The sequence below is a fragment of the Flavicella marina genome (assembly GCF_009193215.1).
Lineage (GTDB): Bacteria > Bacteroidota > Bacteroidia > Flavobacteriales > Flavobacteriaceae > Flavicella > Flavicella marina.
In genome coordinates this window covers 1-57671 of sequence record NZ_VYVA01000001.1, presented here as the reverse complement: position 1 = coordinate 57671, position 57671 = coordinate 1, and the positions used below count along the sequence as shown (strand labels likewise).

Below are 57671 nucleotides of genomic sequence, written 5' to 3'. Positions count from 1 at the left end.
CCACTCGTTGGCAAAAGCCATCGTCATTTGACCAATAGCTCCTTTTGAAGCAGCGTACCCGGGTACTGTAATTCCTCCTTGGAATGTCAATAATGAGGCCGTGAAAATAATTTTACCTTCACCACGAGCTACCATTTCTTTTCCAATTTCTCTAGTCAAAATAAATTGAGCATTTTGGTTTACCTCAATTACTTTGTCCCACATTTCATCTGGATGTTCTGCTGCAGGCGCTCTTAAAATTGTACCTGCATTGTTTACCAAAATGTCAATTTGTGGATGATCAGCCTTCACTTCAGCGATAAATTTGTACAAAGATTTTCTATCAGAAAAGTCACATTGGTATGCTTGGAAGTTTTTTCCTAAAGTTTTTACATCTTTTTCTACTTGACTTCCTTCTAGTTCCAATGAAGCAGATACTCCAATGATATTTGCTCCAGCTTCAGCCAAACCAATAGCCATAGCTTTTCCGATTCCACGTTTACAACCTGTTACTAAAGCTGTTTTTCCTTCTAAATTGAATTTATTTAATATACTCATTGTTTATTTTTATAAAGTTTTACTTCTTTGTTATAGTTGACAATCCATTAGTACCTTTAAACCATCAGGGTTTTTATCTATATTTTCAAAAACTTGTTGGATGTTTGATAAAGGCTGAACATCAGTAATCATTTCTTCAAATGGCAACTCATTTGCTGTGATTAATGCGATCGATTTTTCGTAATCTTCTCTTTCATACACACGAGCTCCAATTAACTTTAATTCTTTCCAGAAAAATTTAAACAAATCGATTTCTTTTTTCACCCCGTGAATGGCAACCATTACGATGCGTCCTCTAATTCCTGCTACTTCAGTCATAACATCCAAAGCGGGTTGAACACCTGCAACTTCAAAAACCACATCGGCTTTACGACCATCGGTTTTTCCGTGAACATATTCAACTAAATCAACTTCTAAAGGACTCACTGCGTCAAAACCTAATTCTTTAGCTTTTGCGATACGAGTTGGGTTTACTTCTGAGATAATTACCTGAGCACCTACTTCTTTAGCAACCATGGCTACTAGAAGTCCAATAGGTCCACCACCTAATACAAAAGCAGTTTCTCCAGCCACCAAACCACTCAAACGAACGTCATGAGTTGCAACTGATAATGGTTCAATCAGAGCTGCTAATTTTAGATCTGTATTTTCTTTTAATTTGTGTAGTGTGAAAGCTGGTACATTCCAATACTGTTGCATTGACCCTGGACTGTCGATTCCAATAAAGTTTAACTCTTCACATATATGATTGAATCCTTTGTCTGAGGGTTTTGCTTTGGTATCATCTAACGGACGAACTACCACTTTGTCTCCAATAGTATAATCAGATACACCTTCTCCAACAGCATCAATAGTTCCTGACATTTCGTGTCCAATTGTCTGAGGCATATCAACACGACCATCCATCATTCCATGGTAAATGTGTACATCTGTACCACAAACTCCTGAATATGCTACCTTGATTCTAACTTCTCCTTGTTTTGGAGTTTCAACCTTTTTTTCTACTACTGAAAAGGTTTTGTTTCCTTTGTATTCTGTTGCAATCATTTCTGTATAATTTGTTTCAAATAAAAAACTAGTTTCTAATATGAAACAAATATATAAAATGTAACTGGCTTATTCGAATAAGAAACTGAATTTATATATGAAACATTGGTATGTTTAATTTTTGTCTAGTTTTTAGACGTGTTTCGTGGTGTCTAGATATAGACTTTTTTATCACTTGTTGATGAGGAGCAATGAAAGGGAGTGAAAAATTATTTTCCTAAATACCCTAACTTTGTGGAGATTTGCATAGCGTAGTTTGCTATAGTTTTCCCTTTAATGTCAAATTCACTGTGTGGTAATCTACCATGCGGAGCTGTAATCCAGATAGCAGCAACAGGGGTTCCTTGTTCGTTGAAAATCGGTGCACCAATACAATGGATACCTTGAATGTCTTCACCGTTATCTATTGCGTAGCCAATTTGTTTTACTTTTTTTAAATGCTCTTTGAATTCTTTAATAGAAGTAATTGTATTGTCGGTGTATTTTGCTAAAGTTTTTCCTTTTAGAATGTTGTTGGTTTCATCTTCGGGAAGATTTGCTAAAATGCTTTTACCACCAACTGAGCTGTGTAAGTTAAATTGTGTTCCTTGTTCTACAAATAATTTTACGGGATATGAAGAGGATACTTGTTCTAGAATGGTTCCCTTGGTACCCAATAACACGCCTAACATCACTGATTCCTTTAGATCGTCACGCAATGCACGCATCACATCGATAGACATTTCAACAATACTTTGTTCGTTTATTGAAGAAATACCTAGCGTCAGTATTTTTCTGGAAAGTGTAATTTTCTTTGTGGATTCGTTTTTCTGAAGGTAATTCTTAAAAATAAGTGTACTTGTAATTCTAAAAGCACTCGTTTTTGAGATGTTTAACTTTTCAATGATTTCTGAAAGAGTCAACCCTTGTGTGTGTTCTGCTAATAACTCGATAATTAGCAAACCTCTTTCGAGGTTTGGAACATTATAGGTTGATTTTGATTCAGATTTTTCCATGCGTATATTTTCGTCGAATATTTATTACAAAGGTAAAAATACTATTATTATCTAGGTATGAAAGAATGGAATTACCTATTTCGTTTTTAAATGAATTTTTTCAGAGTTCAATCCTTCTCCTGAAGCCGTAATTGTGATCTCATCAGGAATATCTTTAGCTTGAACGATAAGCAGTGTTCTACCTTGGTGTGTCGTATTCGTATTCGATTGAAATTTTTGGATGCTTTTTTTCCATCCATTATCAACACCGAGTAATTTTACTGCTCCGTCAATTTCAAAATGAATTTCACGATCATCTGTCTTTACAGGATTTCCAGAAGTGTCTGTCAACAGCAAAACTATATGAGCAACATCATAATTGTTTGCATTGATAGTGCTCTTATCAATATTCAATTCAATATGAGTTGATTTTCTTGCAGTAATCAACTGTGTACTTGTTTGTTTGCCGTTTTTGTATCCAATTGCTTTCAAGGTACCGTTTTGAAAAGGAACGCCCCATTTATATATATGGTCTTCAAAGTCAATGAGTTCTTTTTTACCTAATGACTTTTCGTTTAAAAAAAGTTCGATGGCATCACAGTTGCTATAGATTTCTACTGCAATTAATTCATTTGTTTTGTAATTCCAGTGTTCGTTAATATCATGCCATTGCCATAAAGCTTTTTTCCATTTGTTTGGGTTTTTGGCAACAATAGCTCCCTCTGCATCAATTTTATTTAATGATTTTTCTATGTTTTGAGTAGCAATAAATATATGTGGTTCTTCTGTCCATAAAGATTTCATCATGTGGTAAGAGCCTTTTTTGAAACCTGCTGTATTCAAAAGACCAGATGGTTGTACTCTAACTGGCCAAGGTTCGCGTATTTCTCCCATGTAATCAAACCCGGTCCATAAGAAGATACCTGCGATGTGAGGTCTTTCTAATACCGCTTTCCACTCATGGTATTGAGCTAGGTTTTCTGTACCCATGATTGGCTTTTCTGGATAGTTTTTATGGCCATAATCATAAAGAACTCTTCTGTAACTATAACCTACAATATCTAAAGCGTCTGCAAAACCAGACAAATGACTTGCAGAAGGTAAAATACAATTTGCTGTTACAGGCCTTGTTGTATCTAGTTCTTTGGTCCATTTAGATAGTTTTTGAGCTGTTTTACCGATGTCGTATTTACCTTTAGGAAGTGTTTCTAATTTGCTTTTGATTTGTGCTGTTGTATGAGGTGGTTCTGACCAAAAATAATTTCCATTCCAGTTCATATTATTGAAAAACCCAGTTGCTTCTTCATTTCTCGGGTAGGTCCATTCAATTTCATTACCAATACTCCATTGAAAAATAGAAGGGTGGTTTCTGTGGCTTAAGACAACTGATTGAAGATCTTTTTTTGCCCACTCTTGAAAATGTTCTGCATTACCTCTAGTTATGTAATCTGTGCTTTTTGATTCGTTTTGATTGTAACGTTTGTCTTTGGGATTATCCCATTCATCGAAGAACTCATCTTGAACTAAAAATCCCATTTCATCCGCAAGGTCGAGTAACTCATTTGATGCGGGGTTGTGAGATATCCTTAAAGCGTTTACACCACCATCTTTCAAAATTTTCAATCTTCTTTTCAAAACTCCTTTAGGAACTGCAGCACCTACCATTCCTCCATCATGATGAATGCAAACCCCCTTAATCTTCATGTTTTTATCGTTCAAATAAAAACCTGTGTTCGTATCAAATTTTATCGATCGTATTCCAAATGTAGAAGTACTTTTGTCAATTACCTTCTCGTTACTTTTAATAACAGTCACTGCAGTATACAAGTGAGGAGTGTCTGTTGACCATAGAGCAGGATTGTTTATATTGATTTCCGATTTTGAGGTTCTAGATTCTCCATTGTTTACAACGATATCCTTTTTTGATGAGCCAATTTGTTCGTCGTTTGCATCATAGATAATGGTTGCTAATTGAATTGATTTAGAAGTATCGTAATCATTATGAATTTTCGTTTCAACAGAGATCGTTGCCAACTCTTTAGATACTTTTGGTGTTGTAATGAATGTTCCCCAAATAGGTATGTGAAGTTTGTCGGTTGTAATTAGTGATACATTTCTGTATATACCAGCACCAGTGTACCATCTACTATCTGCAAATCTACTATGGTCAATTGAAACAATCAGATGATTGTTTTTACCGTTTTCGTTTAGATAATCTGAAATATCATAGAAGAAAGGAGAGTATCCATATGGGTGAAAACCTAGTCTATGTCCGTTGATATATACTTCAGCATTGTTATATACTCCATCGAAAAGAACAAAGGTCTTTTTGTTTTGATCATACTCTAGGTTGAACTTTTTTTGATAGTACCCATATCCTTTTGAAGGTAGATATCCGGTACCCATTGCATCGTCACCGAGGGATTTATCAAATTCAGCCTCAACCACCCAATCATGTGGCAACTGCACATTTTTGAATGTTTTGTTGTTTAAATCATTTAAATTCAACTTAGTTTGCGAAAGATGGAAACTCCAATCAAAATTGAAATCTTGTTCTCTATGGTTTGATGCTTCTTTTTTAGTCGAACAGCCAAACATCATAATTGCAGACGCTATGATGCATAATAATTTTTTCATGAGTTTAAAGTTTAGTTCTTAGGCAATTTTTGCAAGCAAATATGGTTTGATTTGGTAATAGCTAAATTCTACATTATTGATGATATCTGTAGGATTATATACTAGACAAAATCTGAACAAAGACTGTCAGATTACTAGAAACTATTTGATTTTCGCGTTACTTAGGTTATATCACGATAAATTTGCTGTACCCTAATTCTTGATTTGATTTGTATATTTTTATAAAATATACCCCTGGTGACAATGTATGAATGTCAATTTGTTCTTCAGTTTTCTGAACTTTGTGAGTGATGTTTAATTTTCCGTTGCTATTGTAAATATATGCAGTTGCTCCAGAAAACGATGTTGGAGATGCTAGAGAAATGCTTTCTTTTGCAGGAATAGGGTAGATGCGAAATAGATTTTGAATCGTGACTAGTTCACTAAAGTTTCCTTGGCATTCTTTATCTGTTTTCACCTCAATCTGGTTGATATTTTCAGTAAGTTCAAAAGATATTTTTGATTCTGAAGTTGTTGTTATTTGATTGTTGATTGATATTTGATATTCTTCAGAACCTGATAGGTCTAAGGTAATCTGATTTTTTTTGTTATTCAGTTTTGTTGCCACTTTTAACAGTTGTGGCTCGTCAATAGTTACTTTAAAATTCGCTTCATAGTCTGGATGTTCAGGTATTGTAATTTTAATACTATAAGTGTCAGCAGCAAGGTCTTCAAAAAGTATGCTTTGAGAAAAGCTTTTTGTGCTTTCATAGGTAGTACCCTTAATTTCTGCAGAATAATTATTAGGACTTTGGGTGTTTATTTCGATTACTCCATTGTTTTCTTCTACACAGCTAATACCCAATGTTTTTATTTGGTAATTATCCGCATTGAAGTCATTTGGATTTCGTTCTCTAATATTTGCAGAAAAATTAAATACTTGCATTGTAACTGAACTTACATGACCTCCTGTATCTGGAAACGAAATTTGCACGGTGTTGTTTTCTTCCAATAAAGCATAGGGTACAGGTATTTCTAATACACCGAAAAATCTTGCTTTGTCTGCTTGGTTGTATCCTCGGTAATCTGTAGGTACTTCGATTTCTGTATTGTTAACAAAAATTGTTGGATGCAGATTTTGACCATGATCTCTACCAACACCAACTCTTAAAACAGCTTCTCCATATGTATTTTTTGTAATTCCGTTTATTTCAAAATCAATCGCTGTATTTGCTGAAATTGGTTTTAAATAACTGGTTGCAAAATATTTTTTTTCACTGTTGCTTTCGTCAATTACAATATTGTTGTTAAAAGTATATTCAATAATCATGGTTGACTCGGCACCTAAAACTACATTGGCGGGAGCTGACGTTTGTGTTGATTCTTGAATCACAGGTGTTTGATTGTCTAGTGTTAAATGCTGTATTTTAACAGATGTAATTGAAGTATTGTTTTCGTCGAACAAGTGTAATGCTATATCTTTTGCTTCAAACTCCAAATTATTTAGAATTAAGTAGGCTTTATTGTCGTCAACATAGGCATCTACTTGAATATCTAAATCAGTAGCTTTTGTATCAATTCTAGTACCTTTAACGTCTTTCCAAAGTTGGTAGAACTTTACACGGTCAGTGTAAATCCATTGTCCCGTATAGCTTGAAGGTTCGTTGGTTTTTCGCATCAATCTAGCTCCATATGGAATATTTTTATCATGATTGAATCCCCATTCAGCCTTCACGATTGTAAAAGGTATAGCGATAGCGATGTCATCGGGTCTTTCCATAAATGATAACATCATAGAATTTTGAGCTTTTAAGAATAACCAATCACGATAAGCACTCCATCCTTCATTATTGTAATCATGTGTTTGCGCTCCGTATTCTGAAATTACATAAGGTTTTTTTGTGCCTAATGTCATCATGCTGTATTGATCATTCATGTCAAAAGTCGCTTCTAGATTGCTACCTGAACGAAGATCAACTTTACCTCCAAATGCTGGGAAATCATATAAATGCCAGGCCCAGAAATCCATTTTCTCACCTGCAACATCAATAAATAACTTATCTCTGTTTGTCCATCTTTGGAAATTTCCTGTTTCAAAATCAGGAAAAGCAACGGTGTAACCACCAATTTTTAAATTTGAATTTTGTTCACGAATGGCATCTGCTACTTCAACATGAAATTCTGCAATTTCTTGTAAAGAATTTGTATAATCTGTTTTACCACCTAAAGCTTCGTATGCAGGTTCATTTATTACTTCAACCCATTCTGGTTGCTTTTGACCATTTCCACCATGGAAAGCATTGAAATACCTACCCATGTATTCTCCAACAGCAGTTGGGTTAGCTAGTTTCCATCCTAATTTAGTTTCACGTTGACTCTCTCCTGTCCAAAAAGGATGAAGTTGTGCACCTACTACGTGGTTTTTTCTATTTTCATAGGGGTGAAGATTTGTTTTTGAAGCGAAACTGTTTCTGCTGTTCGTACCTTTAGTCGTTATCTTAGCTGGGTCAGCATATCCCGCTCTTGTTGGATCTTCTTCCATATTGTTTAAGTTCCATGTAATTCCTCCGGTATCTCTTCCAAGGTACACATCTAGCCCATTTAGGAAATCGTTTCTTAGGTCATTTGTGAAATTATCGCCATCCCATTCTGTTTCAGTTTGATTAGCATGGATGGTAATAAATTTGCTTCGATCAAAAGTATCAATATTACCAACGGTATGCTTTACGTTAAAGTTAATATCAACGTCTACCTGTGCAGATAGGGCAGTGGTACAAAGTACTATATATAAATAGAATAATTTTTTCATTTCTTAAAGTTTAACTTATTGAACCTGTATCTCCCAAACAACACCTTCTGTAATACCTCCAGAGTTATCTTTGGCATCTACTCTCCAATAATAAGTTTTACCACTGGAAAGGGTTGTATTGTAAAAAAAGTTCTCGTTATTTTCACTAATAAGGGTTAAGTTGTTGTTTGTTTCTCCTAGATATATATCAAAGAGTAAGGGGTCGTTATCAATATCTGTACAAGTCCATTCCATTTTTACTGCACCAGTGTTGATAGAGCTATTGTTAGCGGGAACCGGATTTGATGGTTGGTATGGTAAATGGTTGCTAATTTGAGTGTTTTCAGTATTAAAAGACCAGATGTCTTCGTCTGTACTTGTTGCACCGTGAATATCTTTTGCTAACACTCTCCAGTAATATGTATTGTCTTTTTCTAGATTTATCCTGTAGTTTGTGTTATTTGTAGTTTCACTCAATAATTTTTCTGTAAAACCAGCATCATTACTTAGTTCAACAATATAGGAGAGCGCGTTACCATCAGGGTCTGATGTTGTGTTCCATGTTAAATCCAATGTCAATTCTGTACAAGACAAATTGTTTACAGGACTTACCTTTGTCGGTGACACAGGAGGACTGTTTAAATTTGATTCTTCCTTTGCACAAGAAAAACCGATTATTAGTAATATGATTAGAGCTAGTTTTTTCATTTTTGAAAGAAACACCAACAAATATTATTTGTTGGTGTAAGTATTAAATAGTTATTGTTTGATGAATTTTGTTGATCTGTTTCCAGTGTTTAAAATATATAAACCATTTTGTAAATCTGAAACATCGATACTTCCTGTAGCTTTTTGAGATTTTACTGATTGACCAGAAACAGAGTACACGTTATAAGTGTCAATAGTTACATCAGAATCAATGTATAAAATGTCGCTTACTGGGTTTGGGTAGATACTAATAGGTGATGAACCATCAATGTTATTAATCGATGCTGTTGCGTTTTCAAGAGTTACTACTGTATTACCATTTGCATATCCTTTCGATGTGTCAGGTTTAGTAACTTCGATATAGATTCTTAATAAATAGAAGTTTCCTGCTGTCAGTGCAGTTGTTTCTGGCGCAGTTGGGTCAACTGTGAAATTTACATCAATTGTACCAGAATCATTTTTAGGGTCACCTAAATTTGCAAAAACTTGAGTTGCATTGTAGTTTTGAACATTCCCCCATCCAGCAGTCATTTCAGTTAGAACTATGTGCATATAGTTGATCGTGTTTCCAGAACCAGCATCATAGGTGATGTTCAATCCGATTACTTCACCTGGGCTAACGTTGGTGTCTTTATTGTTCCAAGTAACGGTTTGCGCAAAAGAAAATGTGCTTACTAGTAATAAACTGAATAATGTAATTTTTTTCATGATAATATATTTAAAAGTTTAGTTCTTCAAATGTATTTAGAGTGTTTTTTGTTTTTGAGATTCTTCACTTGATTAAAACTTTACATCAATTAAAGATTTGTTGCAAATCGCTGTTTTTTATATCGAATTAAACTAGACATTGGATTGTGTATTACTAGTAATTACAAGGGGTTTTTAATAATATTTTCTAAAAACATGCTGTTTTGTGTCGAGGTGAAATCAAAAATAGCTTTCAATTTTATATGAAAATTTGAATAAACCATATAAATTAGAGGAGGCTATTTCTTAGGTGATTTTATAAGTTGATAGCCATTTTGAGTAATTTTTTATTTAACATCTATATTTTTTTTAAATAAAAAAAACTCAACTAGTTGTTTTTCAGTGTTTTATTTTGTGTTCTTGACTTTTGAGTATAGTTTTTGTCTATGAACAACATATTGATTTTGACCTATTAAAACCATATCGTAGGGTTTAAGTCTAGTAAAGTTCTGAAAATCGACTTTCGATAATAATCATATTTGTGGAACTAAACTTTAATCGAAAAAATATGAAATTCAATTTACGTGCAAATTGGAAGCAAAAACATTTTCTCATAGCCTTGTTGCTATTGAATGTTGGGTTTATCCAAGCACAAAAAAGCGCAATTAAAGGAAAGGTCTCAGATGCTGATGGTCCTCTTCCTGGTGTAAGTGTACTTATTAAAGGTACGAGTAATGGTACTGTAACCGACTTTGATGGGGTGTACGAAATAAGTGCTAGTCCAGATGATATTATTGTATATACCTATGTTGGTTATAAAACAAGTGAACTTGTCGTATCGAACTCAGCTAGCTACGAGGTAATTTTAACGCCAGAAGTTTCTGCTTTGGAAGAAGTTGTTGTTATTGGGTATGGTACTCAGAAGAAAAAAGAAGTAACAGGTGCTGTGGTGAAAATTTCTTCTGATGTAATTGATGTTGCCCCTGTAGCAGATATAGGTGTTGCATTGCAAGGACAGGTTGCTGGTGTGAATGTACAACAAACAAGTGGACGTCCGGGTGATGCTGCAAATGTTCAGATCCGTGGATTAGGATCGTTGAATGCAGATGGATTAGGCCCATTATATGTAGTAGATGGAGTTCCTTATGAAGGGAATCCAAATATTTCTCCTGATCAGATTCAATCAATTGATATTTTAAAGGATGGTGCTTCTTCTGCAATTTATGGGACAAGAGGTTCTAATGGGGTTATCTTGATTACTACCAAACGAGGTGAAGAAGGAAAAATGAAAATTAACTTCAATACTTATACGGGTATACAAAATATTACTTCAGGTACTCCTTTGATGAATACAGATCAACAGATGTATATTGAAGATGTTACTTTGGCAGCATTGGGTAGAACTCCGACAACATTCATAATTACTCCAAATGCTTTGGATTATGATACAGATTTTGTTGGAGATGTACAAAATAATAATGCTGAGATTAGTAATTATAATTTACAGATTTCAGGGGGTACAAAAAACCTAACTTTAAATTTAAACACAAACTATTTCAAACAAGAAGGAGTGCTTATAAATTCAGGATTTGATAGGTTGGCAAATAGGTTGACAGGAGAATTTAAAAAAGGAAAATTAAAGGTGTTTACTACTGTTGGGTTTACGACAGAAAATAGAACACAAGAACCATGGGCCTTATACGAACAGGCAATTGTTCAAAGACCCTGGAGAGCTCCTTTGAATTCATTAGAGTCCAATGGAGATAATGGAGTTGTTTTGCCGCCAGATAATGAAATTCAATACAGTTATTTGTCTAGTCAACTAGGTAATTCTGATAAACGAGTTTCTAAATCTTTGAATTTTGCATTTAATGCTGAATACGAATTGTTTAAAGGATTTACCTATAAAATCAATTTAGGATCGAACTCTTGGGAGAATAGAAGAACCTTCTATCAGCCTCAATATTTAGCATATAGCAATGATGGAGAGTTAAATGCAGGTGCATCAAGGTTGAACGCAAAATTAGAAGAAGATTATATTTGGTCGAATAGACAGACTATTGAGAATATTTTCAATTATAAGACAAGTTTTGGTAAAAACAATTTGCAATTCTTAGGTGTGATATCTTATGAAGAATATAAATATAGAGAACTTGGAGTTGGTGCAATTTTTAGTGAAACAACGAGTAATGATTTGAGAACATTTACTTCATCTAGTGAAGGTATCAAACCGAACAGTCTGGATAGAACCACAACTTTATCGGGGAAACTTTTTAGAGTATTGTATAACTACGATGGTAAATATTTATTCTCTGCAAGTATTAGAAGAGATGGTTCTTCAAATTTCTCAGAAGAAAACCGCTATGGGACATTTCCTGGAGTTTCTGCAGGATGGAATATTCATAACGAAGAATTTTTCAAATCTAATGTAGTCAACAGTTTGAAGTTAAGAGCAAGTTATGCAGGTGTTGGTAACCAAACGGTCAAACCGTATTCAACAACACCTATTATTGAAGCAGGAATAAATTATCCGTTTGGTGCTTCTGAAGAAATTGAATATGGTACTGTTCAACGTAGATATGTTGATAGTAACTTGAAATGGGAAACCACAATCTCTAGGAATATTGGAGTTGATTTAGGATTGTTTAATAACAAATTAAATATTACTGCTGATTACTACTATAATGACAAAGAAGATATGTTGTTGGAAAAACGTATTTCACCATCTACAGGGACTTACCATCCGAGAGCAAGTGGGGTATATGATGTAGTTACAGTGAATGCTGGTAATATGTATAATAAAGGAATCGAATTGGCTGTTAACTACAACGACGAAACGAGTTATGGTTTGAAATATGGAATCATCGGAACTTTTACTCAAAACAAAAATGAGGTTACAAACCTTGATGGAGTTTCTAGAGGGTATGGTAATGGTAGACCGGTTACATCCATGGGGACTAATGTAGATTATACAACTTTCTTGGCAGAAGGGTATGAAGCTGGAGCTTTTTTCTTGGTGCAACATGATGGTATTATCAAAACTCAAGAACAGCTTGATGCATATAAAGCAATTGACGGAAGTGCTCAGTTAGGAGATATGATGTACAAAGATATAGATGGAAACAATCAAATTGATGATAATGATCGCGTGTATTCTGGATCAGGACAAGCAAAATTTGAAGCAGGTTTGACTTTTAATTTGGCATACAAAGGATTTGACTTAACCGTACAATCTTATTACTCACATGGTGCGAAAATCTATAATGGAGCGAAAATGTTTGCATATGCAAATGCACGTCACACAGACATTTATCATATGTGGTCTCCTCAGAATGCTGATTCAGATATTGCTACAGCGAGACAAAATGCGTACCATAATAACGTAAGAGCTCGATCAGATTTGTTCTTAGAAGATGGTACATATTTCAGATTAAGAAATGCGACAATTGGGTACACTGTACCTAAAATGAAAGAAAGAGCAGGGATCGATAAATTAAGAGTTTATGTGACCTCTTTAAATCCATTGACAGTTACAAATTACAAAGGATATGATCCTGAAGTTGGAGGAGATGGAATCTTTACTAGAGGAGTTGATAGAGGAAATTATCCTGTATCAAGAAGATTCATGCTTGGTGTTCAATTAGGATTTTAATTCTTGAAAAATTTAAAGATGATGAAAATTATAAAAAAATATATAGTACTTTCTTTAAGTGTCTTAGCATTAAGTGGTTGTGATGAAGGTGATTTTTTAACACAAGTGAACCCGAATGCAATTACAACAGATACTTTTTGGGAAACAGAAGGACAATTCAATAGCGCGTTAACAACGGTTTATGGAGCGCTACAATTTGAAAGTGTAAGTGGAGCGTTGGTACAGCATGAAATGGTATTAGGTGATTTGGGAGGTACCGAATCTTGGTATAGACCGGCTGCATTTAGAAACTTAACATATAATGACAATACTTATTATGTAGTTGACAGATGGAATGAATTGTATATTGGGATTTTTAGAGCGAATCAGGTTATTGAAAATATCCAATCTGCAGATATCAATGTTGTAACAAAAGCTCAAATAGAAGCCCAAGCTAAGTGTTTGAGAGCATTTTATTATTTTCAATTAGTACATTCATATGGACAAGCTGTAATACATACAGAAGTTGCTAAATCTGCTGAAGATTTTAGTAAACCATTATCTAGTTTGGAAGAAGTTACAAATCAGGTAATCAAACCAGATTTAGAGTTTGCAGCGCAAAACTTGCCATTGTCTTGGTCAGAAGGAAAAGGGCGCGTAACAAAAGGAACTGCTCAGAGTTTGTTGGGGAAAGTTTATTTGTATAATGAAGAATGGAGCAATGCCGCAGCACAATTCAAAGCTGTTATAGATTCTAATATATATAGTCTTGTCGCAGATGTTTCAGATAATTTTACACATACAAATGAGTACAATTCAGAATCAATTTTAGAAGTTACTTTTAATAGTGAGTTGAACCCTGGAGTTAATGGGTCTATTGTTGATGACAACCCGAATGAAACAGGTGCAGAAGCTTCTGCTTTAGCACGTGGGCTTGGACAGTTGAACTATGGAGGGTATAATACGGTCTTAACCTCTTACTATTTACATGAAATGTTTGTGTATGATGAAGTTGATCCTACAAACCCAATTAATGATGGTAATATTCATTCTCGAAGAATGACTGCTTCGATTGCTCCTTCAAATTTTGAAGATGAGTATTATGGTCGTGATTCTGATGAAGCAAAAGGATGGGGATTCGGACAGAGTGCTTACTTGAAAAAGCATACGAATTGGTATCATTTAGAGGCAGAAGATGGAAATAGTCGTTCTGGAATCAACTTTAGACATATTCGTTATGCAGATGTTCTATTGATGTATGCAGAGGCGGTTCTTAATGATTCTGGAGATTTTGCAACTGCAATTACATACATAGATATGATAAGAGCTCGTGCAGGGGTCAAAACATTACAACAATATATGGATGAAAATTCAGGTCAATTCCCTCAATTACACGTAAGTATTCAAGTACATGGCTCACAACCTTTGGTTTCTGCAAGTGCAGCAACGGTATTAAAACATATTCAAAGGGTTGAAAGACCACTGGAGTTGTGTTTCGAAGGACATAGATGGAAAGATTTAGTACGTTGGGGAATTGTGGCTGAAGTGTATTCAGAACTTAGAGCTGATGAAGTATGGAGAGAAGCAAATAAGGCTACAATTTTTGATACACCTCCGTTGTATATTGCAGAAAGAATCAGACCAGATTTCTTTTTAAGTGAGCAGAATTATGATCCAGCTCAACATAATTACTTCCCAATTCCTACTGGTGAAGTTCAAACTAACGAAGAACTATAAAACTTAAATTATGAATTATAAATATATATATAGTTTATTTCTTGCTTTTGCAGTAGTTTTTACTGCGTGTAAAGATGAAGAAGATGTAAATTTAACAGTGCCAAGTCATAGAGTGATTGTGACTTCGCAAATGGATTTTGAAAATACGGTAAATGTAAACGGAATATTATCTTTCGGTGACGTGTCAGCGGGTGTTGTAAGTAGAAAATGGACTTTTCCAAATGGAGTTGCAGATATTTTAGACACTCCAAATGATACAGTTTCTACTTTGTCAAAAGTTAAAACTCAGTTTAAAGTAGTTGGTGAGCATAACGTTAAGTTACACCAAGAGTTTTATAAAGATGCATATGATGGAACGGTGTTGAAAGGGAGTGTGTTAGATACTACAATTGTAGTAAAAGTTTTACCTTTTGTTTCAGGAAACATTGTTGCAAATGTATTAGACGCTGATGGTAATATAGTAAGAGAGTTGACAGTTGCAGATGACATCAAAAATGAAGTATCTGCTGGTAGTACCATTCGCTATTCATACCAAATGGAAGGTGAGCCTCAAATTTTTAATTGGCAATTTGAAGGAGGAGATCCAGCTGTTTTTGAAGAGAATACAGAGGTGGATGTGAAATACAAAAAATTAGGAGTGTATGATGTGCAATTTATCGCAAGAAGAGAACGTCCGTTCGGTGGAGATACGATTTATGTAAAAGACTTCTTGTCGATTATTCCTTCTACGGAACCTGTGTTGTTGGATAAAGTATACCAACAAGAAAATGGAGTTGCTTTAGAGTTTAGTCGTGAGATTGATGTGAATACTTTAAACAAAGATGATTTTAATGTGGTTATTCAAAACGGTGGTAATACTATCAATCCGACAATAGAATCTGCTGTTATAAACCCGGATGAGGCAAATATCATTTTGTTAAATCTTGCATCTGAAAGTGTGTATAGCAATGACAATGTAACCATTTCATATATACAAGGAGAGTTACAATCTACAGATTTTGTAAAAGTTGAAAGTATTGTGGATAGAGCTTTGGTATATGAGAAAGAAAATATTTTAATTGATTCTGATTTCGATTATAGTTTTGAAAATGGAACGAATGATAATTGGTTATATCTATGGTGGGGTGCACCATGGGATAAATATACTTTTAATTTATCTAATGCTCAAGCTCAAGATGGCTCAACAAGTGGCCATATCACTATAGATGCTGATGGAGGTATGATTATGGGAAATAAAAATGATGATAATTCAGATTTCTTACGTTTTGATGTAGAAGCAAATGTAAATTACGAGATAGGAGTGTGGATTTATGTGGATGAAGCATCTATACCTGCATTGGCGACTCAACCAGATGTGCGTTTCTATTGGAATCCTGGTACTGATTGGGGAGTTGTGTCTAATCCTTTATTCACTCCTGAGTTCCAAACAGGTGAATGGGTGTATAGCGCTACAAATGCAACCTTTGATAACGCTGCATCAATATCATTTATGATAAGAGGGGCTAATGCTGGAAATCCGAATGAATTCAAATTTTATATGGATAATATAAGTGTGTCCAAAGCACCTTTAAGACCATAGAAAAGTTGGTTTTTGGTTAGGCTGTCTGGTTTTGTAGTAATACAAAATCAGGCAGTTTTTTATTGTGGTCTGAGCGGTTTTTATTGCTCAGACTTTTTATGTTAATGAGATATTGTAGTTTAGAGATAGTTTAATCAGACCTTATGCATATGCTTCTATTATTATAGGTAGAATACCTATGAAAAATGAGATAGAATGTGTCTAGTATATAGAAATAAATAGATTACGTACGTGTAAAAAAGGTACTATCATTTATAGCGGCTAACCAATAATTATAGTAGTATTGATTTATAACATAGTACAATTATTAAATGTCGTTAATCAGAAAGAGAAGATATAAAGCTGTATATCTATCGTGATGAAGATCAGAGGGAGTCAGAATAATGTAGAAATACTATACGGGAATAGCAGTTTTTTATAATTACATTTGCTCAAATAGTATTGATTCGTGAGTAGTTAGGTTTTATGTGATATCAGATTAATATAGAATTTTCACAACAGCATCATCACTTTTGTATTCAAACTCACTGTCATTGTTCAAAATCATAAAAGTAGTTAACTTATAAAAATGCCCTTCAGGTAGTTTTTGTTTTATAGGTGTATTTGCTTTTATTTGGTACTGAAAATTAATGCTACCAGAATATAAGTCTTTATTTAGTTTTAAAATAGGTTTAGAGTTGTCATAGGTATTGATCACATTTCCCTCTTTGTCTATTTCTAGTAATTTCGCATCAATATAAAAGAAGCTTAAAGGCCGCGTGTCATACTGCAGATCTAACTCAACAGTCTCATCTATGTGGAACTCTTCAATCTTGTTTTTCCAAGAAATTTTTTGAGAATAGGCATGTAATGATAATCCTATTGCGATAAGCGGTATTGTGATATTTTTCTTATTCATTTTTTTTAGTGTAGTGTTCTGAAATTTGACTTTTTACCAGTCAATTTTGTTTTAATTTAAAGATACTAGTTATGCTGTTTTTTACGAAAAATTACGAGTAGACAAATCCTTGACACGAATTTTTGAATTCTGTTTTTTGAGCTATTTATATAGACAAAATATCAACATGAATTCTCTAGACGCTTTGTTTATAAGAGGGTAAATAATTTTATGATGTTTTGTTTTTTTTACATTTTTTTTATTGATGAAATATTTATATTTTTTTACTTTGAAAATAGACATCGTTTCTATAGTAAAACTCAAACCATGTTTTATTAGAATTACAATTTGGTCTATATTACCTCTGAACCAACCATCATATGAAATTTTATACTAGATTATTTATCGTTTTTTTATTTAGTTCGACGCTAGGACAATCACAAAATATTAGCAAGCAAGACTCTTTGTTTTTGAAAGCGCGTAAACTAACTTTTATAGATTCAAAGAAGTCTATTGATTTGTATAATCAGTCGATAGAGCTCAGTTTGAAAGTCAAAGATACCGCCCGTGCAGTAGAGGGATTAATTGAGGTTGCTGATATTCATTCCCATCATGTAGATTACAGTCAGGCCTATGATAACTTCTGGAGAGGACTTTTGTTAGAAGATGGAAAAGAAACTACGCGAGTAGGAAGAATCTATAAAGGACTTGGTTGGTTGTATAGTTTTTATGAAAGAGATGATGAGGCTATTAAGTACTTGAATAAATCCTTGTCATTAAATAAAAGCATGTTTAGAAAGAGAGTTATTCTGACTGAAGTATATATGTTGAGTGACTATTTTGCATTGACTAGTTTTTACAGAGTGAGAGGAGAATATGAAATGGCTCAAAAATACCTAGACAGTAGTATGGCGGCTAAGAATAATATCATGTTGAAATCTAAGAATTATTATTTAGAAGCTGAAGCAGGTTATTTGTTAGCTATGAGAGGTGATATTTCTGAAGGATTAGATCGATTGAAGGATGCTGAAGAATATTTTTATGAAAATGATGGTTCTTATTTGGTGTTGATTTATTACATGATGGGAGATATTCATAAAATTGTTAAAAACTCAAAAAAAGCAGAAGCTTTCTATTTGAAATCACTTGAAACATCAGAAAAATATTCTAGCCATTCGAATTATAGAATAAAGGCATACAAAGCGCTTCAGGAACTATATGCCTCTACGAATTCTTATGAGAAAGCTTATGAGTATCTGTTAAAGGAAAAATCTTTGAATGATCAGGTATTCGGAATTAAAAGCGAAAAGAATTTACCATTATTTGACATCAAGGATAATTATAGGCTTACAAAAGAAAAATTAGAAGATCAAGAAAACGAACAGCGTTTGAAATTTTTAGAGCAGGAAGAATACATTTGGTATTTGAAATATATGTTTTTGATTGCGATTATTGTATTGTTGGCAATATTTAGTTTTTTCTTTATTCGAAACCTTCGTCAAAAACACCGTGCAGAAAAACAAATGATCAAAGAGCGTCAAGATGCTGAGATCAAACGTCAAGAAGAAATTTTAGAAATGAAAAACAAAGAACTCACCAGTTCGGCTTTACGTTTGATAGAAAAAGAAGAATTTTTGACGAACTTAAATAATAAATTGTCACAGCAGAAAGATTCGGTTGATGTGAAAACGATAAGCAGAATGGTAAAAACCATTCAAGGAAATTCAACAAGTAACTGGAAGGAATTTGAGGCTAGGTTTACTTCAATAAATCAAAGTTTTTATGAAAACTTAAAGGCAAAGCACCCAAATCTAAAATCGGCAGATTTAAAAATATGTGCATTGATTCGTTTGAATTTCTCAAGTAAAGAAATGGCACCGTTGTTAGGAATTTCAGTCGAAAGTATTCATACTTCTCGTTATAGATTACGAAAGAAAATCGGATTAGAAAGAACCGACAATCTTACTGAATATATCAATTCTTTTTAGTTTACTGGTTTTTATATTTAGATGGAAATTTTTGAATAGGAGTGATGCGCATGTTTTTATAGAATATTTCTGCAGCTTCCGATTGGATTTGAATTTTTCCTTTTGAAATAGGTATGGTTTTGTTTGCAATATCATAACGAGCATTTTTTACTCTGTTTACAACATGACCATTTACCAAATGTATACTTTCATTGTTGATTGTGTAAATCTCCAATGTATTCCATTCACCATGTGCTTTTTCATACAGGGTAGATTTGCTAGCTTGACCTGACTCAAAACCTTTTCCCCACTTTAAAGGGATGTTTTCTCCTAAAGGGTCGTATGTAAAATAGACACTTCCATTGTCTCTAGTTTTTCTCGTAGCAGGTACATCGCCATATACATCGCCTAAAGCAATAAAATCTCCACAGTCTCCTTCCTGAACTTGAAACTCTAAACTAGACATCCAAACATTCCAAAAGGTACCATGTTTGCCTTTAGCATGGTATAGTATGCCGCTATCTCGTTTGCTTTTTAGTCGAGGTTCCCATTTTTTATCTCCCCATTTAAACTCAGTTTCGAAATGATAATTTTGGTATTCATTTTTACTTGTCAAACCTCCGAAAATCTCTCCTGTAATATGTAGTACCGGACTACCATCTTGTTCAATTATTTCAAAAACATTTTTCGGATCGTTATTGAGGCCTAAAGGTTTGCCCGTTTTTACATTGTCTGATGTTTCGAAATCTATGTCAACGGAACTATGGACTCCACCCATCCAAACATCCCAAAGAGATAATTCCTTGTCTAATAAACTTTGTCCTTGTTCTGGAATAGTTACTTCTTTATTTCCTAAGCACCAATGTATCCCTTCTTTTAAAAAAGTAAGAAAATCTAGATCAGAATATGCAGCAGACGTGTGCCCCATTCCGGTGTATAAAATTCTCCCACCTTCGTAGTGCTGATACCAGGCAATTGGATGCTGTGTGTGCATTCTTTTTCCCGAGTAGCTTTGTTCATCAAGTTCTAAAAGCACAACTGCTTGTTTTGCTACAGGTTCTTTAAAGTTATACCATTCGTCATACTTCTGAAAAGATGTATTTAAATGAGCAGTAGCAGGATGCTTACAAGAAGATTGTTTTTCTAGGGTTGCTGTTTGTTGTTTTGGGTGCGATTTAAATTGTGCACAGATCATATGTTTGTAAAAATCCCAATCGTGTTCAGTGTCAGTTGCAGCATGAATTCCTAAAAAAGCACCACCATTGTTGATGTAAGTTTCGAAAGCTGTTTCTTGTATATTTCCTAATATGTCACCTGTGGTATTTAGAAATACAACTAGTTGTGTTTTTGAAAGTTCTTTTTGGTTGAATATCAAAGAATCTTCAGAGAATTTAATATCCCAATTATTCTCGAGACCCAATTGTTTGAAAGCTGCGATTCCATCTGGTATAGAAGTATGTCTAAAACTATTTGTTTTAGAAAAAACTAATAACTGTGGTTTTTTATTATGTGTTACATTTGTTGATGGTTGCTTTGTTTTGCAACTTAATAAAATCAATAAGAGTAAACAAGATAGTATTGGTCGTAAAAACATAGGCTTGCTAAAATTGTAGTTTTGTAGTAGCAGGCGTACTAGCACCTAAGTCTAGGCTCCTTTTTGAAGGTAGTGCACCTCCTGCATAAATCGTGTATTCTCCTTTTCTTAATGTAGGAACTCCCTCTTTATTGATTTGTTTGAAAGTGTTTTTGTTTAATTGGAAAGTAACTTTTTTTGTTTCTTTAGGAGAAAGCGTTATTCTGTCAAATGCTTTCAGGTCGAATAGAGCATCTGAGGTGCCAGCTAAAGGAGAACTAATGTATAATTGACATACTTCTTCTGTTGCTATATCTCCATTGTTGCTAATCTCTACTGTAACCAATAAGTTAGAATCTATTTCAATGTTATTGTATGTGATTTTAGAATAAGACAACCCAAAACCAAAAGGATATAAAGGCTCTTTTTCCATGTATTTATAGGTTCTACCTTTCATGTTATAATCAACGTAAGGAGGCAATTGATCAACTGATTTAGGGAAAGTAATAGGAAGTTTTCCAGAAGGGGCAACATCTCCGAATAAAACATCGGCCACAGCATTTCCTCCTTCTTCTCCAGGGTACCATACAAAGAGCACCGCGTCAACCAAATCGTGTAATTCAGGAATAGCAATAGGACTTCCGCCTGTTAAAACCAAAACAACTGGGTTTTTTGAGTTTTTCTTTAGTTTTTTTACAAAATCGATTTGATTTTGAGGTAGCTTGATACTTGTACGATCTCCCTTGTCGCTTGAAGCTATTGCTTCTCCTTCTTCACCTTCTAACAATGCTGAAATTCCCATAACAGCGATACAGACATCTGATTGTCCTGCTTCACCTGTTGTCCAGTCAATAGGGTTTACATTTTTTCTAAAGGGCAATACACCAGATTTGTAATTGATACTTGTACCAGGACTCACTTTGCTTACGATTCCATCTAAAATAGTTTGCGTACTGCTTGTCAATCCATAGTAGTTTCCTAATAGAACTTCTTCATTAGAGGCATTCGGGCCAACCACATAAGCTGTTCGAATGTCTTTTTTAAGAGGTAAAACATTATTGTCGTTTTTTAATAGGACAATCGATTTTTGAGCGACTTCTCTCGCAAGTTTTCTGTGTTTTTCAGAATCTATCACATCTGGATTAATGGCATCGTATGGATTGGTTCCAATAGGGTCAAACAAACCTAATTTGAAACGCGTTAACAGGCTTTCTTTAAGTCTTTCGTCAATGAGTTCTTGCGTGATTAATTTTTGATTTAATGCTCTTTTTAATACAGAATAAACATTTCCGCAATTGATCGTGGTTCCACTTTTTAAAGCGAGTGCTGCAGATTCTTCGGGTGTTTTTGTGACTTTATGAAATCTATGAAAATCGCTTACGGCACCACAATCAGATACAATGTATCCGTCAAATCCCCACTTGTCACGAAGGATTTCTTGTAATAGATAAGGACTACCACAACAAGGTTCACCAAGAGTTCTGTTATATGCTCCCATAACCCCCTCTACATTCGCTTCTTGTACCAGCGCTTTAAATGCCGGTAAATAAGTTTCGAACAAATCTTTTTTGTTTACAATCGCGTCAAATTCATGTCTAAATTCTTCCGGACCACTATGTACAGCATAATGTTTGGCACAAGCCGCCGCCTTGATGTATTTAGGGTTGTTGCCTTGTAAGCCTTTTACGAATGAAACACCGATTCTACTTGTTAAATATGGATCTTCTCCATAGGTTTCTTGTCCACGACCCCATCTAGGGTCTCTAAAAATATTTACGTTTGGTGACCAAAACGTTAGTCCAGCGTATCTACTTCTGTTATTTATTTTTATTGCTTCGTTGTATTTTGCTCTCGCTTCATCAGAAATAGCATTACCAACTTTTAAAACCAAATCTTCATCGAAGGTAGCTCCAAAACCGATGGCTTGTGGGAATACGGTAGCTCGACCATTTCTAGCAACTCCGTGCAAAGCTTCGTTCCACCAATTGTATTCTGGGATCCCTAACCTTTCGATTGGAGGACAGATATCTAACAGTTGCGAACACTTTTCTTCCAGAGTCATTTCATCTATCAATAAAGAAACTCTTTGTTTGATTTCAAGCGTTGGGTTTTCCCAAGCGAATTCAAATTCTGATTTTATTTTATCTGAGTCTGTGTCATTTTTACAGCTGAAAAAACTCAGCGTAATTAAAAATAAAAATAGGTTGGTAGGATTTGTTTTTATAAATTTCATAGGTTGGTGTTCGAAGGGTTGACAGAAAAAGTTATTCTAAAACGATTTTTACAGTTTGAGCAAAGTCACAAGGTTTGTCTTTAGGGGCAATTATTTCTAAAGCATTTTCAGTTTGCTTCCAGTTGGTTTTATTTTTACTTCCCAAAATACAAACTTTTTTAATAGCCATGTCTTTCGCATATTCTGAGTTCGTTGCTAACGATTGAATGTTTATTTTACTATCAGTTGGCCATGCTAAAATTATGGCATAGAGTGTGTTTCCTTTTTTGGTAAACCTTATGTCTTTTGAAGAGAAATTTTCGTTCTTTCCTTCAGAATGATGTCCTTTTTTGACTTCTGTAGGTCCTTCTCCAAATGTTTTCCAATATTGTGTATCGTAAATAGCCTCTCCATTTATAGCAAGCCAATCTCCAATTTCTAAAAGTATCTTTCGTTGGTCGGCAGGTATTGTACCATCTGATTTTGGACCTACATTCAATAACAAACAACCATTCTTACTTACGATGTCTACAAGATCATCAACGAGTTGGTTTGTCGTTTTTGACTTCCAATTAGTTACATAACTCCAAGAGTTCTTTCCAATAGAAGTGTCAGTTTGCCAAGGTAGTTTTCTAATTCCAGGAAGTTTTCCTCGTTCTAAATCATAAACAACGGTACCCTCTGGGAAAGCTTCATGTGAAAAGTTTTTGTCTTGCAATACAACTTCTTTGTCCCATTCAATTCCTTTGTTGTAATAATAAGCTGCCAATTTAGGGCGTACATCAGAAAAGTCAGGAATGTCGACATAAAAGTCTAGCCAAAAGATGTCTGGTTTGTAGTTGTCAATTACATCTTTAGTTCTTGCCCACCATCTGTCTTTAAATTTTTGAGAAACAGGTTCTCTAAGGTTTTTTCCTTTTGACGAATATAAATCAGCGAATTCAGGATCTGTTGTATCAAAATGGTCCTTCTTATTGTAAAATGACCAGTTAAATGCAAAGTGAGATGACGCACCCATGATCATTCCTTTTTTTCTTCCTGCTTCAAAAAGTTCACCAAGCACATCTCTCTTCGGTCCCATATCATAAGCATTCCATCTTGTAGTGTTTGATTTATACATGGCAAATCCATCATGGTGATCTGCAACAGGAATTACATATTTAGCACCTGATTTTTTGAATAAATCAATCCATTCTTCTGCGTTAAAATTTTCTCCTTTAAATAAAGGTATCAAATCTTTATATCCAAAGTTTTTTTGGTCACCCCAATGTTTTTTGTGATGTAGGTATTCATTTGAAGGACCTTCTTTCTTTAAGTCAAGTTGTGCAGTAAAAACTGCAGTGTCCATGTACATCTGTCTAGGGTACCATTCAGACCCATATGCAGGAACCGTATATGCTCCCCAATGAATAAAAATCCCAAATTTGGTTTTGTTAAACCACTCTGGGTCTTTGTAGTTTGTTTTTATTGATTCCCAGTTTGCCTCATATAAAGACGAATCTTTTGATGTTGATTTTTCATGTGGTTTGTCACATGCTAGTAAGAGCAAGCAGCTACTTAGGAATGTTAAAATACGGTTTTTGACAACTTTCATTATTGTAGGTGTTAATTTTTATACCGCTAAAATAATTCAGAGCATTTTTTATCATCACTACATATGGTTTTTATTATAGAGGAAATGATTTCGTTGGTTTTTTTTTGATTCAGTCGCGATACATAGTCGGTGTATAGCTCCTTTGTATACTGGTGTTTTATAATTAAATATTGTTTAAAAAAAACAAGGTGTTTTATTTTTAAATGTATAATTTACACTTTATTAAAGTTTAAACATATGTATTAGCTAACTAGACATATCTGTTAACCGAACAGATATGAGTTTTAGATATTTGTTAGACTAATTTAAACCTAATTTATACTTATGAAATTCAAATTATTTGCTATTGTTAAATCCAAGACATTTATCGTCACATTACTTATGTGTTTGGGTGTTGGATTTGCACAGGCACAGAAAATTACCGTAAAGGGAAATGTTTCGGGTGATGGAGATGTATTGCCCGGTGCGAGTGTCCTTGTAAAAGGACAAAACAAAGGGTCAATAACAGATTTTGACGGAAACTTTGAAATAGAAGCAGATAACAATTCAGTTTTGATTTTTAGTTTCATGGGCTATTCAACAATACAGGTTCCTGTTAATGGTCGAAAAAACATAAAAGTTGTTTTAGAGGCAGAGAGCAATACTTTAGAAGAGGTTGTGGTTGTTGGGTATGGTCAACAAAAGAAGAAAGAAGTTACTGGAGCTGTTGTGAAAGTCAAGGCAGCTGAACTTGAAAAGACAACAACTTCTGATATAGGAGCTGCATTGCAAGGGCAAATAGCAGGGGTAAGTGTTACCGCTAGTTCTGGAGAGCCAGGTTCTGAATCTAATATTTTGATTCGAGGTTTTAGTTCTGTGTTAGATGGTCAAAATCAACCTTTATATGTTGTTGATGGTATTCCTTTTGATAGTGATCCTCAATTAAGTATTAGTGAGATTGAGTCGATTGATGTGTTGAAAGATGCAGCATCGGCTTCTATTTATGGTACACGTGGAGCGAATGGAGTAATTTTAATCACTACAAAACAAGGTAAAGTAGGAATGATGAATATCCGTGTGAATAGCGAATACGGTATTCAAAAAATTAATTCTTCTGTGCCATTGATGTCAAAAGAAGAAATTGTGTATCACGAACAATTGTTCAAGTCACTTTCTACGAACAAGGTTCAAGGGAATGTCGATTCTAGAATTCATACAAATGCATCATGGCTAACGAACAATACGGATATTAGTCAAGTAATTTTAAATGATTTGGCGCCTATTCAAAATCACTCTGTTAATGTTTCAGGTGGGAAAGAAGGGTTGACTTATAGCTTTAATGCGAATTACTTTCAACAAGAAGGGGTGTTAATTAATTCAGATTACAAACGATTCAATGTTAGATCAAATACTGTTTTCACTAAAGATAAGTGGAAAGTTATAACAGGGTTGACTTTTAAAAGAGATGAAAGAGTAAGTCCTAATAACAACTTAATGACGAAAATTTTCGAATACAGACCATACCAACAACCTATTGATTTAGATGCAACTGAGGCTCAAGGTGTAATTGATCCAGATGAAGATCAAAATTTGGCAAGAAACATCAATGGTATTACGAGAAATTTAAAGACCAAAGAAAATAGAGATGGTAATAGTCATGCTGGTAACATGCAGATTGAATACAAAGCTTCAAAAGCTTTGAAGTTTACGGTTAGAAGTGGTGCTACATTCTCAGATACCAAGCAGGTAAGAATCATTCCTAAATTTGATATTTATGATACGAATGGTGATTTAATACCACCGAATCCTTGGGATATTTCTTCAAATAGAACAATTAGTACAACCTATTCAAAATTAACTTTTGAAGGAATGGTTAATTATAATAAGAAGTTCGGAAACCATAAAATTAACGCATTGTTTGTATATGCAGCTGAAAAATCAACTAATGAAAGATATTCAGTTGAAAAAAGAGAAAACATCTTTACAGATATTACTGTACTTGATGGATATAATTTGATGTATGATATTTCATCTGGATTTGACTACTCTAGAACTTTGATAGGAACCTTGGCAAGGTTACAATACAACTATAAAGGTAAATACTTATTAAGTGCTAGTATTAGACGAGATGGATCTTCTCAATTTGCAAAAGAAAATAGATGGGGATGGTTCCCTTCAGTTTCTGCAGGTTGGAATGTTTCTGATGAATTTTTCTGGAACCCGGTTAAAGATGTTATGAATGCATTTAAAATTAGAGCGAGTTACGGTACCACGGGTAACGATCGTTTCCAAGCATATAGCAATCAGGCTGTTGTAAATCCTGGTTTGAATTATGTGTTCGGAAGTGCTGATTCGGCGTTAGGTTCTTCTAGTCCTGTTTCTGCACGTGGTATAGCACAAGAAAAATATGCAAATGCTCAAGTAGGATGGGAAACTTCAATCGAATCAAATATTGGTTATGACATGGGGTTCTTTAGAAACAGATTGACGATTTCAACAGATATTTATAAAAGTAAAAAGAATGATCTTTTATTTCCAGTTGTAAATCCACCTTCAACTGGGGTATCAGGACAAAACAGAAGTACGACATTAAATGTTGGAGATATGGAGAATTCTGGAGTTGAATATGGAGTAAAATTTAGAAACAAAGGAAAGTCAGGTTTCAAATGGAATGTAGGAGTTACTTATACTAGAAACCAGAATAGAATTACTAAAATGAGTCCAAATAACCCAATTGTGTATTTAGACAATGGATATATTTCAAGTAGAGGGCCTAAAGAGATTGTTACTGTGTTAACAGAAGGGTACGAAGCTGGAGCATTTTTCCTTAGAGAAACAGACGGATTGGTTACAGAAGCCGATTTAGACGGTTCTGAAGGTTCTTATGGAACAGTAGTGCCAACTGCTAGAGTTGGAGACTTGAAATATGTTGATCAAAATGGTGATGGTGAGATCGATCAAAATGATAAAATTTATAAAGGTAGTGGTACTCCAGATTTTGAAATGGGATTAAACTTTGGTGCTAACTTTAAGAATTTTGATTTTTCTATGCAATGGTTTGGTTCATTCGGTGCTGAGGTGATGAATGGAAGTAAGGCTTATGCATACCAGTCTGGTACACATAAAGATTTGTATTACGCACATACAATTTATAATACATCAACTCAGATTCCTTACAACGATTTTGATAGAAATAACCCTAACTACAGAGATGGGTCAGAATATTTCTTAGAAGATGGTTCGTATGTAAGACTTAGAAATGTTGCTCTTGGATATTCATTTAAAAAGAACGTTTTAGAGAAGATGGGATTGAGCAAATTTAGAATTTATATCCAGGCTCAAAATCCTTTGACATTTACAAACTACAGTGGATTTGATCCTGAGGTAGGTAATAACGGTTTAAGTACTAGAGGTATTGATAGAGGAACATATCCTGTATCAGCACAGTACAAAGCAGGTCTTCAATTACAATTTTAATTAAAAAGCGATGAAGATGAAAACGAAATATTCGAATAATAAAATATTTACAGGTAATATGAAAAGTAATTTCATTCTAAAATTAACACTACCAGTGCTATTAGTATTTGGACTAAGTAGCTGTAGTGATGATTTTTTAGAGCAAGTAAATCCGAACTCATTGACCAATGAGAGCTTTTGGAAAAACAACAATGATTTAAACTCAGGATTGAATTCTGTGTATAGCGCATTGTCAAACACAAATATATTAGGTATCAAATTTGAACCTTTACGAACAGATATTGGTGTTGATTTAAATTTTAGGAGAAATGGAGTGTTAAATCCAATGTATGCTCAGACTTTCAACCTTACCAATAAGGATTTGAGTAATAAATGGAATGCATTGTACTTGGGTGTTTTTAGAGCGAACCAGGTAATTGGTAATTATGAAGAAATAAAAGAAGGTTTAACTGCAGATCAAAAAGTAACAGCTTTGTTGATTGTTGCGCAGGCAAGAGCTTTGAGAGGATACTTTTATTATGTGTTAAATGCATCCTATAATAATGGAAATGTAATGTTGTTGGATTTTATTCCAGAAACGTTTGCAGATTTACAACAATCACCTCAGTCTTCTCAGGTAGTAAAAGATTTTTACAGAGAAGATTTGCGTTTTGGTTTGGCACATTTGCCAAAAGATTATCAGGCCTGGCAAGATATCAACGAAGGAAGTTTAGGTAGAGTAACTGCCGGATTTTGTGAGGCTTTACTTGGTAAAAGTTATATTTTGGACAATGATTTTTCAAATGCTAAAATTTATTTGAAAAATGTAATCGACAATTATAGTTATTCGTTGATGCCAGATTTGGCGGATTGTTTTACAGGTATTTCAGAGTTCAATTCAGAATCGATTTTTGAGATTAACTACACAACGAATATTGATTTGTTGTTGACGGGTGAGCAGGCTTTGAGTCAAGATATTACCCATTTTATTGGTGGAGGACAAATTCAGCCTAGTACTTGGTTGAATCTTCAATACCGAAATGAAAAACCAGATCCTAGCGATCCTGCAAATATTAGAATAGATGCGCCAATTTATGATGCAGCTGGTGAAGTAATTGGAACAGAGGATAGACCTTATAAGTACAGTCATAGAATGGGGAATTCAATGGCCCATGTTGATGATATGGAGCATTTACATTATGGAGTTACACCTGCAGAATTGGGACCAGATGGTCAAAATGCACCGACAATGGAAAGAACTTACCCTGCTTTGTTTAAGAAGTTTACCCACTGGAATACAATAGGTGGTGGATTAGGAGAGCCTTCAGATGCTGAAAATCAAAATAAATCGGGTATCAATCTACCTATCATGAGATTGGCAGATGTTTATTTGATGTACTCAGAGTGTATGTTGGAAGAAGGAAATCTTTCTGAAGCACTTAGATATATCAATAGAGTAAGAAAACGTTCTCATTTAATTTTGCTAGGGAAAGCGACAGATCCAGGAGCTGAATTTAACAATTTGACAACGACCTACATGGATGATATTCATTTAGGATCAGGAAATGTTGTAGAAGAAGTAAATACAACCAATTTAATGGAGCATTTAAGATTTGTTGAAAGACCTCTTGAATTAGCTTTGGAAGGAAATCGATCATATCATTTAAGAAGATGGGGAGTTTACAAGCAGCAGTTGCAAAAGTTGGCTGGAATTGTTTATGACTCATGGACATATCCTAAAAACTTAAATGGTGTACATAAAGACCGTTGGAAAAACTTTATGTTACCTGCTTTAACCGGGGCACCAGGTCAAAATCCTGATGAAGAACCTTATTATTTGAGAGATGAAAATGGAGTTTATATAGCTGGTTTAAAAGGATTTCATAAAAGACAAGCAGAGCCAGCACATCCAAATAAACAAGATTGTGTTGTAGGTGCAGATAAGTTTATTGCATCAGAGCATTCATATTTTCCGCTACCACAAGCAGAGGTTGAAGCGAATTTGAATTGGGATAAATAATAGAACGTCACAAAAAAACATTAAGATGAAAGAAATAAAAAATATACTTAAATTTTTACTACTAATATTAGTAGTAGCGAGTTGTCAAGATGATGAGTATGCTGTAGAGTATCCGTTTGTAGATGCCTCGTATACGAGTTCTTTTGGAGCGGGTGCGACAGGAGGTGTAGCGGTTGATTCGCAGTATTTGTCATTTTTAGATTTGTCTTCTGGTGCTACAAAGCATGAATGGAGAATTCCAGAATCGGCATTTTTCTTGCAAGGACCCATAGATCAAAATTTGACAAATTTTGATGATCTAATCATCAATAGAGGAGAAACAGTTACTACAGATAAATCCATACATGTATTGTTTACAGAAGGGAATTCAGATACAGAAGTTATTTTGTACAATGAGTTTCCTGAATATACTGAGTTTGTTCAAGTTCTTTTTGTGGACGGTTTGGCAATGAACGATACTATAAAAACGATTAAGGTAGGAGATAAGTGGGTATACGAACAAACTGTATTGATAGATGTTTTTGCCAATGTAGAGCCAACATTTGAGGTGCGAGATGAATTGGGTGATTTGATCGATCATGAAGCTATGGATACTATTTATTTGAATTTTGATGATAAATTAGAATTCACAGATATCACAGCAAGTGTCAACAATGCTAGACCTGATGGAAGAACTTGGAGATTTTTAACAATTGAAGAGAATCCTGAAGATGAAAAAATAATGGCATCAGGGACTAATGAAGTTCAAGAAATTGCTTTTAATAAAGGCGTTGGTAATTTTAGAGGAGAATTAATTTCTCGTAGATCTAGAACTCCGGAAATTGAAGGAAGCGAAGAAACATTGAATATGTCGGTTGTGTTTAAAGTAAGTCCACTTACAACACCGTTTGTACAAAACGGAGTAATAGAAGAAACGGATGCGGATGTAATTATGATTCCGTTTAGTGGGAAATTTGCTGAATTAGAAGATAGTATCACTCCATTTTTCTCTGTGAAGATTGATGGAGTTGATTCTCCAATTGCGAGTATTAGTATCAACGAGACTAATAAGTCAATCTTAGATCTTTCATTAGAAACAGCCTTAACACCAGATGATGCAAGTAAGTCCGTTACAGTTTCTTATGATGGTCAGGGAGAGATTTTTACATTGGATGGAAGAGAATTGCAAATATTTACAGATGCGGCAATAGTTGTGTATGAACCAACTCCGGTAAATATTGTTGGAGATGTTGTTGAGCCTGCATTCATGAGTGATAGATTTTCAATTACTTTTGATCAAGCGTTAGATCCTGCGACGATAGCTTCATCGGCAGATGCAACTGTAGGTTTTGATGTACAAGTAAATGGATCATCGGCGGCGATTGCTTCTGTGAGTGTGAATGCTTCTAACGAAATGATGTTGGATGTTGTTTTAACTGATGGAGTCTACAGAGCCGATGTAATATCAGTTGCTTATACTGGGCCTGGAGATATCAAGTCGATAGGAGGTGGTAGAATTAGTGATTTTACAGCACAAACAGTTATCATGAATGAAGATGATTTGCTAGAAGGACTAGGGAGTTTTGAAGATGCAAGTCAATGGACTACTGGTGGAACAAGTGGTGGCGGAACAGTTACTTTTGAAGCATTACCTACAGCACCAAAAGGTGATCATGTTGTGAGATTCGAGGCTCCAGGAGGTGGTAAATCTAAAATCACTGCAAGTGGAGGAAAGACAATTCCATTAGTTGGAGGAACTGTTTATTTGATTACAGCGAAAAGATATATCGCATCAACGACTGATACTGCATTTGGTAAGTTTATCGTTGGTGGTGTAACCTATAATGATCAATGGGGGGCAGTTGCAAGAGATGTTTGGACGGATGTAGAGATAGAGTTTACTCCTGCTTCAGATACCAATGCAGCCTTAGCGATGCAATCAATACCTGCTGGTGTGAGTGATGTAAGGTATGACGATTGGCAAATCAAGGAAAAGAATGCACGACCATAATTTATAAAGTTTAGTGAATAGTAAAAAAGGTCTGTAAACGTTGTTTACAGGCCTTTTTTCTTAAATTGTCTATATAATCTAGACGAGAGTGGTTATCTATTCTCTTTTTTAAGACATATGTTTTGTTTGTTTTTTTAATTAATTCCCATTTTTACATCATCAATTTAAAACTATAAAATGATTTCTAGAATACCTATTTTTATAAGTGCATTGTTATGCCTGTTTTCTTGTTCTACATTGAAAAAAGAGAAAAAACAAAAACCTAATATTATTTATATCATGTCTGATGACCACACTACTCAGGCATTTGGTATTTATAACAGTCGATTGGCAAAATTGAACCCAACTCCAACTTTGGATAAGATTGCAAATGAAGGAATGATTTTTGAAAATTGTTTTGTAAATAACTCTATTTGCACTCCTAGTCGAGCTGCAATTTTGTCTGGACAAAATAGTCAGGCAAACGGGGTATTAGATTTAGAAGGTTCTTTACCAAAAGAACGTCAATATTTGCCAATTGAAATGAAAAAGTTAGGCTATCAAACAGCTATGGTTGGTAAATGGCACTTGAAAGAAGAACCAAATTTTGATTACTATAATGTTTTTACGAAACACGGTCAACAAGGTTCTTATTTCGATCCTTATTTGACTGAGTCAGGTATGAATTTTACTGAGGCTAAAGATCCAGCGTATGAAGGTAAAATGTATAAAGGACATAGTTCTGATATTGTAACTGATATTTCTATTGATTGGTTAAAAAATAAAAGAGATCACTCAAAACCATTTATTTTGTTTCATCAATTCAAAGCGCCTCATGATGATTTTGAATTTGCACCTAGGTATAAAGATTATCTAGCTGATGTAGAGATTCCTGAGCCAGCAAGTCTATATGATAATGGAAATAACGGCTCTGTTGCTACCAGAGGTAAAGATGGTGTACTGTTATCTATCGTAGGTTCTTCAGTTTCTAAGAGAAATGCAATTCGACACATGGGAATGAAAATTTGGAGTGATACCTACATAAAAAGGAATAATCCAGATTTTGATTATCATCAAGCAGATGAATTAGAGGGGGATGCTTATACCCATGCCACATACCAAGAGTATTTAAAACGTTATTTGCGTTGTGTAAAAGGAGTTGATGATAATGTTGCTCGATTGATCGCGTTTTTAAAAGAAAATGACCTATATGAAAACACAATTATTGTTTATACAGGTGATCAAGGTTTTATGTTGGGTGAGCATGATTATATTGACAAACGATGGATGTATGAGGAGTCTATGAGAATGCCATTTTTTGTTCGTTATCCTAGAAAAATAAAAGCAGGTACTAGAACAGATGCGATTATTAATAATACAGATTTTGCACCAACACTAATTGAGATGGCAGGTGGTAAAGCTCCAAAACAGATGCAAGGGCATAGTTTTAAATATATTCTTGAAACAGGCGAAGAACCTAAAGGTTGGCAGCAATCTACATATTATAGATATTGGATGCATATGGCACATGCCCATGCGAATCCAGCTCATTTCGGAATTAGAACTAAAAATTATAAGTTGATTTTTTATTACGGAAAGTATTGGGTAGATACTGATAAACCTAATGCAGATTGGAATAAAAAAAGCTGGGGAAATCGATTTACCTTACATACGCCTTCAGCATGGGAATTTTATGATTTAACTAAAGATCCTAAAGAAATGAATAATGCGTATACCGATCCTTCGTACAAACAAATAATTGCAGATCTAAAATTGCAGTTGATAGAAAAACGTAAAGAATTGAATGAAGAGGATGGTGAGAAATATCCCCACATTCAAACGATAATTGATGCGCATTGGAATGATTAAAGGTTTTTTTAAATAAATAAGAAAAAGGCGGTCTATTGACCGCCTTTTTTTATGTTTAATGTATAAATAGCTGTTTTTTTGTTAATTGCAGTGCTTTTGTCGAGTATTGAAATTGAAGAAAAAGCCATTAGTTCTATCATCTTATCCATTTGTACAAGTAGATTTTTTAAGGCTGTTGTAATTTTGTCAATGGAGAATATGTTTATATAACAGGTATTTTATATCAGTTTTTTTAAAAACACAAATAATTTATTTAAAATGAAAAATAATAAAAGCTATTTACTCGTTTTACTTTTTTTAGCTGTCTTAGGCTTTCAAAATAATTCACAAGCACAGAAAAAGAAAAAATTTAAAGCGAATTGGGAATCATTGGCTACGGTAAATCAAGCACCAGACTGGTTTCAAGATGCGAAATTTGGTATCTATACACATTATGGTCCTGTTTCTTCTGCTTTTGTAGGTGCTGATCCTACCAAATGGTATGCTGGTTGGCATGGAATGAAAATGTATGTAGATGGTAAAATTGTACCTACTAAAAATGGGAAGCCTTCTAGTAATTATAAACACCATGTAAAAAAGTATGGACCTGTTGCTGAACATGGTTACAAACAAATTATAGAAGAATTTGACCCTTCTGCATTTGATGCAAAGGAATGGGCGGACTTGTTCGAAAGTTCAGGAGCAAAATTTGCAGGACCTGTAGCAATGCATCATGATAATTTCGCCATGTGGGATGCTAAATCTACACGTTGGAATTCTATGAATTATGGAGGCTATGATCCTTCTGCTGAATTGAAAAAAGAAATTGAAGCTCGTGGTATGAAATTTATGGGTTCGTTTCACCATGCTTTTACATGGCAATATTTTGCAGGTTCTCACAAACATGGTGGAATTGATCCGGAGGACTATGATTTGTACACGAATCCTCATGAACTCGATTCAGAAACTCCTGACAAGGATTTTAACAAAGCTTGGTGGGATAAATTAAAAGAATTTATTGATGTATATCAGCCAGATTTACTGTGGTTCGATTGGTGGTTAGAGAACTTAGATGAAGAAATGCGTCAAAAGTTTTTGGCTTATTATTATAACCAAGGATTGAAATGGGGAAAAGAAGTAGTTGTTTGTTATAAAGAAACTACATTCCCAGAGGAAACTGCAATCAAAGATTTTGAAAGAGGACGTCCGAACCAACCAAAGAAACAAGTATGGTTGACAGATACTTCTCCAGGAGCCTGGTTTTATAGACCAAATGCAAAGTTTACAACATCAAATGAGTTGGTGGATATTTTGGTTGATATTGTATCTAAAAATGGATTGATGTTATTGAATGTACCTCCAAACCCAGATGCTTCAATTCCACAAGAAATGAAGGATTTATTGGCAGATATGGGTGCTTGGTTAGAAGTAAACGGAGAAGCTATATACGGAACAAGACCATGGATTGTTTTTGGTGAAGGTCCAACTCGTTTGCCAGAAGGTGGTCATAAGGTTGAAAAACACAAAATTATTTATACGAATACAGATATTAGATTTACTAAAAAATCTGACAAAGAATTTTTTGCCACTATATTAGATACTCCGAAAGATGAGATTGTGATAAAGACGCTTTCTACTGATATAGGTGTGTTGAATTCTAAAATAGAAAAAGTGATGCTATTGGGTAGTTCAGAAGAGATTCAATGGATTAGAGATTCTAGAGGTTTGGTGATCAAAGCTCCGAAATCTTATCCTACCAAATATGCGCATGCTTTTAAAATTGAAATGGAAGGATACAAAGAGACTTCTATCGGTGGAGCGGTTGATGCACATGTAGATTAAATTTAAAACAAGCTTCATTGTAAAAAAGGTTCTATGAAAGGTATGGTAAAATGGATATTACAGGTTTGTGTATCGTTGATTTTCTTTTTTGGTCAGGGGCAAAAAAAGCCAAATATTATTTTGGTATTAGCTGATGATATTAGTGCTCGAGAACTTCCAATTTATAATTCAGATACCTGGAGCGCTCCTAAAGGTGGGAATACTCAAAATTTGGAGTTTAGAGCTAAAACACCTGTGCTAAATAGATTGGCTTCGGAGGGTGTATATATTAAAACTGCGTGGGCAGCCGTGGTTTGCTCGCCAAGCCGTGCCATGATAATGACGGGTAGGTATGCACATTTACATAAATGGTGGGGTAATAAAACCATAGGTAAATATACAAATCCTGAAGGGAAATTGACTTCATATCCTTTGTATGCTAGTTCGCCAAAAACCATAGGGCATATAGCTAAAGATGGCGGATATGCCACTTTTTGGTCAGGGAAAACTCAAATGAGAACTAAAGGTTTAGAGAATTTTGGTTTCGATGAAGGTGTTTTTACTCCTGGAGAAACTAGCTTGCTTTCGGAAAATCCTTATTCTGATTTTAGAATTGTCACGTCAAAGAAAAATGGAATAAAAAAACAGTATAATAAAAATACTGGTGAACTTACAAAGTCCTATGATCAGTCTAGTTGGTATTGGCAGCCATTTGTTATGTTGATGAATCATCCGACTGCGAAAAAGTCTTTTGAGTGGTGGCCGAATACTAAACAGTCGAAGAAGAACTATGGTTTGAATACCTATGGACCTGATGTTGAGTTAGATTTCATATTCGACTTTATTGAAAGAAAGACGAAAAGTAATAAGCCTTTTTTCGTTTATCATACTTCACATCTTGGACATGATGCTTTTGATTTTTTACACCCAAAATCACACAACAAGTGGCCTGCAACACCGATCGTTGAATGGACGGATGGTGGTTATCAACGTACTCAGCCAAAAATTACTGGAACTAAAGGAGATTTTGATGGAAATGGTACGATTACCAAACCTGGTATTTACAATCATATCAACTATTTAGATTATCAAATGTGGTTGTATCTTGAAAAACTGAAAGAATTAGATATCGAAAAGAATACGATTGTCATTTGGTGTGCCGATAATGGTACCAGTGGTTATGGTAAGAATAGTCCGAATGTGCAAAAAGGTACGCATGTGCCATTTATTGTGTATGCTCCTGGTATGGACTTTAAGAAAAAAGGAGAACAAGATGTATTATTGAATCTTGCAGATGTACTTCCTACAATAGCTGAGATAATTGGTGTAGAGATACCAAAAGACTATGAAATTAACGGTAAGTCTTTTTGGAAGTTTTTAACAACAGAACAAAAAGAACATAGAGATTGGATTTACGGTTATAAAGATAATTTGCAGATTATTCGTACAAAAAATATTCTGAAAGACGGAAGGAATAAATGGTATGATGTTAGAGAAACACCGTCAGATTTAATTAGTTTTCCAGAGATAAAAGACTGGAAGAAAGAAGTTTCAGTTCTTAAGAAAGATAAAGATTTGTTAGAAGAGGTGTTACCAAAATTTAATACATTCGAAAAGGAACAACATGGACCACTAAATGAGCAACATCTAAAGAAGCTTCAGTAGTAATATTAAAAAGAAATAATAATAATGGTATGAGATATAAAGGTAGTATAAGTTTGGTTTGTTATTCGTTAGTGTTATTTTCATCGATTGGATTTGCTCAAAAGAAACAAAAGCCAAATATACTTTGGATCATGACAGACGATCAACGAATGGATTCTAATGCGTATTATAATAAAATTGTTTCCGGAAAAAATGATAGCCCTCTTGGGTTTGTGACTTCTCCGAATTTAGATGCGTTAGCAGAAGAAGGAGTTGTGTTTACAAATTTCTATTGCAATTCTCCTGCTTGTGCACCCTCTCGTGGAAGTATCATTACGGGTAAGTATCCACATCATGCAGGTATATATGGATTTGAAAAAACTCATCATCAAGCAGATTTTTTCAATAAAACTTTGCCACAGGTAATGGTAGAGAACGGATATCAATCCTCTATTTTCGGAAAGACTGGCTTTTATATTTTTAATTGGCGTCCGAATTCAATAGGTGGTGATGCAGGGCTGTACCAACAATCGATAGATGCCAATCAATTGCGTCGTTGCAGTAAAACAACGGATTGGGATAACAGTGTAGTTTGGGGTAAGGTAAATGGAAAATCTCAGAAAATAGATTCGAGAGTGAATTTTTATTATCCTGATGGAACTCATAAATCATACACTAGAAATCCGGATATTTCTAAAGAAGAGAAAAAAGTAAAGAGAGAAGTAGAAAAAGAGTTAGATCTTTTATATGCCTATACTAGATCTAGTTCAGATATGATTATTGGAGGTGTAAACTCTATGCCAGCTGATAAAACGTTGGATGGAAATATCAACCGAGAGTTTTTTGATTATTTGCGAAATGAAAATAAAACCTATGAATCTCCTCTTGGGAAACAAATGACGGGTGTAGATCCTTCAAAACCTATATTCACAAGTTTGAGTTACCATGTTCCTCACACGCCTGTAATGCCTCCAAAAGAATTTAGAGATCTTTTCAAGGGGAAAACATACAAGGTGCCAGAGTTTGACAAAAAGGAACTTTCGAAATTACCACCTCAGCTAAAAAAGCTATACAGTAAAATGAAAATTGATGGTTTGAAGCCAGATGAAAAACAGCAAGCTATTCGTGATTATTATGCCTTTTGTGCTTATGGTGATTATTTGATTGGGAAAGCTGTAAAAGAATTTAAGGCATATAGTAAGAAACACAATCAAGAATATATGATTTTTTATGTATGTGGTGATCATGGATGGCAGTTGGGTGAACAAGGCATAGAAGCAAAGTTTTCTCCTTGGGAACTATCAAATCATACCTCTGCAATCATAGTTGCTTCAGATAAAGAAAAATTTCCTGCGGGCAAGGTGCATAAAGAATTTACCGAATATGTAGATATAATGCCAACAATTTTATCTGCTGGTGGGGTTGATGTAAATAATGAAGAATTTGATTATTTAGATGGGTATGATCTTGCAGAAGTGTTGAATGATGATGGGTTGAAAAGGGATTATGTATTAGGAGAGTTTAATCATGTTATCGGACCAAGAGCTTATATTCGTACAGAGGAGTTTTCTTTTTCAATGAGAAACAGAAAGAGCAATCAAAAAGCAGGTACGAAAGTAAGACCAAACGAAGATGTTAAATGGGGTCTTACAGCAGATCGTGACGCTGTTGAAATGGCTTTGTATGATTTACGAATAGATCCTGCTGAGCGAAATAATGTCGCCGATGATAAAAAATATAAAAAGTTGGCTGACTGGTTTCGAAAAAAGTTAGGAAATATTGTTTTAGGTGATGGCCGAATAGAGTCTAATTGGAAAGAGAAAAACGATTACAATCGGTCTGACTTTGCTATAGGAGCAGATGACAAAAAGATTGATATTCCTAAGAAAATAATACCAAAACTTTAATGTTTGTTATAAATCCTCTAATATTTATTAGAGGATTTTAATTTTAAAGAAATTCAGTTATTAATTTTGGTTCTCGTAAAAATGAAGCATATTTGTTTTTATTGTGTGTAACAATCAAAAATGATTAAATAAGTGAAATCAGTAAACAATTCATATAGGTTTTTCAAACTGTTATTGGTTGTGCCTTTGGTGTCACTTTTTTTGTTTTTATTATTTGGTTGGTTTTTGATAGAATTTAAAAAAGACTGGATTAAAGAAGAATTGTTGCTCGTTTTGAATGAAAATTTCAACGGAGATATTGTAGTAGAAAAACTTACTTTCGATCCTTTTACTTATTTCCCAAAAGCAGCGGTACAGTTAAAAAATGTTTCGTTTTTCGAGAATAAAAATCATGTGAATAAAGCTGTGATGACAGTTGATGAATTGAGTTTAGATATCAATATCAAACAACTAGTCAATGAAGCACAACTAATCATTGAAAGAGCAACTGCAGAAAAAGTTAAATTACATTTAGTAGAAAACACTACCGAATGGAATATTGAACGCGTCTTTTCTGTAAACAACAACAGTAATGTGCCTAATAGAGATGTGAATACCGCATTTGTGTTGGCGGTTGATGAGTTAAAAGTTAAAATCTTCGAATTTTCAATTTTGCCCAAAGGGAGTAAAGACTCAGAAAGAATACATTTTGAAAAAGTCAAAGCAAATCTCACCTATGAAAACCATTTGTTGCAAGTCAAGTTGAATTCTCATCAACATATTTACCCAACATTATTTAATACATACGACATACCTTCCATTGGTAAAACTCTTTTGAATGCAGATTTTTTAGTTGATTTGAGTAGGGATAAGATCGAGGTGTCCAAAGCAAGTTTAGATCTTGATACTATGAAGTATAATTTCCATGGAACATATTCGTTTCAAGATTTTCATAAAATTGAGACCGAATTTGAAGGTCGATCTATTCAAGACCCTGAAAAACTTACAAAAGGTAAGTTTACCACAGTTTTTGGAACGCCGATAAAATCTTTGGGGTTACTTTTAGAAACGAACAAGATAGATATCGGTGAAACTTTGAATAAATATGAGACAGATCAATTTGCAAAAGGAGACGTAACGATAAAAGTTGATTGGAGTTTTAAAGGAAAGACGTACGATAGTTTTATCCAGCACTCTAGAGCTTCTGTTCAAACTTATGGAAGGAATATTTCTTTAAGTGGAATGGATTTGGATGAGTTGCTAGAAAATTACAAACGCAGTCAAAATTTTAGTTTGGTAGATGTTGGTGCATATGCTTTTGTTGGGCCTTTTGGTGCTATTGCTGTAAAGGGCTCTGATTTTACGAAGCTTCTTAGAACAAAATTTACAGATGTGGATTCTACTCAAATACAAGAAATCATATTTGATGTCAATTTGGCGGATGGAGTTATCTCTACAAATGACGTAGCGTTTTCTACCAATTCAAATAGATTGGCTTTTTTTGGAGATATTGATATAGTAAATGATTCTATTCCAAATGGAAAATTAGTGGTCCTAAGTGAAGATGCTTGTGAAGTGTTAAGTCAACGATTTTATGGTTCTTTCGATGCTGTGAAAATTGAAGAAGTGAAGGTCGTGAAAACCTTAATGGGATCCGTAGTCAATTTGGTTCAAGTGTTAACATTTCAAAAATGCAAGCCTGTATACTCAGGTAAGATAGTTCATCCTGTTTCAGAGGGTTCCAAGCGCGTATTTTAGTTGAAAGACCCGAGGAAAATGCTTTTTGCTTTGTAGAAAAAATGGGTAAGAAGTGGATTTTTGAAAATTACGATAAACTTCAAATGAGGGAATAAAAAAACCCTTGAAAATCATAAGATTAACAAGGGTGTTTTGTGACCGCGATAGGATTCAAACCTATAACCTCTTGAGCCGTAATCAAGTGCGCTATTCAGTTGCGCCACGCGGCCTTTTTGCGGTTGCAAATATAGAAGATTATTGTGATATCCAAAACAAAAAAACGAAAAAAATTAAATTAATTCAGTCTTAAGTTTTTCTAAGATTTCTGTCGCTTCCTTAATGTCGTTTTCATAAACATACAATTCAACATGGTCACCGAACGAACCAAAACCTGCTAGCCTAGCCGATTCATCGTTATTTTTTGTTAAAAATGGAATTTCTGCATCATTCAAATCCAATTGCAATCGTTGAATTTCGATAAATGATGCCGTGTGTAATTTTACATGATTCGAATTATTTGTCATAGTAATTATTTTATAATGCATTTTTAGTAATATAGGCTCTAAAGCCAATGATAGCTAATTGCCATTTTTTGGCTTTGCTCATGTCTAATTGTTTTTTTCCAAAAGATGGAAAAATCAATTTGTTAATTTTCGCAATTGTACGGAACAATTGTTTTTTCATAAAGTGTTTTTTGCTTGATTCTAATTTACGAAATAATTTGTATCCAAAAGTTAAAGTATTTTGAAAAATAAAAAGAGAGCTGTTTAGATTAGGTATCTTTGCTGTTAAATTATAGACGCAAATGAATTTACTTTTTATTGTAATAGGACTTGTTTTATTGATCGTTGGAGGGAATTGGTTATTGAAATCTGCTGTGGGGTTTTCGTTGCGATTGGAAATACCAAAAATTGTTATTGGTATGACTGTGGTTTCGTTTGCTACCTCTGCTCCTGAATTGATAGTCAGTTTAAAATCTGCATTGCAAGGGCATCCTGATTTGGCTGTTGGAAACGTAATCGGTTCTAATATTGCAAATCTTGGATTGGTGCTTGGGATTACGGTGCTGTTATCTGATATTCGAGTGAATACTAGTTTTTTTAAAACAGACTGGCCAATTATGATGTTGTCTTCCGTGTTACTATATGTGTTTATAGTGGTTGACGGAAGTTTAGGAGTCTATGAAGGAGTGATATTATTTGCATTACTCGTTGTGTTTTTGGCGTACTTGCTGAAGTTTCAAAAAGTAGCTGTGGTAGATGAAATGCCTGAAGATGATGAAGAATTACCGTTATGGAGTGCATTGCTATATCTTCTAATTGGTGGTGTTGCTTTATGGGGAGGCTCTGAGTTGTTAATTGAAGGAGCTGTTGGTTTGGCAGAAGAGTTTGGAGTTAGTCAGCGAGTTATTGGTGTTTCGGTTGTATCAGTAGGTACGAGTATCCCAGAGTTATCGGCATCAATTATTGCAGTACTCAGAAAAGAGAAAGCAATCAGTATTGGTAATTTATTAGGTTCAAATATTTTTAATATCCTTGCCGTGTTGGGTCTAACAGCGATAGTGCACCCAATTCAAATTCATGACCTGGGCTTAATTGAAAATGATATTTATTGGATGTTGGGAGTGTCGCTTTTGATTTTACCTTTGAGCTTTATGTATAGAAAAAGGGTGTTTGGAAAGTTTGAAGGAGGATTGCTCCTTGCAATCTATGTGTTGTTTATTTATATGATGCTCGGTTAAAATATAATTTTATTTAAAAAAGACATAAAAAAAGCGTTCAAGAAAACTTGAACGCTTTTTAAATATATAATAACTATATAAATTATTTAACTGGTTTAACAGTTTTGATAATTCTTGCAGCAATTTTGTAAGGATCTCCGTTTGAAGCAGGTCTTCTGTCTTCTAACCATCCTTTGTATCCTTTTTCTACAGCGATAATTGGAATACGGATTGAAGCTCCACGGTCAGATACTCCCCAAGAGAATTGATCGATAGATTGTGTTTCGTGGTCTCCTGTTAAACGTTGATCGTTTTCAGCACCATAAACTTCAATGTGTTCTTTAACTACTGGACGGAAAGCTTCACAGATTTCTGCGTATTTCTCAGCTGAACCACACTCTCTCAAGATAGAGTTAGAGAAGTTAGCGTGCATTCCTGAACCATTCCAGTCTAAATCTTTTCCTAATGGTTTTGGGTGGTACTCGATGTACATTCCACGACCTTCAGTCAAACGATCTAGTAAATATCTAGCAATCCAAATTTCGTCTCCGGCTTTCTTAGCACCTTTAGCGAATAATTGGAATTCCCATTGTCCAGAAGCAACCTCTTGGTTGATTCCTTCGAAGTTCAATCCAGCTTCGATACATAAATCAGCATGCTCTTCAACTAAATCACGTCCGTGAGTGTTTTTTCCACCAACTGAACAGTAGTACATTCCTTGTGGAGCTGGGTAACCACCTCTTGGGAATCCTAATGGTAAATCAGTTTCAGTATCCATGATGAAGTACTCTTGCTCGAATCCGAACCAGAAATCGTTATCATCATCTTCGATAGTTGCACGTCCGTTAGACTCATGTGGAGTTCCGTCAGCGTTCAATACCTCAGTCATTACTAAGTATCCGTTGATACGTGCAGGATCTGGATAGATTGCAACTGGTTTTAAGATACAGTCAGATGCACCACCTGAAGCTTGTTTTGTAGATGAACCGTCAAATGACCAGTTTCCTAATTCTTCTAAAGTTCCTTGGAAGTTTTCATGCTCCTCAACTTTTGTTTTACTTCTTAGGTTTTGAGTTGGCTTGTAACCATCCAACCAAATGTACTCTAATTTAATTTTAGCCATAATTCTATATGTATTGTTAATATGATTCTATGATAATTTTTGAAGTGACAAATATAATACATAAATCTATACAAGAATAAAAAAAGTACGTAAAAATACGTAGAAATAATAATTTTTAATGGAATGTTTGAAATCTGAGAACTTTATTTCGAATATCTTATTTTCAGGTTCTTAATATTGAAAATTATTAAATGAGATACGTATATATAAAGTTATCTCAATTGATAAAAAATTCACAACAAATAAGTAACTTTGCGTTTTTCAAATTCAAAGAAATCACAATGAGTTCAGAAACGAGTAAAAGGTACAGCCAACGTGGTGTGTCGGCTTCAAAAGAAGATGTTCATAATGCTATAAAAAATGTTGATAAAGGATTGTTTCCGCAAGCATTTTGTAAAATAGTACCAGATCACTTAACAGGTGACGAAGAATATTGCTTAATCATGCATGCTGATGGAGCTGGTACAAAGTCGTCTTTGGCCTATATGTATTGGAAAGAAACAGGTGATATTTCTGTTTGGAAAGGTATTGCCCAAGATGCGTTAATCATGAATATTGATGATTTGCTATGTGTCGGAGCAACAGATAATATTTTATTATCATCTACGATTGGTCGAAACAAAAATTTGATTCCTGGTGAAGTGCTTTCACAGATTATCAACGGTACCGAAGAATTATTGCAAGAGTTGAAAGAGTTTGGAGTAGAGATTCATTCTACAGGAGGTGAAACGGCTGATGTTGGGGATTTGGTTCGAACAATTATCGTTGATTCTACGGTAACTGCACGAATGAAAAGAAAGGATGTTGTGAACAATGCAAATATCAAACCAGGTGATGTTATCGTTGGTTTAGAGTCGTTTGGACAAGCAACTTATGAAAAATCATATAATGGAGGTATGGGAAGTAATGGTTTGACATCTGCTCGACATGACGTGTTTGACAATTACTTGGCCAAAAAATACCCTGAAAGTTTTGATGCAGCGGTTCCAGAAGATTTAGTGTATTCAGGAAAAGTAAAATTGACAGATTCAGTTGAAGATTCTCCGATAGATGCAGGGCAATTGGTGCTGTCTCCGACAAGAACATATGCGCCTATCATAAAAGAAATCTTGAGTAAATTTACGCCAGAGCAAATTCACGGAATGGTGCATTGTAGTGGAGGAGCACAAACTAAAATTTTACATTTCGTTAAAGATTTGCATGTCATCAAAGACAATATGTTCCATGTTCCGCCTTTGTTTAAATTAATTCAAGAGCAATCTGGTACCGATTGGAAAGAAATGTATCAGGTATTTAATATGGGACATAGAATGGAAATTTATGTGCCTGCAGAGATTGCAAATGATATTATCGAAATTTCTAAAAGTTTTAATGTAGATGCAAAAATTGTGGGTAGAGTAGAAGCCGCAGCGTCTAATAAATTGACAATTCAAAGTGAGTTCGGAGAATTTATTTATTAGTAATTAGAGAGAATAATGGAAGACCAGTGTATACACTGGTCTTTTTGGTATCTGAAAATAACCAGATAAAAAATGTAAATTTGCAATCCAAGAAAAGAAAGTATAGATGTTAGATAAGATTAAAATATTTAAGCAACGTTATGATGAAGTATCAGATTTGATTATTCAGCCTGATATTATCATGGATCAAAAACGTTATGTAAAGCTTAATAAAGAATATAAAGATTTAGGTCAGATTGTTGAAAAAGCTGATGAGTACGAAAAGCTATTGAACAATATCGAAGAAGCAAAAGAAATCATTGCAGATGGTTCTGATGTAGAAATGGTAGAAATGGCTAAAATGGAATTGGATGAGGCAAATGCTCAAATTCCAAAATTAGAGGAAGAAATTAAATTTATGTTGATTCCGAAGGATCCTGAAGATGCTAAAAATGTGATCGTAGAAATACGTGCAGGTACAGGTGGAGACGAAGCGAGTATTTTTGCTGGTGATTTGTATAGAATGTATACGAAATACTGTTCAGATAGAAACTGGAAAGTTGAAGTAGAGGATATTAGCGAAGGGACTTCAGGTGGGTTTAAAGAGATAATTTTTAGTATTACCGGTGCAGATGTTTATGGTGATATGAAGTTTGAATCTGGTGTGCATCGTGTACAGAGAGTTCCTCAAACAGAAACTCAAGGTCGTGTTCATACCTCTGCTGCTACTGTTATGGTGTTGCCAGAAGCTGAAGAATTTGATATTGATATGAAGATGAGTGATATTCGTATCGATTATTTTTGTTCTTCTGGACCTGGTGGTCAATCTGTAAATACCACTTATTCTGCAGTGCGTTTGACGCACGTTCCAACAGGATTGGTAGCACAATGTCAAGATCAAAAATCACAGCATAAAAATAAAGACAAGGCGATGAAAGTATTGCGTTCTCGTTTGTATGAGCAAGAGTTAGAGAAAAAACTCGCAGCCGATGCCTTAAAAAGAAACTCGTTGGTTTCTAGTGGAGATAGATCTGCAAAAATTAGAACATACAACTATCCACAAGGACGTGTTACAGAACACAGAATCGGATTGACATTGTATGATTTATCGAATGTAATTAATGGAGATATTCATAAGATTATTGATGAATTAAAACTAGCTGAAAATACAGAAAGATTGAAAGAGCTTGGTGAAGCTTTATAAAGATCTTTTATATAAAAAACGAAACCCCTTGAACATTGTTCAAGGGGTTTTTTATTAAAAATCGGTTGGAACTTTTAGAAAAAGCTACCAACCGAAATAATTAACCGACTACTAATTTAAAATATCTAATCTTTTTGTAGTTCAAAATTTAAGAGTAAAAAAACGGATGAACATTAAGGGGCGTTATTCCATCCGTTTTTTACAATAACCATTTAATTACTCTTACTTCATGTAAAAATAGATCATTATAGCTTTGTGCACAATCGTCATTAATAAGTGAATTTATTGCTCCTTATTTTTAGGGATGCAAAAAACAATAAATAGTACTTTGTTTTGCATAGTACTATTTAATTTATATATTTGTCCTGTAAAACTAACTACAGAATGATGAAAAATTTTAAAATAGTGCTATTAGCAATCGTGTTGAGTTCGGTCTATGGCTTTGCGAATGAGATTGTTTCTGGTGAGGTGTTCGGACAGGTAATTGATGAGAATACACAACAGCCATTGCCTTACGTGAGTGTGGAGTTGCAAGATGAAAGTGGAAAATCATTTACCGGAGCGATAACAGATGACCAAGGACAGTTTGAATTAAAGAAAATTCCTGATGGCGCTTATCTGTTGGTTGTATCTTTTATAGGTTTTGAATCAATATCTAAGAAATTGATGATTTCTAAAAAGAACAGAAAACATGATTTAGGAAAATTGTTTTTAAAAGAAACAAGTGCTGAGTTAGAGGAAGTTGTTGTGGTAGCAGAGAAATCAACAGTTGAACAAAAGATAGATAGAAAAGTAATTAATGTTGGAAAAGACTTGACTTCAGTTGGTGCGACTGCAGATGTGCTTTTAAATAATGTGCAATCGGTTTCTGTGGATAGTCAGTCTGGGAATATTAGTCTTCGAGGAAATGAAAATGTACGGATATTAGTAGATGGAAAACCTACGAATATACCCGCAGCGCAATTAATGAAGCAAATACCATCTACTTCCATCAAAAGTATTGAGTTGATAACAAACCCTTCAGCAAAATACAATCCAGAAGGCATGAGTGGTATTATAAATATCATACTTCATAAAAATGCAAATATTGGTTTTAATGGATCAATCAACACGGGTTTGACTTATGGTGTGAATCCTAGATATAATTATTCTACCAACATGAACTTTAAAAAAGGGAGGGTCAATTTTTTTGGAAATTATGGTTATAATAATGGAGACAATTCTAATTATGGAATAGTCTTAAGAAATGACAATAGCATTCGTCAAGATTTTAATTTTGAATCGAAATATGCCAATCATATTCTAAAAGTTGGGGCGGATGTATATATCAATGATAAGCACACTTTTTCTGTGTATACTACACAAAATAAATCAGATGATTCACAGGTTTCTACGACGTTAATTACTGGAGCTATAGAATCAAACAGTCCTTCTTATAATGATAATACGGGTGATTCTAAAGCGTATGACTTTAATTATACAATTGATTTTAATGAAGAAGGTGAGAAATTAGAAATTGAAGCAAATTTATCTACATACGATAGGATAGAAGATGCACTTTTTGAAGAAAGTGTAAAGCCCTATGACATGACCAGAAATTATCACGATTATGTAGTAAACGACAAAGGGACAGATTTGTATAATTTAGACTATACTAAACCGCTCTCGAAAACTGCAAAATTAGAGTTGGGCTTAGAGGCGCGTTTTGATAGAATCAGTAATAGTTTAAATACAACGCAACACAATTTTGTATACGATGAAAATGGCAATCGAATTCCTAAAACCATCATTGATGATGGTCAGTTGATCCCTTGGTATGAAACAGCACCGATAGGAAATTCTTCGTTTTCTTACGATAGAGATATTTATTCTGCATACGTAAATTACAATCGACAGTTCGAAAAATTAATTGTACAATTAGGTGCTCGCGTTGAAAATTATGAAGTTAGAGGTGATTTTAATCAATCAGAAGAAAACGAAAAATATACAGATCAAATTTTTACGGTATATCCTTCAGCATTTTTCACTTACAAACCGAGCGAAAAAAATCAATACCAGTTTAGTTATAGCAGAAGAGTGGATCGACCGGGAATTCAACAGGTAAATCCGATTCGACAATGGAGTACTCCTTTGATTACATCGATTGGTAATCCTGAATTACGACCTCAGTTCACAAATTCTTTTGAAGTAAATTATACGAGACAATACGAAAAAGGTTCTTTTACAGCTGGTACTTTTTTGCGTCAAGTAAATGATAATATTACTCGAATTTTGAACATTGATGAATTCGATGAAGATAAGTTAGAACTTTCTTATATCAACGCAGATACAAACTACCGTTATGGTTTTGAGTTCTCGAGCAATCATGCTTTTGCAAATTGGTGGCGATTGAATGCGAGTATGGATTTGTATATACAAAAAGAGAGTGGTGTAGCGAACAATGAATTGATTGAAGTGCAAAACAATGCGTTTAATTTTAGGATCAACAATAATTTCACTGCCACAAAAAATTTGAGACTTCAATTGTTCGCGATGTACAGAGGTGGGGGGCAGTCGATACAATTCAATGTTGACCCAATGTGGATGGTAAATACAGGAGCTAGTTATAATATTTTGAAAGGAAAAGGAACACTTACCTTAAATTTCAATGATATTTTTAAGGGAATGAAATTCAAGTTTACTTCAGACAAACCTATACCACAATACGGGCAGTTTAACTGGGAGAGCAGAACGGTGTTTTTAGGTTTTATGTATAATTTTGGTGGAGGAAAAAATAAAGCACGTAAAAGAAAAAGAAGAGACAAGAACGAAGCCTCTGGAGGTGGTTTCTTGTAAAATATAAAATTGTGCCCTGAATTATAAAACCGTGCCCTTCGACAAGCTCAGGGTACGGTTTTATAATTTACTCTTGAGCTCTTTAATTTCGTCTCGTAGCTTTGCAGCAACTAAAAAATCGAGATTTTTCGCAGCAGTCTCCATTTCCTTTCTTTTTTGCTGGATGCGTTTTTCTATTTCACCTTTCGATAAATAAGTTAAATCTTGTTCTGCGGCTATATTTTCATCTATTGAAGAATAAGAGGTCCCTTGATTTTGAAGTAATGCGCTTTCTAGTTTTTTACTAATTTGTTTCGGTGTGATGTTGTTATTTGTATTGTAAGCAATTTGTTTTTCTCTTCTTCTTGCGGTTTCAGATATGGTAAGCTCCATGCTTTTTGTGATTTTATCTGCATACATAATCGCCTTTCCGTTGACATTTCTTGCAGCCCTACCAATGGTTTGGGTAAGCGAACGATGCGAACGTAAAAAACCTTCTTTGTCGGCATCAACAATGGCTACCAAAGAAACTTCAGGTAAATCTAACCCCTCCCTTAATAGGTTTACCCCAATCAATACATCAAACAATCCTTTTCGCAAGTCTTGCAGTATCTGCACACGTTCAAGCGTATCAACATCTGAATGAATGTACCTACATCTTATTTGAATTCGCGTTAAGAATTTCGCCAATTCTTCTGCCATTCTTTTTGTTAAAGTAGTAACCAAAACCCTTTCGTCAACTTCTATTCGTTGCTGAATTTCTTCTGTTAAGTCATCAATTTGATTCAAACTAGGTCGAACTTCAATTATCGGATCTAACAAACCTGTAGGACGAATTACCTGTTCCACAAAATGACCTTCTGTTTTCTCAAGCTCATAGTCGGCAGGTGTAGCACTCACGTATAAAACCTGGTTTTGAATTTCTTCAAACTCTTCGAATTTCAACGGACGGTTGTCCATCGCAGCAGGTAATCGGAAACCAAATTCAACCAAATTTTCTTTTCGAGATCTATCTCCGCCATACATCGCATGAGTTTGTGGTATTGTAACGTGACTTTCATCAATTACCATCAGATAATCTTCTGGAAAATAATCTAATAAACAGAAAGGCCGTGTACCTGGAGCTCGTCCATCTAAATATCTCGAATAATTTTCGATACCACTGCAATATCCCAGTTCTCGAATCATTTCTAAATCAAACTCTGTTCTTTCTTTTAGGCGTTTCGCTTCTAAAGGTTTTCCTATCTCTTCAAAATAGGAAACTTGTTTGACCATGTCCTCTTGAATCTGATGGATAGCATCTTGAAGTATATCTGGTGATGTTACAAATAAATTTGCGGGATAAATATTTAAGGTCTCAAATTTTTCTATTACTGTGTTGTTTTCAACATCAAAAGATTCAATTTCCTCAATTTCATCTCCAAAAAAATGTACACGATAAGCGTATTCTCCATACGATGGATATATAGTAATAGTGTCTCCCTTTACTTTAAAACTTCCACTTTTTATTTCAGTTTCTGTTCTAGAATAAAGACTTGTAACTAGCATGTGTAAGAACTTTGTTCTAGCTAGAACTTGATCTTGTTCGATGGTAATTACATTTTTCTTGAATTCAACAGGATTCCCGATACCATATAAACACGATACAGAGGCAATGACGAGTACGTCTCTTCGTCCTGATAACAATGCTGACGAAGTACTGATTCGCAAACGTTCGATGTCTTCGTTTATTGAAAGATCTTTTTCAATAAATACACCACTTGAAGGAATATACGCTTCAGGTTGATAGTAGTCGTAATACGAAACAAAATATTCTACTGCGTTATTCGGGAAAAATTCTTTGAACTCAGCATAAAGTTGTGCCGCTAGTGTTTTGTTGTGTGCTAGCACTAAAGTTGGCCGGTTGATGTTTTTTATTACATTGGCAACAGTAAATGTCTTTCCAGAACCAGTTACCCCTAAAAGATTTAAATATTTATCATCGTTTAATATACCCTCAGTCAATTGTTGTATTGCTTCCGGTTGATCTCCTGTAGGTTTGTATGCCGATTGTAATGTAAAATCCATAATACAAAAATAACAGAAGCAAACGGAAATCATGTTAAAATTATTGGAATACTGCAATAAGTTTTGCTTCGATATTCTAAATTTATCTGCAAATAAAATAATGTTAAAAGGAGCATTTTTTTTGTAATACCACAAGAGAGTACTATTTTGCAGGCTAATTTATTTTTAGCTGTCTTGAAAAAAATAATTCTTCTTAGTATTCTTGTCGGAGTAGGTGTTATCTTGATGGTAGTGTTCGGTCGTACAGCGCATTATACCCAGAATGAGCTACCTGAGCAGAAAAAGGATACTGTGTTACCAATAGAAACAAGTAGAGAAGTAGTTGTTCAAATGCATCAAGGCGCAAATGCGAAGCTTGTTCAGAAAAAAATGGATTCTCTTTTAAAGAGAGTGCATAAGAGGTATGATTTTCATGGGGCAGTATTGGTTGCTAAAGGAGATAAAGTTCTTTATAAGAATCAAATAGGATACGCTGATTTTAGAAAGAAAAAATTGCTGCATGAAAAATCAGCATTTCAATTGGCATCAGTAAGTAAACAGTTTACAGCAACTTCGATCATGTTATTGTATGAAGAAGGAAAAATAAAATTAACAGATTCAGTAACGCAATTTTTTCCTGATTTCCCTTACAAAGATGTAACGATAAAACATTTGTTAACTCACACTGCTGGTTTGCCTAATTATTTTTGGGTTGCAGAACATAAATGGGATGAAAAAGAACCTCCTACAAATTTAGAAATGATGTCGCTTCTTGAACAAACGAATACGAATCGTTTCTTTAGTGCAGGTAGAAATTTTGATTATTCAAATACCGGATATTTTGTTTTAGCATCTATCGTTGAAAAAGTAAGCGGTTTGCCATATGCCGATTTTGTTCAGGAATATGTATTTGAGCCATTAGGTATGAAAAATTCTTATATCTATAGTTTCAAAAAAGATACCATTCGTCAGCATCAACTCAAAGGGTATCGCTTGTATCGAGGCTGGCGTCATATTAGTATTCCGGGTACGGTTAACGATGCGATTGTTGGTGATAAAAATGTCTATGGGAATGTAGAAGATATGTATAAATGGATATACGGATTGAACAATGGACTCTTAGTTTCTGAACGTTCTCTAAAAATGATGTATGAAAAAGGTCAAACCAAATATGGTAGAAAAATACCTTATGGGTTTGGGTTTAGAATTGATAATCGTGGAGATGATAAAATTTATCACTATGGAAAATGGAACGGTTTTAGCACAGGATTAATTCAATATCCAGAGCAAGAATTAGTAATTATCATACTTGAGCATACGAGTTACAACGCGATGACATCATTAAATTCGAAAATAAAAAAAATTGTCGAAGAAAACTTTAATAGTTAGCATAGTAATTGACTGTAAATAAGAGTTCTAAAAATAAGGAGTCTTGTTTTTAAAAATGTAGCGTGTTTTTTTACTAAAAAAGTTTGTGAAATCCGTAAAGAGAGTGTAGATTTGCAACCGCTAACAGCAACGGTCTGGTAGTTCAGCTGGTTAGAATACCTGCCTGTCACGCAGGGGGTCGCGGGTTCGAGTCCCGTCCAGACCGCAAAAGCCTCAAAACATTTGTTTTGAGGCTTTTTTCTTTTTAAAATTCTATATTTTTATGTCAAAATAAACAATTGTGGATTTAGAAAAGGATTTTTTAGAAACAAAAATTCCATTAGGTACCGAAGATGATGGTGAGATTTTTGCCACGCTCGTATCTTCTAAGCAGAATAAAAAAAGGAGCAAGGCTGTATTGTACATACATGGGTATATTGATTATTTTTTTCATCCTCATGTGTGCGAAGAGTTTCATCAACACAAATTCGATTTTTATGCCTTGGATTTGAGAAGGTATGGTCGGTCTTTAAAAGAGCATCATAAACCAAATTATTGTGAAGCCATAGAGGAATATTTTCAAGAAATAACAGAAGCATTGCAAATTATTCTTGAAACAAATGAACAAATTTATTTATTAGGGCATTCTACAGGTGGGTTAATTACATTGTCCTACATGAATTCCGGAGATTTGCGATACAAAGTGAAGGGATTACTTCTGAATTCTCCGTTTTTAGAATTTGCACAACCTTTGTGGCTTACAAATCTTATGTATTTCGGCTTAAAACCTTTGTCGAAGCTGATTCCATACGGAAAAAGCAATAAAGGACTTTCACCTATTTATGCAGAAAGTATGCATAAAAATTATTTTGGTGAATGGGATTTTGATTTAAGGTTAAAACCAATCAAGGGTTATCCAGTTTATTTTAAATGGTTTCTTGCTATAGTTTCTGCACAGCGCAGGTTAAGAAAATCGTCAATACATGTTCCGATTCTCTTATTGCATTCGAATCAATCATTTGTTCCAAAATCACATTCAGAACTAGTAAAACGCTCGGATACAGTTTTAGATATCAAGCATATGAAAGAACGAGGACCGTATTTAGGTAGTGATGTTACATTAATTGAAATTGAAGATGGAGTGCATGATTTGTTTTTGTCACCAAAATTGGTTAGAAAACATGCGCTTGCAAAAATGTTCGAATGGTTGTTAGAAAATTAATGATAAAAAATACAATATAACTATTGTTTAAATCGTGCAATATGTATATATTCGTGTGGGCACACAAAAAAACAGGGTATTCAAAATGAATTTATTTGATTTAAACAGCAAAGTAATACTAATAACCGGAGCCTGCGGTGTTTTGGGAGGAGGGATAACAAAATATCTTTTGCAAAATCAGGCTACTGTAGTTTTGTTACATTATAAAAAAGAACCATTACTTGAGGCTGTTAATGACTTAAAAAAGATAAGTTCAAAAGTTAAAGGTTATGTGTGTAACGTTGTTGATGAAGCTAGTTTATTAAGTGTGTCAAAAAAAATTATTTCTAAGTATGGAAAAATTGATGTGCTAATAAATGCTGCAGGTGGAAATAAACCCGGTGCGACTGTAGCTCCAGATCAATCAGTTTTTGATGTTGATATTGAACAGTTCAAACAGGTAATTGATTTAAATTTGTTTGGTAGTATCATTCCATCTTTGGTTTTTGGTAAAACAATGGCAAAAAATAACAAAGGAATAATTATTAATGTATCCTCAATGGCTGCCGAAAGGGCGATCACACGAGTAATGGGGTATTCCGCTTCTAAAGCAGCAATAGATAATTTTACAAAATGGTTGTCGGTAGAATTAGCTCAAAAATATGGTGATAAAATGAGGGTTAATGCAATCGCACCTGGTTTTTTTATTGGGAATCAGAACAGGGCATTATTAACAAATTCAGACGGAACATATACTGATAGAGGGAAAACAATTATTCAAAATACACCGATGAAACGTTTTGGAGGTGCGGATGAATTGAATGGAGCAATCCATTTTTTATGTACAGATGCTTCTAAATTTATAACGGGAGTTGTAATTCCTATTGATGGAGGATTTAGTGCATTTAGTGGTGTGTAAATGAAAATAGATGGAACAAACATGGAGATGGTACGGACCGAATGACCCGGTTCAGTTATCGGATATAAAACAAGCGGGTGCTAAAGGAGTAGTTTCTGCTTTGCACCAAATTCCTAATGGAGAAGTTTGGACAAAGGAAGCAATCCAAGAAAGAAAAAATGTGATTGAAGCAGCTGGACTTACTTGGTCTGTTGTTGAGAGTATTCCTGTACATGAAAATATCAAAACACGTTCAGGTGATTTTGAATTGTATATAGAAAGGTACAAGGAAAGTATAAAAAACCTTGCGAGCTGTGGCATTCATATCGTGTGTTATAACTTTATGCCAGTTTTAGATTGGACAAGAACGGACTTAGAGTACGAAGTAGAAGATGGTTCGAAAGCATTGCGTTTTGATGTTGCAGAATTTGATGCATTTGAATTGTTTTTATTAAAAAGACCAGATGCTGAAAAAGATTATACTGAGCGACAGATAAGTGCTGCCAAAAAAGTTTTTGAAGCTATGTCTGAAGCTGATAAAGAAAAGTTGATTAGAAATATTATAGCTGGACTTCCTGGAGCAGAAGAAGGTTATACAATTGAGCAATTTCAAACAATCTTAGATACCTATAAAGATATTGATGCTCAAAAATTAAAAGAAAACTTAGTCGCTTTTTTAAAAGAAATCATACCTGTTGCTTCACAAAATGAAGTGTTGATGTGTATTCATCCAGATGACCCTCCATATCAAATTTTAGGCTTGCCTAGAGTCGTGAGTACTGAAGAAGACTACGCCTATATATTTGAACAAGTTCCTGATGTTTCTAACGGAATTACCTATTGTACAGGATCATTAGGAGTAAGAGCAGATAATGATCTAGTTCAAATCTTCAAGAGGTTCGCAGATAGAGTACACTTTTTACATTTAAGAAGTACACAAAGAGATGAAGCTGGTAACTTTTATGAGGCAAATCACTTGGAAGGAGATGTAGATATGTATGCTGTAATTAAAGAAGCAATCATTGAAGAAAAAAGAAGAAAATCTGAAGGTAGAAAAGATGCAATGATTCCTATGAGACCAGATCATGGGCATCAAATGTTAGATGACTTATCAAAGAGAACAAATCCAGGTTATTCAGGAATCGGTAGATTAAGAGGTTTGGCTGAATTGAGAGGTTTAGAGTTCGGGATTGCAAAAAGCTTGTAGTATGGAGTTTGAAAAAAATACAAAAATGGATGTAGAGAATTTGTTTTTGAATTCTGAAACCGCAAAAAGATTGTATTTTGATTTTGCTGCCAAGATGCCTATTATTGATTATCACAATCATTTGTCTGCGAAGAAAATTGCAGAAAACAAACCTGTCAATAATATTACAGATGCTTGGCTTTCTGAAGATCACTACAAATGGCGTGCAATGCGAGCCAACGGTATAGATGAAAAATTTGTAACGGGTGAAGTTCCAAAGCAAGAAAAATTTCAGAAATGGGCAGAGACCGTTCCTTTTACTGTAGGAAACCCATTGTTTCATTGGAATCAACTAGAGTTAAAAAGGTATTTCGATATTGATGAAGTGCTTCAGCCTTCAAATGCGGAAGCTATTTATGCAAAATGTAATCTGATTCTTGAAAAAAAGACACCTGCGCAGTTATTAGAAGATATGAAAGTAGAGTTAGTCTGTACCACGGATGATCCTACGGATTCTCTAGAGTATCATATCCAAATTGCCAATGGTGATTTTTTCACCAAAGTATTACCAACATTTAGGTCTGATAATTTATTTTTTATTGATACTGATAATTTTAAGAACTACTTATCACAATTAGGAGAAGCCTCTGGAGTTCAAATTACAAGTTTGAAAAGTTTATTGAAAGCTATATCCAATAGAATAGAGTTTTTCGATTCGGTAGGTTGTAAATTATCTGATTATGGGGTTTCTGGCGAATTGATAATTGAAGATGCTTCTGAAGAAGAGGTAACTGGAATTTTTTCTCGTTTTTTGCTAGGTATTAAATTATCTAAAATTGAAATAGCAAAGTATAGAACATTTATGCTTTTGACTCTGGCAAAAAAATATCACGAAAAAGGGTGGGCACAGCAATACCACTTAGGTGTCATTAGGAATAATAATAATAGATTAACTGAAATATTTGGTGCCGATGCTGGTTGTGATTCTATAGGGGATTATACTATGGCTGAACAATTATCTAAATTTTTGAATCAGTTAGATTACGAAGAAAAGTTAGCTAAAACTATTGTATACAACTTAAATCCTGCATATGACGAAGTATTTGCTACGATGATGGGTAATTTTGCTTCAGGAGGATCTCCAGGTAAAATGCAATGGGGAGCTGCTTGGTGGTTTTTAGATCAAAAAGATGGGATTGAAAAAAACTTGAAAGCTTTATCTAGTTTAGGACTCTTAAGTAGGTCACTTGGTATGTTGACTGATAGTAGGAGTTTTTTATCATTTACTCGTCACGAATATTATAGAAGAGTTTTGTGTGATTTATTTGGTAGTCAAATTGAAAAAGGGGAACTTCCAAATGATATGGGCTTTTTCGGAAAGCTCATAGAGAATATCTCATATTACAATACTAAAAGTTATTTTGATTTTTAAGTTCCTCTACATAGGATACTATATTAAGTTATTAAATCCCTGTATAAAGTTTTAGCTTTTACAGGAGTATTTAATTTTTTACTAAGATTTTTTCTAGTTGTAAACGCTTCAAAACAAGGGGTGTAAGGAAAGGGCAAAAAAAAGATTAAAAAAAGGTTGCAAAAAGGCTTGTGGGAATGAAAGTTGGTTGTATATTTGCAGCCGCTAACGAATGGGGCATAGGTCATAGATTAGTTGGTGAGAGTTCTTTAAAATGCTGGTTAGATTTAAGATTTGGAGGTTTAAAAAAATAATTAAAATTTTATTTTTTTATATTGAAAAAAGGTTTTAGATTTGCAGCCGCTAAGCGACAG

Annotated in this window: 36 protein-coding genes and 2 tRNA genes (1 of these 38 running past the window's edge); 22 read left to right on the top strand and 16 right to left on the bottom strand. The window is 34.3% G+C overall.

Annotation, left to right across the window (positions count from 1 at the left end; translation table 11 throughout):
* From F6P99_RS00190 to F6P99_RS00160, 7 genes are all read right to left on the bottom strand, one after another.
* Positions 1 to 531, bottom strand: partial view of an SDR family NAD(P)-dependent oxidoreductase gene (locus F6P99_RS00190; protein WP_193315993.1) — the 5' portion only. The gene continues 234 nt to the left of window position 1, outside the view; 531 of the gene's 765 nt are visible here — the first part of the coding sequence; its start codon is at positions 529 to 531; its stop codon lies beyond the left edge, outside the window.
* A 36-nt stretch (positions 532 to 567) separates the two neighbouring features.
* Positions 568 to 1584 carry a zinc-dependent alcohol dehydrogenase gene (locus F6P99_RS00185; protein WP_152285426.1) on the bottom strand — a complete coding sequence of 339 codons (1017 nt, stop codon included), beginning with the start codon at positions 1582 to 1584 and terminating at the stop codon, positions 568 to 570.
* A gap of 209 nt (positions 1585 to 1793) precedes the next feature.
* Positions 1794 to 2579, bottom strand: coding sequence for an IclR family transcriptional regulator (locus F6P99_RS00180; protein WP_152285425.1), 786 nt, complete (start codon positions 2577 to 2579; stop codon positions 1794 to 1796).
* Positions 2580 to 2654: 75 nt separating this feature from the next.
* Positions 2655 to 5195, bottom strand: a complete 2541-nt coding sequence (locus F6P99_RS00175; protein WP_152285424.1) for a glycoside hydrolase family 2 TIM barrel-domain containing protein — start codon at positions 5193 to 5195, stop codon at positions 2655 to 2657.
* 166 nt (positions 5196 to 5361) lie between these two features.
* On the bottom strand, positions 5362 to 7983 hold the full coding sequence (locus F6P99_RS00170; RefSeq protein ID WP_152285423.1) for a T9SS type A sorting domain-containing protein: 2622 nt from the start codon (positions 7981 to 7983) through the stop codon (positions 5362 to 5364).
* Positions 7984 to 7998: 15 nt separating this feature from the next.
* Positions 7999 to 8670 (bottom strand): fibronectin type III domain-containing protein, encoded by a 672-nt coding sequence (locus F6P99_RS00165; RefSeq protein WP_152285422.1) that lies wholly within the window; start codon positions 8668 to 8670, stop codon positions 7999 to 8001.
* A gap of 51 nt (positions 8671 to 8721) precedes the next feature.
* On the bottom strand, positions 8722 to 9378 hold the full coding sequence (locus F6P99_RS00160; protein WP_152285421.1) for a T9SS type A sorting domain-containing protein: 657 nt from the start codon (positions 9376 to 9378) through the stop codon (positions 8722 to 8724).
* A 547-nt stretch (positions 9379 to 9925) separates the two neighbouring features.
* Between F6P99_RS00160 and F6P99_RS00155 the strand changes: the two genes are divergently transcribed.
* The 3 genes from F6P99_RS00155 to F6P99_RS00145 are packed head-to-tail and all read left to right on the top strand — an operon-like array spanning position 9926 to position 16304.
* Positions 9926 to 13009: a SusC/RagA family TonB-linked outer membrane protein gene (locus F6P99_RS00155; RefSeq protein WP_152285420.1), complete on the top strand. Its 3084-nt coding sequence runs from the start codon at positions 9926 to 9928 to the stop codon at positions 13007 to 13009.
* A gap of 18 nt (positions 13010 to 13027) precedes the next feature.
* Positions 13028 to 14725: a RagB/SusD family nutrient uptake outer membrane protein gene (locus F6P99_RS00150; RefSeq protein WP_226912976.1), complete on the top strand. Its 1698-nt coding sequence runs from the start codon at positions 13028 to 13030 to the stop codon at positions 14723 to 14725.
* Between the two features lie 10 nt (positions 14726 to 14735).
* Entirely contained in the window at positions 14736 to 16304 is a 1569-nt protein-coding gene (locus tag F6P99_RS00145) for a hypothetical protein (RefSeq protein ID WP_152285419.1), read from the top strand.
* 478 nt (positions 16305 to 16782) lie between these two features.
* On the opposite strand, the gene F6P99_RS00140 is transcribed toward F6P99_RS00145, so the two are convergent.
* A complete protein-coding gene (locus F6P99_RS00140) occupies positions 16783 to 17202 on the bottom strand; it encodes a hypothetical protein (RefSeq protein WP_152285418.1) in 420 nt (139 codons plus the stop codon).
* A gap of 359 nt (positions 17203 to 17561) precedes the next feature.
* Between F6P99_RS00140 and F6P99_RS00135 the strand changes: the two genes are divergently transcribed.
* A complete protein-coding gene (locus F6P99_RS00135; RefSeq protein WP_152285417.1) occupies positions 17562 to 19169 on the top strand; it encodes a hypothetical protein in 1608 nt (535 codons plus the stop codon).
* Between the two features lies 1 nt (position 19170).
* Here the strand turns inward: F6P99_RS00135 and F6P99_RS13445 are convergent, their stop codons facing one another.
* Genes F6P99_RS13445 through F6P99_RS00120 form a run of 3 tightly spaced genes read right to left on the bottom strand, consistent with a single transcriptional unit; the run spans position 19171 to position 24527 of the window.
* Positions 19171 to 20706 carry a ThuA domain-containing protein gene (locus F6P99_RS13445; RefSeq protein WP_226912975.1) on the bottom strand — a complete coding sequence of 512 codons (1536 nt, stop codon included), beginning with the start codon at positions 20704 to 20706 and terminating at the stop codon, positions 19171 to 19173.
* A gap of 43 nt (positions 20707 to 20749) precedes the next feature.
* Complete coding sequence (locus F6P99_RS00125; protein ID WP_152285416.1) at positions 20750 to 22954, bottom strand: glycoside hydrolase family 3 C-terminal domain-containing protein; 2205 nt, start codon at positions 22952 to 22954, stop codon at positions 20750 to 20752.
* Between the two features lie 31 nt (positions 22955 to 22985).
* Positions 22986 to 24527: an alpha-L-fucosidase gene (locus tag F6P99_RS00120; protein WP_152285415.1), complete on the bottom strand. Its 1542-nt coding sequence runs from the start codon at positions 24525 to 24527 to the stop codon at positions 22986 to 22988.
* A gap of 324 nt (positions 24528 to 24851) precedes the next feature.
* Between F6P99_RS00120 and F6P99_RS00115 the strand changes: the two genes are divergently transcribed.
* The 8 genes from F6P99_RS00115 (at position 24852) to F6P99_RS00080 (ending at position 40908) form a co-directional block, all read left to right on the top strand.
* Positions 24852 to 27983, top strand: a complete 3132-nt coding sequence (locus F6P99_RS00115) for a SusC/RagA family TonB-linked outer membrane protein (RefSeq protein WP_152285414.1) — start codon at positions 24852 to 24854, stop codon at positions 27981 to 27983.
* 16 nt (positions 27984 to 27999) lie between these two features.
* Positions 28000 to 29982, top strand: coding sequence for a RagB/SusD family nutrient uptake outer membrane protein (locus F6P99_RS00110; RefSeq protein ID WP_193315964.1), 1983 nt, complete (start codon positions 28000 to 28002; stop codon positions 29980 to 29982).
* Between the two features lie 25 nt (positions 29983 to 30007).
* Complete coding sequence (locus F6P99_RS00105) at positions 30008 to 31972, top strand: SwmB domain-containing protein (protein WP_152285412.1); 1965 nt, start codon at positions 30008 to 30010, stop codon at positions 31970 to 31972.
* Positions 31973 to 32149: 177 nt separating this feature from the next.
* Positions 32150 to 33820, top strand: coding sequence for a sulfatase family protein (locus F6P99_RS00100; RefSeq protein ID WP_152285411.1), 1671 nt, complete (start codon positions 32150 to 32152; stop codon positions 33818 to 33820).
* A 258-nt stretch (positions 33821 to 34078) separates the two neighbouring features.
* On the top strand, positions 34079 to 35641 hold the full coding sequence (locus tag F6P99_RS00095) for an alpha-L-fucosidase (protein WP_152285410.1): 1563 nt from the start codon (positions 34079 to 34081) through the stop codon (positions 35639 to 35641).
* Between the two features lie 33 nt (positions 35642 to 35674).
* Entirely contained in the window at positions 35675 to 37285 is a 1611-nt protein-coding gene (locus tag F6P99_RS00090; protein WP_152285409.1) for a sulfatase-like hydrolase/transferase, read from the top strand.
* Between the two features lie 29 nt (positions 37286 to 37314).
* The gene (locus F6P99_RS00085; RefSeq protein WP_152285408.1) at positions 37315 to 39171 is read left to right on the top strand and encodes a sulfatase-like hydrolase/transferase; all 1857 of its coding nucleotides are present in this window, start codon (positions 37315 to 37317) and stop codon (positions 39169 to 39171) included.
* A gap of 132 nt (positions 39172 to 39303) precedes the next feature.
* Positions 39304 to 40908, top strand: a complete 1605-nt coding sequence (locus tag F6P99_RS00080; RefSeq protein ID WP_152285407.1) for a hypothetical protein — start codon at positions 39304 to 39306, stop codon at positions 40906 to 40908.
* 135 nt (positions 40909 to 41043) lie between these two features.
* Here the strand turns inward: F6P99_RS00080 and F6P99_RS00075 are convergent.
* The 3 genes from F6P99_RS00075 to F6P99_RS00065 form a co-directional block, all read right to left on the bottom strand.
* Positions 41044 to 41117, bottom strand: a tRNA-Arg gene (locus F6P99_RS00075).
* A 60-nt stretch (positions 41118 to 41177) separates the two neighbouring features.
* The gene (locus tag F6P99_RS00070) at positions 41178 to 41411 is read right to left on the bottom strand and encodes a putative signal transducing protein (protein ID WP_152285406.1); all 234 of its coding nucleotides are present in this window, start codon (positions 41409 to 41411) and stop codon (positions 41178 to 41180) included.
* Between the two features lie 10 nt (positions 41412 to 41421).
* Positions 41422 to 41571 carry an SsrA-binding protein gene (locus F6P99_RS00065; RefSeq protein ID WP_152285405.1) on the bottom strand — a complete coding sequence of 50 codons (150 nt, stop codon included), beginning with the start codon at positions 41569 to 41571 and terminating at the stop codon, positions 41422 to 41424.
* A gap of 121 nt (positions 41572 to 41692) precedes the next feature.
* Between F6P99_RS00065 and F6P99_RS00060 the strand changes: the two genes are divergently transcribed.
* Positions 41693 to 42628: a calcium/sodium antiporter gene (locus F6P99_RS00060; protein ID WP_152285404.1), complete on the top strand. Its 936-nt coding sequence runs from the start codon at positions 41693 to 41695 to the stop codon at positions 42626 to 42628.
* 82 nt (positions 42629 to 42710) lie between these two features.
* Here the strand turns inward: F6P99_RS00060 and F6P99_RS00055 are convergent, their stop codons facing one another.
* Positions 42711 to 43730, bottom strand: coding sequence for a glutamine synthetase beta-grasp domain-containing protein (locus F6P99_RS00055; RefSeq protein ID WP_152285403.1), 1020 nt, complete (start codon positions 43728 to 43730; stop codon positions 42711 to 42713).
* Between the two features lie 281 nt (positions 43731 to 44011).
* Here F6P99_RS00055 and F6P99_RS00050 point away from each other — a divergent pair, with 281 nt between their 5' ends.
* From F6P99_RS00050 to F6P99_RS00040, 3 genes are all read left to right on the top strand, one after another.
* The gene (locus tag F6P99_RS00050) at positions 44012 to 45190 is read left to right on the top strand and encodes an AIR synthase related protein (protein WP_152285402.1); all 1179 of its coding nucleotides are present in this window, start codon (positions 44012 to 44014) and stop codon (positions 45188 to 45190) included.
* Positions 45191 to 45296: 106 nt separating this feature from the next.
* Positions 45297 to 46373 (top strand): peptide chain release factor 1, encoded by a 1077-nt coding sequence (gene prfA / locus F6P99_RS00045; RefSeq protein ID WP_152285401.1) that lies wholly within the window; start codon positions 45297 to 45299, stop codon positions 46371 to 46373.
* 384 nt (positions 46374 to 46757) lie between these two features.
* Positions 46758 to 49208, top strand: coding sequence for an outer membrane beta-barrel protein (locus F6P99_RS00040; protein WP_226912974.1), 2451 nt, complete (start codon positions 46758 to 46760; stop codon positions 49206 to 49208).
* Between the two features lie 60 nt (positions 49209 to 49268).
* Here F6P99_RS00040 and uvrB read toward each other — a convergent pair whose 3' ends face one another.
* Entirely contained in the window at positions 49269 to 51254 is a 1986-nt protein-coding gene (gene uvrB / locus F6P99_RS00035; protein WP_152285400.1) for an excinuclease ABC subunit UvrB, read from the bottom strand.
* A gap of 174 nt (positions 51255 to 51428) precedes the next feature.
* Here uvrB and F6P99_RS00030 point away from each other — a divergent pair, with 174 nt between their 5' ends.
* The 6 genes from F6P99_RS00030 (at position 51429) to uxaC (ending at position 57318) form a co-directional block, all read left to right on the top strand.
* Positions 51429 to 52622: a serine hydrolase domain-containing protein gene (locus F6P99_RS00030; protein WP_226912973.1), complete on the top strand. Its 1194-nt coding sequence runs from the start codon at positions 51429 to 51431 to the stop codon at positions 52620 to 52622.
* A 131-nt stretch (positions 52623 to 52753) separates the two neighbouring features.
* Positions 52754 to 52827: transfer RNA gene (locus F6P99_RS00025), tRNA-Asp, on the top strand.
* A gap of 75 nt (positions 52828 to 52902) precedes the next feature.
* Positions 52903 to 53823: an alpha/beta hydrolase gene (locus F6P99_RS00020; RefSeq protein ID WP_152285399.1), complete on the top strand. Its 921-nt coding sequence runs from the start codon at positions 52903 to 52905 to the stop codon at positions 53821 to 53823.
* 85 nt (positions 53824 to 53908) lie between these two features.
* On the top strand, positions 53909 to 54721 hold the full coding sequence (locus tag F6P99_RS00015) for an SDR family oxidoreductase (RefSeq protein WP_152285398.1): 813 nt from the start codon (positions 53909 to 53911) through the stop codon (positions 54719 to 54721).
* A gap of 10 nt (positions 54722 to 54731) precedes the next feature.
* Positions 54732 to 55907: a mannonate dehydratase gene (uxuA, locus tag F6P99_RS00010; protein ID WP_152285397.1), complete on the top strand. Its 1176-nt coding sequence runs from the start codon at positions 54732 to 54734 to the stop codon at positions 55905 to 55907.
* A gap of 1 nt (position 55908) precedes the next feature.
* Entirely contained in the window at positions 55909 to 57318 is a 1410-nt protein-coding gene (uxaC, locus tag F6P99_RS00005; RefSeq protein ID WP_152285396.1) for a glucuronate isomerase, read from the top strand.
* Positions 57319 to 57671 lie beyond the last annotated feature (353 nt).

Coding starts and splice junctions, on each gene's coding strand:
- F6P99_RS00165 (WP_152285422.1), bottom strand. CDS start 8,670: ATGAAAAAACTAGCTCTAATCATATTACTAATAATCGGTTTTTCTTGT.
- F6P99_RS00160 (WP_152285421.1), bottom strand. CDS start 9,378: ATGAAAAAAATTACATTATTCAGTTTATTACTAGTAAGCACATTTTCT.
- F6P99_RS00155 (WP_152285420.1), top strand. CDS start 9,926: ATGAAATTCAATTTACGTGCAAATTGGAAGCAAAAACATTTTCTCATA.
- F6P99_RS00085 (WP_152285408.1), top strand. CDS start 37,315: ATGAGATATAAAGGTAGTATAAGTTTGGTTTGTTATTCGTTAGTGTTA.
- F6P99_RS00135 (WP_152285417.1), top strand. CDS start 17,562: ATGAAATTTTATACTAGATTATTTATCGTTTTTTTATTTAGTTCGACG.
- F6P99_RS00050 (WP_152285402.1), top strand. CDS start 44,012: ATGAGTTCAGAAACGAGTAAAAGGTACAGCCAACGTGGTGTGTCGGCT.
- F6P99_RS00065 (WP_152285405.1), bottom strand. CDS start 41,571: ATGAAAAAACAATTGTTCCGTACAATTGCGAAAATTAACAAATTGATT.
- F6P99_RS00110 (WP_193315964.1), top strand. CDS start 28,000: ATGAAAACGAAATATTCGAATAATAAAATATTTACAGGTAATATGAAA.
- uxaC (WP_152285396.1), top strand. CDS start 55,909: ATGGAGTTTGAAAAAAATACAAAAATGGATGTAGAGAATTTGTTTTTG.
- F6P99_RS00060 (WP_152285404.1), top strand. CDS start 41,693: ATGAATTTACTTTTTATTGTAATAGGACTTGTTTTATTGATCGTTGGA.
- F6P99_RS00140 (WP_152285418.1), bottom strand. CDS start 17,202: ATGAATAAGAAAAATATCACAATACCGCTTATCGCAATAGGATTATCA.
- F6P99_RS00070 (WP_152285406.1), bottom strand. CDS start 41,411: ATGACAAATAATTCGAATCATGTAAAATTACACACGGCATCATTTATC.
- F6P99_RS00100 (WP_152285411.1), top strand. CDS start 32,150: ATGATTTCTAGAATACCTATTTTTATAAGTGCATTGTTATGCCTGTTT.
- uxuA (WP_152285397.1), top strand. CDS start 54,732: ATGGAACAAACATGGAGATGGTACGGACCGAATGACCCGGTTCAGTTA.
- F6P99_RS00040 (WP_226912974.1), top strand. CDS start 46,758: ATGATGAAAAATTTTAAAATAGTGCTATTAGCAATCGTGTTGAGTTCG.
- F6P99_RS00125 (WP_152285416.1), bottom strand. CDS start 22,954: ATGAAATTTATAAAAACAAATCCTACCAACCTATTTTTATTTTTAATT.
- F6P99_RS00175 (WP_152285424.1), bottom strand. CDS start 5,195: ATGAAAAAATTATTATGCATCATAGCGTCTGCAATTATGATGTTTGGC.
- prfA (WP_152285401.1), top strand. CDS start 45,297: ATGTTAGATAAGATTAAAATATTTAAGCAACGTTATGATGAAGTATCA.
- F6P99_RS00055 (WP_152285403.1), bottom strand. CDS start 43,730: ATGGCTAAAATTAAATTAGAGTACATTTGGTTGGATGGTTACAAGCCA.
- F6P99_RS00105 (WP_152285412.1), top strand. CDS start 30,008: ATGAAAGAAATAAAAAATATACTTAAATTTTTACTACTAATATTAGTA.
- F6P99_RS00170 (WP_152285423.1), bottom strand. CDS start 7,983: ATGAAAAAATTATTCTATTTATATATAGTACTTTGTACCACTGCCCTA.
- F6P99_RS00090 (WP_152285409.1), top strand. CDS start 35,675: ATGAAAGGTATGGTAAAATGGATATTACAGGTTTGTGTATCGTTGATT.
- uvrB (WP_152285400.1), bottom strand. CDS start 51,254: ATGGATTTTACATTACAATCGGCATACAAACCTACAGGAGATCAACCG.
- F6P99_RS00115 (WP_152285414.1), top strand. CDS start 24,852: ATGAAATTCAAATTATTTGCTATTGTTAAATCCAAGACATTTATCGTC.
- F6P99_RS00185 (WP_152285426.1), bottom strand. CDS start 1,584: ATGATTGCAACAGAATACAAAGGAAACAAAACCTTTTCAGTAGTAGAA.
- F6P99_RS00150 (WP_226912976.1), top strand. CDS start 13,028: ATGATGAAAATTATAAAAAAATATATAGTACTTTCTTTAAGTGTCTTA.
- F6P99_RS00145 (WP_152285419.1), top strand. CDS start 14,736: ATGAATTATAAATATATATATAGTTTATTTCTTGCTTTTGCAGTAGTT.
- F6P99_RS00015 (WP_152285398.1), top strand. CDS start 53,909: ATGAATTTATTTGATTTAAACAGCAAAGTAATACTAATAACCGGAGCC.
- F6P99_RS00120 (WP_152285415.1), bottom strand. CDS start 24,527: ATGAAAGTTGTCAAAAACCGTATTTTAACATTCCTAAGTAGCTGCTTG.
- F6P99_RS00095 (WP_152285410.1), top strand. CDS start 34,079: ATGAAAAATAATAAAAGCTATTTACTCGTTTTACTTTTTTTAGCTGTC.
- F6P99_RS00180 (WP_152285425.1), bottom strand. CDS start 2,579: ATGGAAAAATCTGAATCAAAATCAACCTATAATGTTCCAAACCTCGAA.